At 43.8% G+C, this 55901-nt stretch carries 72 protein-coding genes and 1 other annotated feature (2 of these 73 running past the window's edge); of the genes, 68 read left to right on the top strand and 4 right to left on the bottom strand.

Features of this window, described 5'->3' with window-relative positions:
• The 61 genes from ispD to truA all read left to right on the top strand — a co-directional run.
• A protein-coding gene (gene ispD, locus MFF31_RS05835) for a 2-C-methyl-D-erythritol 4-phosphate cytidylyltransferase (RefSeq protein ID WP_238187135.1) crosses the window boundary here: on the top strand, positions 1 to 672 show its 3' portion. It extends 39 nt beyond the left edge of the window; the window shows 672 of its 711 coding nt (coding positions 40-711); the start codon falls outside the window, past its left edge; it ends in the stop codon at positions 670 to 672.
• Complete coding sequence (gene ispF, locus MFF31_RS05830) at positions 669 to 1160, top strand: 2-C-methyl-D-erythritol 2,4-cyclodiphosphate synthase (RefSeq protein ID WP_238187134.1); 492 nt, start codon at positions 669 to 671, stop codon at positions 1158 to 1160. Before ispD ends, ispF begins: the two co-directional genes overlap by 4 nt.
• Positions 1157 to 2617, top strand: a complete 1461-nt coding sequence (gene gltX, locus MFF31_RS05825; RefSeq protein WP_238187133.1) for a glutamate--tRNA ligase — start codon at positions 1157 to 1159, stop codon at positions 2615 to 2617. Before ispF ends, gltX begins: the two co-directional genes overlap by 4 nt.
• Before the next feature lie 58 nt (positions 2618 to 2675).
• Positions 2676 to 2807, top strand: coding sequence for a hypothetical protein (locus tag MFF31_RS25170; RefSeq protein WP_282570426.1), 132 nt, complete (start codon positions 2676 to 2678; stop codon positions 2805 to 2807).
• A 281-nt stretch (positions 2808 to 3088) separates the two neighbouring features.
• A complete protein-coding gene (gene cysE, locus MFF31_RS05820; protein ID WP_238187132.1) occupies positions 3089 to 3748 on the top strand; it encodes a serine O-acetyltransferase in 660 nt (219 codons plus the stop codon).
• Positions 3748 to 5151, top strand: a complete 1404-nt coding sequence (cysS, locus tag MFF31_RS05815) for a cysteine--tRNA ligase (RefSeq protein ID WP_238187131.1) — start codon at positions 3748 to 3750, stop codon at positions 5149 to 5151. Before cysE ends, cysS begins: the two co-directional genes overlap by 1 nt.
• Positions 5148 to 5603 carry a Mini-ribonuclease 3 gene (locus MFF31_RS05810; protein WP_238187130.1) on the top strand — a complete coding sequence of 152 codons (456 nt, stop codon included), beginning with the start codon at positions 5148 to 5150 and terminating at the stop codon, positions 5601 to 5603. The genes cysS and MFF31_RS05810 overlap by 4 nt, the downstream gene beginning before the upstream one ends.
• 48 nt (positions 5604 to 5651) lie before the next feature.
• A complete protein-coding gene (gene rlmB / locus MFF31_RS05805; RefSeq protein ID WP_238187129.1) occupies positions 5652 to 6407 on the top strand; it encodes a 23S rRNA (guanosine(2251)-2'-O)-methyltransferase RlmB in 756 nt (251 codons plus the stop codon).
• Positions 6408 to 6410: 3 nt separating this feature from the next.
• On the top strand, positions 6411 to 6935 hold the full coding sequence (locus tag MFF31_RS05800; RefSeq protein ID WP_238187128.1) for an NYN domain-containing protein: 525 nt from the start codon (positions 6411 to 6413) through the stop codon (positions 6933 to 6935).
• Between the two features lie 184 nt (positions 6936 to 7119).
• Positions 7120 to 7773: an RNA polymerase sporulation sigma factor SigH gene (gene sigH / locus MFF31_RS05795; protein ID WP_238187127.1), complete on the top strand. Its 654-nt coding sequence runs from the start codon at positions 7120 to 7122 to the stop codon at positions 7771 to 7773.
• 294 nt (positions 7774 to 8067) lie between these two features.
• Positions 8068 to 8217, top strand: a complete 150-nt coding sequence (gene rpmG, locus MFF31_RS05790) for a 50S ribosomal protein L33 (protein WP_082967189.1) — start codon at positions 8068 to 8070, stop codon at positions 8215 to 8217.
• Between the two features lie 18 nt (positions 8218 to 8235).
• Positions 8236 to 8445, top strand: coding sequence for a preprotein translocase subunit SecE (gene secE, locus MFF31_RS05785; RefSeq protein ID WP_238187126.1), 210 nt, complete (start codon positions 8236 to 8238; stop codon positions 8443 to 8445).
• 24 nt (positions 8446 to 8469) lie between these two features.
• Positions 8470 to 9003, top strand: a complete 534-nt coding sequence (gene nusG / locus MFF31_RS05780) for a transcription termination/antitermination protein NusG (protein WP_238187125.1) — start codon at positions 8470 to 8472, stop codon at positions 9001 to 9003.
• 64 nt (positions 9004 to 9067) lie between these two features.
• The gene (gene rplK, locus MFF31_RS05775; protein WP_238187124.1) at positions 9068 to 9493 is read left to right on the top strand and encodes a 50S ribosomal protein L11; all 426 of its coding nucleotides are present in this window, start codon (positions 9068 to 9070) and stop codon (positions 9491 to 9493) included.
• Positions 9494 to 9626: 133 nt separating this feature from the next.
• Complete coding sequence (gene rplA, locus MFF31_RS05770; protein WP_238187123.1) at positions 9627 to 10319, top strand: 50S ribosomal protein L1; 693 nt, start codon at positions 9627 to 9629, stop codon at positions 10317 to 10319.
• 20 nt (positions 10320 to 10339) lie between these two features.
• Positions 10340 to 10505, top strand: a sequence feature (ribosomal protein L10 leader region).
• A 56-nt stretch (positions 10506 to 10561) separates the two neighbouring features.
• Positions 10562 to 11065, top strand: coding sequence for a 50S ribosomal protein L10 (gene rplJ / locus MFF31_RS05765; RefSeq protein WP_238187122.1), 504 nt, complete (start codon positions 10562 to 10564; stop codon positions 11063 to 11065).
• Between the two features lie 88 nt (positions 11066 to 11153).
• A complete protein-coding gene (gene rplL / locus MFF31_RS05760) occupies positions 11154 to 11513 on the top strand; it encodes a 50S ribosomal protein L7/L12 (protein ID WP_238187121.1) in 360 nt (119 codons plus the stop codon).
• Positions 11514 to 11638: 125 nt separating this feature from the next.
• Complete coding sequence (locus MFF31_RS05755; protein WP_238187120.1) at positions 11639 to 12238, top strand: class I SAM-dependent methyltransferase; 600 nt, start codon at positions 11639 to 11641, stop codon at positions 12236 to 12238.
• 384 nt (positions 12239 to 12622) lie between these two features.
• The gene (gene rpoB / locus MFF31_RS05750) at positions 12623 to 16168 is read left to right on the top strand and encodes a DNA-directed RNA polymerase subunit beta (protein ID WP_238187119.1); all 3546 of its coding nucleotides are present in this window, start codon (positions 12623 to 12625) and stop codon (positions 16166 to 16168) included.
• Positions 16169 to 16270: 102 nt separating this feature from the next.
• Positions 16271 to 19897, top strand: coding sequence for a DNA-directed RNA polymerase subunit beta' (rpoC, locus tag MFF31_RS05745; protein WP_282570424.1), 3627 nt, complete (start codon positions 16271 to 16273; stop codon positions 19895 to 19897).
• An 818-nt stretch (positions 19898 to 20715) separates the two neighbouring features.
• A complete protein-coding gene (locus MFF31_RS05740) occupies positions 20716 to 21321 on the top strand; it encodes a hypothetical protein (protein ID WP_238187118.1) in 606 nt (201 codons plus the stop codon).
• 42 nt (positions 21322 to 21363) lie between these two features.
• Positions 21364 to 21594, top strand: a complete 231-nt coding sequence (locus MFF31_RS05735) for a hypothetical protein (protein WP_238187117.1) — start codon at positions 21364 to 21366, stop codon at positions 21592 to 21594.
• A 436-nt stretch (positions 21595 to 22030) separates the two neighbouring features.
• Positions 22031 to 22453: a 30S ribosomal protein S12 gene (gene rpsL, locus MFF31_RS05730; protein WP_238187116.1), complete on the top strand. Its 423-nt coding sequence runs from the start codon at positions 22031 to 22033 to the stop codon at positions 22451 to 22453.
• A 65-nt stretch (positions 22454 to 22518) separates the two neighbouring features.
• Entirely contained in the window at positions 22519 to 22989 is a 471-nt protein-coding gene (gene rpsG, locus MFF31_RS05725) for a 30S ribosomal protein S7 (protein ID WP_137186572.1), read from the top strand.
• 29 nt (positions 22990 to 23018) lie between these two features.
• Positions 23019 to 25094, top strand: a complete 2076-nt coding sequence (fusA, locus tag MFF31_RS05720) for an elongation factor G (protein ID WP_238187115.1) — start codon at positions 23019 to 23021, stop codon at positions 25092 to 25094.
• A 113-nt stretch (positions 25095 to 25207) separates the two neighbouring features.
• Positions 25208 to 26398 (top strand): elongation factor Tu, encoded by a 1191-nt coding sequence (tuf, locus tag MFF31_RS05715; RefSeq protein ID WP_238187114.1) that lies wholly within the window; start codon positions 25208 to 25210, stop codon positions 26396 to 26398.
• A 301-nt stretch (positions 26399 to 26699) separates the two neighbouring features.
• Positions 26700 to 27734 carry an ABC transporter substrate-binding protein gene (locus tag MFF31_RS05710; RefSeq protein ID WP_238187113.1) on the top strand — a complete coding sequence of 345 codons (1035 nt, stop codon included), beginning with the start codon at positions 26700 to 26702 and terminating at the stop codon, positions 27732 to 27734.
• Positions 27735 to 27828: 94 nt separating this feature from the next.
• Positions 27829 to 28743, top strand: a complete 915-nt coding sequence (locus tag MFF31_RS05705; protein WP_238187112.1) for an ABC transporter permease — start codon at positions 27829 to 27831, stop codon at positions 28741 to 28743.
• Complete coding sequence (locus MFF31_RS05700) at positions 28743 to 29537, top strand: ABC transporter ATP-binding protein (RefSeq protein ID WP_238187111.1); 795 nt, start codon at positions 28743 to 28745, stop codon at positions 29535 to 29537. Before MFF31_RS05705 ends, MFF31_RS05700 begins: the two co-directional genes overlap by 1 nt.
• A 794-nt stretch (positions 29538 to 30331) precedes the next feature.
• Positions 30332 to 30640, top strand: a complete 309-nt coding sequence (gene rpsJ / locus MFF31_RS05695; protein WP_197938307.1) for a 30S ribosomal protein S10 — start codon at positions 30332 to 30334, stop codon at positions 30638 to 30640.
• A 40-nt stretch (positions 30641 to 30680) separates the two neighbouring features.
• Positions 30681 to 31304, top strand: coding sequence for a 50S ribosomal protein L3 (gene rplC / locus MFF31_RS05690; protein WP_238187110.1), 624 nt, complete (start codon positions 30681 to 30683; stop codon positions 31302 to 31304).
• 29 nt (positions 31305 to 31333) lie between these two features.
• The gene (gene rplD, locus MFF31_RS05685; RefSeq protein ID WP_238187109.1) at positions 31334 to 31957 is read left to right on the top strand and encodes a 50S ribosomal protein L4; all 624 of its coding nucleotides are present in this window, start codon (positions 31334 to 31336) and stop codon (positions 31955 to 31957) included.
• On the top strand, positions 31957 to 32250 hold the full coding sequence (gene rplW / locus MFF31_RS05680; RefSeq protein ID WP_197938304.1) for a 50S ribosomal protein L23: 294 nt from the start codon (positions 31957 to 31959) through the stop codon (positions 32248 to 32250). The genes rplD and rplW overlap by 1 nt, the downstream gene beginning before the upstream one ends.
• Before the next feature lie 17 nt (positions 32251 to 32267).
• Positions 32268 to 33098, top strand: a complete 831-nt coding sequence (rplB, locus tag MFF31_RS05675) for a 50S ribosomal protein L2 (protein ID WP_238187108.1) — start codon at positions 32268 to 32270, stop codon at positions 33096 to 33098.
• A 67-nt stretch (positions 33099 to 33165) separates the two neighbouring features.
• Positions 33166 to 33447: a 30S ribosomal protein S19 gene (gene rpsS, locus MFF31_RS05670; protein WP_197938300.1), complete on the top strand. Its 282-nt coding sequence runs from the start codon at positions 33166 to 33168 to the stop codon at positions 33445 to 33447.
• A 43-nt stretch (positions 33448 to 33490) separates the two neighbouring features.
• On the top strand, positions 33491 to 33826 hold the full coding sequence (rplV, locus tag MFF31_RS05665; protein ID WP_197938298.1) for a 50S ribosomal protein L22: 336 nt from the start codon (positions 33491 to 33493) through the stop codon (positions 33824 to 33826).
• Positions 33827 to 33839: 13 nt separating this feature from the next.
• A complete protein-coding gene (gene rpsC, locus MFF31_RS05660) occupies positions 33840 to 34502 on the top strand; it encodes a 30S ribosomal protein S3 (protein WP_238187107.1) in 663 nt (220 codons plus the stop codon).
• A gap of 2 nt (positions 34503 to 34504) precedes the next feature.
• Positions 34505 to 34939 carry a 50S ribosomal protein L16 gene (gene rplP, locus MFF31_RS05655; RefSeq protein WP_238187106.1) on the top strand — a complete coding sequence of 145 codons (435 nt, stop codon included), beginning with the start codon at positions 34505 to 34507 and terminating at the stop codon, positions 34937 to 34939.
• Complete coding sequence (rpmC, locus tag MFF31_RS05650) at positions 34929 to 35129, top strand: 50S ribosomal protein L29 (RefSeq protein ID WP_238187105.1); 201 nt, start codon at positions 34929 to 34931, stop codon at positions 35127 to 35129. Before rplP ends, rpmC begins: the two co-directional genes overlap by 11 nt.
• A 53-nt stretch (positions 35130 to 35182) precedes the next feature.
• Positions 35183 to 35446, top strand: a complete 264-nt coding sequence (gene rpsQ / locus MFF31_RS05645; RefSeq protein ID WP_197938289.1) for a 30S ribosomal protein S17 — start codon at positions 35183 to 35185, stop codon at positions 35444 to 35446.
• A 45-nt stretch (positions 35447 to 35491) separates the two neighbouring features.
• Positions 35492 to 35860, top strand: coding sequence for a 50S ribosomal protein L14 (gene rplN / locus MFF31_RS05640; protein ID WP_238187104.1), 369 nt, complete (start codon positions 35492 to 35494; stop codon positions 35858 to 35860).
• Positions 35861 to 35911: 51 nt separating this feature from the next.
• On the top strand, positions 35912 to 36265 hold the full coding sequence (rplX, locus tag MFF31_RS05635; protein WP_238187103.1) for a 50S ribosomal protein L24: 354 nt from the start codon (positions 35912 to 35914) through the stop codon (positions 36263 to 36265).
• 31 nt (positions 36266 to 36296) lie between these two features.
• Entirely contained in the window at positions 36297 to 36839 is a 543-nt protein-coding gene (gene rplE, locus MFF31_RS05630) for a 50S ribosomal protein L5 (protein ID WP_238187102.1), read from the top strand.
• Between the two features lie 26 nt (positions 36840 to 36865).
• On the top strand, positions 36866 to 37051 hold the full coding sequence (locus MFF31_RS05625) for a type Z 30S ribosomal protein S14 (protein WP_197938284.1): 186 nt from the start codon (positions 36866 to 36868) through the stop codon (positions 37049 to 37051).
• A 32-nt stretch (positions 37052 to 37083) separates the two neighbouring features.
• Complete coding sequence (gene rpsH / locus MFF31_RS05620; protein ID WP_238187101.1) at positions 37084 to 37482, top strand: 30S ribosomal protein S8; 399 nt, start codon at positions 37084 to 37086, stop codon at positions 37480 to 37482.
• Between the two features lie 31 nt (positions 37483 to 37513).
• Positions 37514 to 38056 (top strand): 50S ribosomal protein L6, encoded by a 543-nt coding sequence (gene rplF / locus MFF31_RS05615; RefSeq protein ID WP_238187100.1) that lies wholly within the window; start codon positions 37514 to 37516, stop codon positions 38054 to 38056.
• A 60-nt stretch (positions 38057 to 38116) separates the two neighbouring features.
• On the top strand, positions 38117 to 38485 hold the full coding sequence (gene rplR / locus MFF31_RS05610) for a 50S ribosomal protein L18 (RefSeq protein ID WP_238187099.1): 369 nt from the start codon (positions 38117 to 38119) through the stop codon (positions 38483 to 38485).
• A gap of 24 nt (positions 38486 to 38509) precedes the next feature.
• Positions 38510 to 39007 carry a 30S ribosomal protein S5 gene (gene rpsE, locus MFF31_RS05605; protein WP_232243296.1) on the top strand — a complete coding sequence of 166 codons (498 nt, stop codon included), beginning with the start codon at positions 38510 to 38512 and terminating at the stop codon, positions 39005 to 39007.
• Positions 39008 to 39019: 12 nt separating this feature from the next.
• A complete protein-coding gene (gene rpmD, locus MFF31_RS05600) occupies positions 39020 to 39199 on the top strand; it encodes a 50S ribosomal protein L30 (protein WP_116050228.1) in 180 nt (59 codons plus the stop codon).
• 46 nt (positions 39200 to 39245) lie between these two features.
• Positions 39246 to 39686, top strand: coding sequence for a 50S ribosomal protein L15 (gene rplO, locus MFF31_RS05595; RefSeq protein ID WP_238187098.1), 441 nt, complete (start codon positions 39246 to 39248; stop codon positions 39684 to 39686).
• Positions 39687 to 40988, top strand: a complete 1302-nt coding sequence (gene secY, locus MFF31_RS05590; RefSeq protein ID WP_238187097.1) for a preprotein translocase subunit SecY — start codon at positions 39687 to 39689, stop codon at positions 40986 to 40988. It abuts the gene before it with no gap.
• Between the two features lie 93 nt (positions 40989 to 41081).
• Positions 41082 to 41732 (top strand): adenylate kinase, encoded by a 651-nt coding sequence (locus tag MFF31_RS05585; protein ID WP_238187096.1) that lies wholly within the window; start codon positions 41082 to 41084, stop codon positions 41730 to 41732.
• Positions 41732 to 42496: a type I methionyl aminopeptidase gene (map, locus tag MFF31_RS05580; protein ID WP_238187095.1), complete on the top strand. Its 765-nt coding sequence runs from the start codon at positions 41732 to 41734 to the stop codon at positions 42494 to 42496. The genes MFF31_RS05585 and map overlap by 1 nt, the downstream gene beginning before the upstream one ends.
• A 2-nt stretch (positions 42497 to 42498) precedes the next feature.
• Positions 42499 to 42780, top strand: coding sequence for a KOW domain-containing RNA-binding protein (locus tag MFF31_RS05575; RefSeq protein ID WP_238188498.1), 282 nt, complete (start codon positions 42499 to 42501; stop codon positions 42778 to 42780).
• A gap of 3 nt (positions 42781 to 42783) precedes the next feature.
• Positions 42784 to 42999: a translation initiation factor IF-1 gene (infA, locus tag MFF31_RS05570; protein WP_006037922.1), complete on the top strand. Its 216-nt coding sequence runs from the start codon at positions 42784 to 42786 to the stop codon at positions 42997 to 42999.
• Between the two features lie 42 nt (positions 43000 to 43041).
• Positions 43042 to 43155 (top strand): 50S ribosomal protein L36, encoded by a 114-nt coding sequence (rpmJ, locus tag MFF31_RS05565; protein ID WP_003333770.1) that lies wholly within the window; start codon positions 43042 to 43044, stop codon positions 43153 to 43155.
• 19 nt (positions 43156 to 43174) lie between these two features.
• Entirely contained in the window at positions 43175 to 43543 is a 369-nt protein-coding gene (gene rpsM / locus MFF31_RS05560) for a 30S ribosomal protein S13 (protein WP_238187094.1), read from the top strand.
• A 19-nt stretch (positions 43544 to 43562) separates the two neighbouring features.
• A complete protein-coding gene (gene rpsK / locus MFF31_RS05555) occupies positions 43563 to 43958 on the top strand; it encodes a 30S ribosomal protein S11 (RefSeq protein ID WP_197938267.1) in 396 nt (131 codons plus the stop codon).
• A 126-nt stretch (positions 43959 to 44084) separates the two neighbouring features.
• On the top strand, positions 44085 to 45029 hold the full coding sequence (locus MFF31_RS05550) for a DNA-directed RNA polymerase subunit alpha (protein ID WP_197938265.1): 945 nt from the start codon (positions 44085 to 44087) through the stop codon (positions 45027 to 45029).
• 45 nt (positions 45030 to 45074) lie between these two features.
• Positions 45075 to 45440: a 50S ribosomal protein L17 gene (gene rplQ / locus MFF31_RS05545; RefSeq protein ID WP_238187093.1), complete on the top strand. Its 366-nt coding sequence runs from the start codon at positions 45075 to 45077 to the stop codon at positions 45438 to 45440.
• Between the two features lie 174 nt (positions 45441 to 45614).
• Positions 45615 to 46361 carry a tRNA pseudouridine(38-40) synthase TruA gene (truA, locus tag MFF31_RS05540; RefSeq protein ID WP_238188497.1) on the top strand — a complete coding sequence of 249 codons (747 nt, stop codon included), beginning with the start codon at positions 45615 to 45617 and terminating at the stop codon, positions 46359 to 46361.
• Positions 46362 to 46418: 57 nt separating this feature from the next.
• Here the strand turns inward: truA and MFF31_RS05535 are convergent, their stop codons facing one another.
• On the bottom strand, positions 46419 to 47384 hold the full coding sequence (locus MFF31_RS05535; protein ID WP_238187092.1) for a DUF4097 family beta strand repeat-containing protein: 966 nt from the start codon (positions 47382 to 47384) through the stop codon (positions 46419 to 46421).
• A 169-nt stretch (positions 47385 to 47553) separates the two neighbouring features.
• The gene (locus tag MFF31_RS05530) at positions 47554 to 48468 is read right to left on the bottom strand and encodes a DUF4097 family beta strand repeat-containing protein (protein WP_238187091.1); all 915 of its coding nucleotides are present in this window, start codon (positions 48466 to 48468) and stop codon (positions 47554 to 47556) included.
• Positions 48469 to 48905: 437 nt separating this feature from the next.
• Here MFF31_RS05530 and rplM point away from each other — a divergent pair, with 437 nt between their 5' ends.
• From rplM to MFF31_RS05500, 6 genes are all read left to right on the top strand, one after another.
• Positions 48906 to 49343: a 50S ribosomal protein L13 gene (gene rplM / locus MFF31_RS05525; RefSeq protein WP_238187090.1), complete on the top strand. Its 438-nt coding sequence runs from the start codon at positions 48906 to 48908 to the stop codon at positions 49341 to 49343.
• A gap of 20 nt (positions 49344 to 49363) precedes the next feature.
• Positions 49364 to 49756 (top strand): 30S ribosomal protein S9, encoded by a 393-nt coding sequence (rpsI, locus tag MFF31_RS05520; RefSeq protein WP_238187089.1) that lies wholly within the window; start codon positions 49364 to 49366, stop codon positions 49754 to 49756.
• A gap of 194 nt (positions 49757 to 49950) precedes the next feature.
• The gene (locus MFF31_RS05515; protein ID WP_238187088.1) at positions 49951 to 50646 is read left to right on the top strand and encodes a phosphoadenylyl-sulfate reductase; all 696 of its coding nucleotides are present in this window, start codon (positions 49951 to 49953) and stop codon (positions 50644 to 50646) included.
• Between the two features lie 112 nt (positions 50647 to 50758).
• Entirely contained in the window at positions 50759 to 51925 is a 1167-nt protein-coding gene (gene sat, locus MFF31_RS05510) for a sulfate adenylyltransferase (RefSeq protein ID WP_238187087.1), read from the top strand.
• 128 nt (positions 51926 to 52053) lie between these two features.
• Entirely contained in the window at positions 52054 to 52848 is a 795-nt protein-coding gene (cwlD, locus tag MFF31_RS05505; RefSeq protein ID WP_238187086.1) for an N-acetylmuramoyl-L-alanine amidase CwlD, read from the top strand.
• Between the two features lie 104 nt (positions 52849 to 52952).
• Entirely contained in the window at positions 52953 to 54059 is a 1107-nt protein-coding gene (locus MFF31_RS05500) for an Mrp/NBP35 family ATP-binding protein (protein ID WP_238187085.1), read from the top strand.
• A gap of 262 nt (positions 54060 to 54321) precedes the next feature.
• Here the strand turns inward: MFF31_RS05500 and gerD are convergent, their stop codons facing one another.
• On the bottom strand, positions 54322 to 54993 hold the full coding sequence (gene gerD, locus MFF31_RS05495; protein WP_238187084.1) for a spore germination lipoprotein GerD: 672 nt from the start codon (positions 54991 to 54993) through the stop codon (positions 54322 to 54324).
• A 219-nt stretch (positions 54994 to 55212) separates the two neighbouring features.
• Between gerD and MFF31_RS05490 the strand changes: the two genes are divergently transcribed.
• Positions 55213 to 55836, top strand: coding sequence for a KinB-signaling pathway activation protein (locus MFF31_RS05490; protein WP_238187083.1), 624 nt, complete (start codon positions 55213 to 55215; stop codon positions 55834 to 55836).
• Positions 55837 to 55838: 2 nt separating this feature from the next.
• Here MFF31_RS05490 and pdaB read toward each other — a convergent pair whose 3' ends face one another.
• Positions 55839 to 55901, bottom strand: the end of a protein-coding gene (pdaB, locus tag MFF31_RS05485; protein WP_238187082.1) for a polysaccharide deacetylase family sporulation protein PdaB. The gene runs 738 nt beyond the window's last position; only the last 63 of its 801 coding nucleotides appear in the window; its start codon lies beyond the right edge, outside the window; the stop codon is at positions 55839 to 55841.

Genomic DNA, 55901 nt, shown 5'->3' with positions numbered 1-55901 from the left:
CGCGGCTCACGCATGGGGACAAAAGAGAGTAAGCAATATTTGCGGCTTGGGGACAAGCCTATTCTAGTCCATACTCTGGAGCTATTCCAGCGTATGGACTTTGTTGAGGAAATCGCACTTGTTGTAGGTGATCAAGATATCGAGCGCTGCCAGCAATGGGCGAAGGAATATAGTTTGTTAAAGGTAACCTCGATAATAAGCGGTGGAACAGAACGTCAGTACTCTGTATTCCGTGGTCTTCAGTCATTAAAGTCAGAATGGGTTATGGTTCATGATGGTGTTCGACCACTAGTATCTGAGAAGGCAGTTCGGGGCTGCTGTGCCAGAGCTCTACAGGATGGAGCAGCTGTACTTGCCGTTCCAGTTAAGGATACGATCAAGCAAGTTGATGAGACGGGAGTCATTGTCGCTACACCAGATCGCAAAAGCTTGTGGGCGATACAAACACCACAAGCTTTTCGTCGTGATCTACTAATGGAAGCCCACGAGAGTGCAATTGCAAATGGTTTCTTAGGCACAGACGATGCTATGGTCGTTGAGCGAATGGGTACTTCAGTTGTAGTAGCTGAAGGGGAGTATACCAATATAAAGATAACGACACCTGAAGATTTGCCGTGGGCTGAATACCTTATGGCGGAGCGCAGGGTGATGAGGGGAGAAGAGAAAATATGATTCGTGTAGGACAAGGATTTGATGTACATCAGTTGGTAGAAGGACGCCCGTGTATTATTGGAGGTGTCACTATTCCGTATGAAAAGGGTCTGCTAGGTCACTCTGATGCAGATGTTCTCTTGCATGCGATATCCGATGCTATCTTAGGTGCACTTGGACTTGGTGATATTGGCAAGCACTTCCCAGACACAGATGAAGCCTATAAAGATGCAGACAGCTTGAAGCTCTTGGAGCGGGTATGGGCACTTGTAGATGAACGCGGATATAAGCTAGGAAATATAGACTCCACTATTATTGCACAGAAGCCAAAGATGCTTCCGTATATTCCTCAAATGGCGGAAATTATCGCTAAAGCGCTTGATGCGGATATTGCGCAAGTTAACGTAAAGGCGACAACGACAGAACAGCTTGGGTTTGCCGGCCGAGGTGAAGGGATTGCTGCACAATCAGTCGTTTGCTTGATTAAAAAAGGAGGAGTTTTGTCATGACAACAGAAGTTCGCGTACGCTACGCACCGTCACCGACGGGACATTTGCATATCGGTAATGCAAGAACGGCCTTATTCAATTATTTATTCGCGAGAAGACATGGCGGTAAATTTATTATCCGTATAGAAGATACAGATGTAAAACGTAACATTGCTGGAGGAGAAGAAAGCCAGCTTACGTACTTGAAATGGTTAGGTATTGATTGGGATGAAAGTATCGATATTGGCGGCGGATATGGTCCATATCGTCAAACAGAACGTCTCGACATCTATCGTGAACACTGGCAAGGGCTGCTTGATCGTAATCTAGCATACCGTTGTTACTGTACAGAGGAAGAGCTTGAGAAGGAGCGCGAGGAGCAGACTGAACGCGGCGAGACACCACGTTATTCTGGAAAGCATAGAAACTTGACGCAAGAACAGCAGCAAGCATTCGAAGCAGAAGGACGAGTTGCAAGTATTCGTTTCCGTGTACCGGAAGATCGCACATATTCATTTGACGACCTGGTAAAAGGTACGATCACTTTTGATACTGCAGAGATGGGTGACTTTGTCATCGTGAAAAAAGATGGCATACCTACTTATAACTTTGCGGTTGTATTGGATGATTATCTAATGCGTATTAGCCATGTACTTCGTGGTGAAGATCATGTGTCAAACACACCTAGACAATTGATGATCTATGAAGCATTCGGCTGGGAGCCTCCGATATTTGGTCATATGACTCTTATCGTTAATGAACAGAAGAAGAAACTTAGCAAACGTGATGAATCTATTATCCAATTCATTGAGCAATACGATAATCTTGGTTACTTGCCTGAGGCGATGTTCAATTTTATATCGCTGCTTGGATGGTCGCCAGAAGGTGAACAAGAGATGTTCACGCGTGAGCAACTGGTAGATGTATTTAATTCGGATCGTCTTAGCAAGAGCCCTGCTGTGTTTGACACACAGAAGCTTAGCTGGATGAATAATGAATATATTAAGGGAGCAGATTTGGCACGCATTGTAGATCTCTGTCTTCCTCATTTGCAAAAGGCTGGCTGTATTCCAGATACGCTTGATAGTGACGGCAGAGAATGGGTGACGGGACTTGTTGGACTTCATCAAGATAAACTCCGTTGTGCTGCTGATATCGTTCCTGTGACGGAGTTGTTCTTCCGTGAGACAGTTGCTGAAGACGAAGAAGCTGCTGCTGTATTAGCGGAGGAACAAGTTCCTACCGTGCTGGGAGCTTTCCATCAATTATTGGAGTCGGACGCAGCTCCTTTCACTGTTGAAGGAATTAAAGAGATGATCAAAACTGTACAGAAGGATACTGGCTTTAAAGGGAAAGCACTCTTTATGCCAATCCGTGCAGCGTTGACGGGCCAGACTCATGGACCAGATCTTAATCAATCGATCGTTTTGCTAGGTAAGGCTAAGGTGCTCGCTAGACTCCAAGGGCGATTGGCGTAAGGTATGTTCCCTGAGAAACCGAATCTATGCTTGCACTTTTTCTATGATTCGGTATACTATGACTATTAATAATATTGAAACGGCCATGAACAGGAGAAGTACGTTAAACTGTGGATTCGCAGAGAGGACAACCGTCATTCGAATCGTATTTGTTATGCAAGCGATAAAAGTGAGGCTGAAAGTTGTCTAGTTCACGTAAACGGAAATTGCACCTGGGAGCTTTGTTCCGAGCTGCTGTTACAAACGATTGCAAGGCGATATGCCATAATCGTGATAATAGCGGGGTAGGCAGCAACGGATTGTCCTCGTTACGGACTATGAGATGAGCACGCTACGAGATTTCTCGGATGCGATGTTCAAGCAGAGTGGAACCGCGAGATTACACGCCTCTGCAGCATTTGATGCTGCAGAGGCTTTTTTATTTTCATAAGACCTTAATCATCGCTTGGCAGCTTGAAGGGGGATTTCATTATGCTTCGCCATTTTCGCTCAGACGTACAAACGGTATTCGAAAACGATCCCGCGGCTCGTAGTCGATTCGAGGTTATATTTACGTATTCCGGTGTCCACGCTATTTGGGGACATCGTCTGGCACATTCGTTTTATCGCAAGGGATGGTTTACGGTAGCACGAGTTATTTCACAGGTCAGCCGCTTTATGACAGGTATTGAAATTCACCCTGGTGCAAAAATTGGTGAACGACTTTTTATCGACCATGGGATGGGTGTAGTAATAGGCGAGACTTGTGAAATAGGTGATAATGTCGTCATTTATCAAGGGGTCACTCTTGGCGGTACGGGTAAGGAAAAGGGGAAGCGTCATCCTACAATCGGCAACAATGTCGTAATTGGTTCGGGTGCTAAAGTACTAGGTTCGTTCGCAGTCGGGGACAATTCTAATATTGGTTCTAATGCAGTAGTACTGCGTGAGGTGCCGGATAATTGTACGGTTGTAGGAAATCCGGGCCGAGTAGTAAGACGTAATGGGGAGCGAGTAGGAGATAGGCTCGATCATACGCAATTACCTGACCCTGTCATTGAGATGTTTCGCATGATGCAAAAAGAAATTGACGAGTTGAAGTACAAGGTGAATGGTGAACGGTACTTAGAAAATGAAGGGAGTAAATCATAGTGACAATAGCTATCTATAATTCATTAACGCGGACGAAGGAAAGCTTTCAGCCGCAAGAGCAAGGTAAAGTAAAGATGTATGTATGCGGACCTACGGTCTATGACTATATTCATATCGGAAATGCACGTCCAGTCGTATTCTTTGATGTCGTTCGTCGATATTTGGAGGATGCGGGCAATGAAGTGAACTATGTGGTGAACTTCACTGATGTGGATGATAGACTGATTCGCAAGGCGGAGGAGCTAGGTACTACTGTTCCTGAAGTTGCGAAACGTTTTATCGAAGCATTTTATAATGACATTGAATCATTAGGTGTAAGGAAGGCGACACTTAATCCACGAGTAACGGACCATATCGCGGAGATTATTACGTTTATAGAAGGGCTTGTCGACAAAGGCTATGCCTATGAAAGTGAAGGAGATGTATATTTCCGTACCTCATCCTTCGAGGAATATGGTAAGCTATCGCATCAGAATATCGAAGAACTGCAATTCGGTATCCGGGTTGAAGTTGGTGAGCGCAAGGAAAACCAAGGTGATTTCGTATTGTGGAAGGGTGCTAAGCCAGGCGAAATTAATTGGGATAGCCCATGGGGAGCGGGAAGACCGGGCTGGCATATTGAATGCTCTGCAATGGCTCGCAAATATTTGGGTGATACACTCGACATCCATGGTGGCGGACATGACTTGCAGTTCCCGCATCATGAGTGTGAGGTTGCTCAATCGGAGTCACTAACAGGCAAGCCGCTAGCGAATTATTGGATGCATAACGGATATCTTCATATTGATAATGTGAAAATGTCTAAGTCACTGGGCAACGGCATATCCGTGCACGAAATTGTGAAGCGTGTGAAACCGCAGGCCATTCGTTATTTCATTCTTGCAACTCATTATCGCAGTCCGCTTAACTTTAGTGATGATGCAATATCGCAAGCGGAAAATAGTGTGGAGCGCATTACAAATAGCTATGCGAATCTGAAGCATAGACTTCAAGCTTCTGATGGTACTGCTGGAAATGTTGAAGAATTGCGGAAGCGGGTTACAGACATTGTGGAGCAGTTCAAGGCTAAGATGGATGATGACTTCAGCACACCAGATGCAATAACAACATTGTTCGATCTCGTATCAGAAGCGAATGTATATTTGAATAAACAGGACGCTTCGAAAGAAGGTCTTGAGTTGTTAGTAGCAGCTATTGACCGGATAGATAATGTATTAGGCCTATTGCCGCAAGATGACGCAAACGATTTGTTGGATGAAGAAATTGAAGGTCTGATTATTGAGCGGACAGAAGCTCGTAAGTCGAAAAACTGGGCACGTGCAGACGAGATTCGTGATCTATTAATCGAAAAAAACATTGTGCTTGAGGATACTCCATTAGGCATCCGTTGGCGGCGTAAATGACAGGGCCAATGAATAGTGGGGACGTTGTTGAGGTTGTAGCTAGTGGTGTTAATCCGTTGGCACTGCATCAACCGCCTAAGAAAGCCGGCCTAATTAATCCGGTCGTACTGGCTTATATGGGGGATGCGGTGTTCGAGATGTTGGTGCGACAATACCTAATTTCTTTGCCAAATAACAAGTCGCATCATCTTCATAAAGAAGCAACAAAAATGGTTTCTGCTAAAGCGCAGCGCGAGTTGCTGGAGCGTTGGCTGCCTCATTTGACGGAAGAAGAAACAGATATCGTCAAGCGAGGGCGCAATACGAAGTCAGGTGCTCCACCGAAAAATGCAGACCCTGCTGATTATCGCAAAGCGACGGCGCTTGAATGTTTAGTCGGTTACTTGTATTTTGAAGGACGACTGGATCGTTTGGGCGAACTGTTCCACATTGCTTTAGCAGATAGAGAGTAAGGAAATAATTACAAACTAATAATCCACATAGAAGACAGGAGGAGCATAATGAACGAGGAATTAAATCAAGAGGAACTTATAGCCGGCAAACATCCTGTGCTTGAGGCACTACGCTCCGGAAGAGAAATTAATAAAATATGGATAGCAGATGGCGCACAAAAAAGTTTGACGTTGCCGATTACAGCCGAAGCAAAGAAGCTTGGTATTATCGTTCAGTTCGTTGACAAGCGCAAGCTAGATAGTATGGTGACTGGAGTAGCTCATCAAGGAGTAATTGCACAAGCTGCTGCATTTGAATATGTTGAAGTAGAAGAAATTCTCGAAATCGCAAAGAAAAAAGGTGAGATGCCTTTTATTTTGTTGTTAGACGAGATTGAAGATCCGCATAACTTGGGATCTATTCTTCGTACAGCGGAATGTACAGGTGTACACGGTGTTATTATTCCAAAGCGTCGTGCAGCGGGACTTACCGCTACTGTACTGAAAATTTCGGCAGGCGCTGCTGAGCATGTCCCTGTTGCGAGGGTAACGAATCTTGCGCAAACGATCGAAAAGCTTAAAGAAGCAGGGGTTTGGATTGCTGGTACTGATGTTAGTGCATCTCAGGATGTGTATAAGATGAAGTTTGACATGCCTCTTGCAGTCGTTATTGGTAACGAAAGTAAGGGAATGGGGAGACTTATTGGGGAAAAATGCGATTTCCTTGTTAAGCTTCCTATGCTAGGTCAACTTAACTCCTTGAACGCTTCTGTAGCTGCGGGTGTGCTTATGTATGAGGTCGTTAGACAGCGTCGGAGCGTCTAGCGTATGAACCGGCGTAATGATGTCCTGCTCGTTGATGGTTACAACATAATTGGGGCTTGGCCGGAACTGGCGAGGTTGAAGGAGCAGGATCTGGAGGACGCGCGGGATAGGCTTCTAGATTTATTGGCAGATTATCAAGGTTTTACTGGCATGTTGATTTATGTTATCTTCGATGCTCATCAGGTCCGAGGACTTGGCTCAACGTTCAAGCAGCATAATATATCGATTGTTTATACGAAAGAGAAAGAAACGGCAGATGAATGTATTGAGAGACTTTGCTCCGAATTAATGATCAGAAGGCGGAACATTTATGTTGCGACCTCTGATCTTGTGGAGCAGCATGTTGCATTTGGTAAGGGTGCGCTCAGACTGTCTGCACGTGAATTGCTTATTGATATCGGGCAAAATCGTAAGCAGATCGAAAGCTCCATTAATGGAGATAAACCAATAAAAAGAAATACACTCGACCAAAATGTAAGTCTTGACGTGTGGAGTAAGCTGGAACGGCTACGCAGAGGCGAAAAATAGGGAAGGTTCATTCATTGTGAAGGGTCTTCAAACAATGCCACAATGTTACATTTTTTCTATAAAAACGATACTTTGCGAGGCTGTGATTGGTTGACGGTGCAAGGTTACATAATGTATACTTGCTCTATAATTCAAGCTTATGAATCTAGCGCGGTGTACGCCTTGCAGGCCGGAGGGATAGTGTGTGAGTATCGACCTCAAAGAATGGAGTACGCTCGAGTATGAAAGCAGCACGGACGAGGAAATTGTAGAAGCAGTCCGTAATGGCGACAGTATGGCGCTTGAATATTTGATCAACAAATATAAAAACTTTGTGAGAGCCAAGGCTCGCTCTTACTTTCTAATCGGTGCCGATCGCGAAGATATTGTACAAGAAGGAATGATTGGTCTCTATAAAGCTATTCGGGATTTCAAGGGAGATAAGCTTGCTAGCTTTAAAGCCTTTGCTGAATTGTGTATAACTAGACAAATTATTACCGCAATCAAGACAGCCACCCGCCAGAAGCATATCCCTCTCAACTCTTATGTTTCGCTGGACAAGCCTATCTATGATGAAGATTCCGACCGGACATTGCTTGACGTGATTTGTGGCACACGAGTGTCAGATCCTGAAGAGTTAATTATTAACCAAGAAGAATTCTCTGGCTTAGAAGACAAAATGTCTGAGATTTTGAGTGATCTAGAACGTAAAGTTCTTATGCTCTATTTGGATGGAAGATCTTATCAAGAAATAGCAGTTGATCTCAAGAGGCATGTAAAGTCGATAGACAATGCATTGCAGCGTGTAAAGCGCAAACTTGAGAAGTATTTAGAAGTTAGAGATTTTGGCAATAAGTAGACTCATCTGACAACGGACTGTCTTTTCTGTCTGAAAGTTTCAGACAGTGAAGACAGTCCATTGGTTTTAAAAGAGGAAGATTCGACCATACTGGTAGAGTCTGAATCCAGATGAAGATGCCAATTATTCACATGCTGTGGGCAGACCTAATTCGTTGACACAAGGTATACCTTGTGATAAAGTGTTTAGGTAGGCCTGAATTCGAGGTTTTTTTTCGTATTTTCGATGGAATCAATGAACTTACTATAGAGCTTCATGATTCGTATTTTTAAGCAGTTCGGGAGGTGTAATTCAATGCGGGTTATTATCACGTTGGCATGCACAAACTGCAAACAGAGAAACTATGCGACAACCAAGAACAAACGCAATCACCCCGACCGCATCGAGTTGAAGAAGTTTTGCAAGTTCTGTAACGAGCAGACTCCTCATCGCGAGACGCGATAGTCCATTGGAGGTGTAACCGTGGGTTTTTTGGCTAAACTGAAGCAAGGCTTTGGTACGACGACTAGTTTTTTTGCCGACAGCTGGGCGGAACTGAAGAAGGTTCGCTGGCCAAGTCGTAAAGAGTTGACAAGCTATTCAATTATCGTTTTCGCAACGGTAGTGGCTGTAACTATTTACTTCTGGCTTCTTGACATCGGAATCTCGGAATTGGTTCAGCTCATTGTCTAGGAAGGGACCAAAGGTGGATTTGTGATGGAAAAAAGATGGTACGTCGTGCACACTTACTCTGGCTATGAGAACAAGGTGAAAGCCAATTTGGAGCGCCGTGTTGAATCTATGGGCATGGAAGATAAAATCTTCCGCGTTCTAGTTCCAATGGAAGAAGAAGTGGTAGAGAAGGACGGTAAGAAAAAGACCGTTCAACGTAAGGTCTACCCCGGATATGTTCTTGTGGAAATGGTTCAAACCGACGATTCTTGGTACGTTGTTCGTAATACGCCTGGTGTAACTGGGTTTGTTGGATCGACTGGCTCCGGTTCAAAACCGACTCCTCTATTACCTGATGAAGTGGATCAAATTTTGAAACACATGGGTATGGAAGAGCCGAAACCGAAGATCGAGTTCGAGCTGAAAGAAATGGTACGCGTGAAAGTTGGTCCTTTTGCGGACTTTGTCGGATCAGTGGAAGAAATTTTGCTGGACAAGGCGAAGCTTAAGGTTCATGTCAACATGTTTGGCAGGGAAACTCCTCTTGAGTTAGATTATACTCAAGTTGAGAAGATATAATATCTAGTTTCCGAAAGCAGGCGCTCACTTAGCGCTTGTATATCAGGGCAAGGAGGTGTGAGTCATGGCAAAAAAGGTCATCAAGATGGTCAAACTGCAAGTTCCTGCAGGTAAAGCTAACCCAGCGCCACCAATCGGTCCAGCACTAGGTCAAGCAGGCGTTAACATTATGGCATTCTGTAAAGAATTTAACGCTCGTACAGCAGATCAAGCAGGTTTGATTATTCCAGTCGTGATCACTGTATTCGAGGACAGATCCTTCACGTTCGAAACTAAGACGCCACCGGCAGCAGTATTGCTTCGTGTAGCAGCAGGTATCGAGAAGGGTTCTGGCGAACCGAATAAGAAAAAGGTCGCAACAGTTAACCGTGCGAAAGTGCGTGAAATTGCTGAGTCCAAAATGCAAGATCTAAACGCTGCTTCAGTTGAAGGAGCAATGCGTATGGTCGAAGGTACTGCTCGCAGCATGGGCGTTACAATCGTAGACTAATACGACTTCGTCCAACAGGGCGAGGTACAAGGATGTCTTATGACATCTCGCTTTGCGAAGTCTTTGACTTCGCAGGTGGGAGGATCATCCCTAGGAGGATGTTCCGCTATAACCACATAAGGAGGATATTACAATGGCTAAACACGGCAAGAAATATGTAGAAGCAGCTAAGCTAATTGATAGCGAAGCAACTTATGAGCCTTCAGAAGCAATTGATCTTGTGAAAAAGGCTGCAACAGCTAAATTCGACGAGTCCGTTGAAGTAGCAGTACGTTTGGGTGTAGACCCGCGTAAACAAGACCAAGCTGTACGTGGAGTAGTAGTACTTCCACACGGTACTGGTAAAACAAAACGCGTTCTCGTTTTCGCAAAAGGCGAAAAAGTGAAAGAAGCGGAAGCTGCAGGCGCTGACTTCGTTGGCGACGCAGACATGATCAACAAAATCCAACAAGGCTGGTTCGATTTCGACGTTTGCGTAGCAACGCCGGATATGATGGCTGAAGTTGGTAAACTCGGCCGTATCCTTGGTGGTAAAGGTCTAATGCCTAACCCTAAAGCTGGTACAGTAACGTTTGACGTTGCTAAAGCCGTTTCAGAAATCAAAGCAGGTAAAATCGAGTACCGTCTGGACAAAGCTGGTCAAATCCATGCTCCAATCGGTAAAGTATCGTTCGATGCTGAAAAGCTGAACGAAAACTTGAAAGCTCTGATTGATGCTCTATTGCGCGCTAAACCAGCTGCTGCAAAAGGTGTCTACCTTAAAAACATTGCTGTTTCTTCCACAATGGGCCCTGGCGCTCGTGTATCGACTGCGCAATTCCGTTAAGTCGAGAAGAGACAACTACTCAAATTCGAACACGCATACCGTAGACAGTAGGTGCTCCAAGAGAGCTTAATTTCCTACCGAGGTGTTATGATAAAACGTTTATGAATGTAGCTTGGTGACTTGCTGCAGTTTGATAACGACATCATGGCCTTCGCAGTCTCTGCGGAGGCCTTTCTCATGCATCGAGGAGAGGACTATCCGTCGTATTCACGGGATGTATACTATTACGGGAGGTGTACACTTTGGCTAACGCAAAAATCATCCAAGAGAAACAAGAGGCAGTATCAGTAATCGCTGCTAAACTTACTTCAAGCTCCAGTACAGTTGTTGCTGACTATCGCGGATTGAACGTTGCGCAAGTAACTGAACTACGTAAACAGCTCCGCGAAGCGGGTGTTGATTTCCAAGTTTTGAAAAACTCGCTCGTTCGTCGTGCTACTGAAGGAACAGAATTGACTGAGCTAAAAGATATTCTGACAGGACCTACTGCTATTGCATTCAGCGGCGATGACGCTGTTGCTCCAGCTAAGATTCTGAACGATTTTGCTAAAAAGAATGACGCTCTTAAACTTAAGGGCGGCGTTGTAGAAGGTAAAGTCGTTAGTATGGAACAGATTAAAGAACTTGCGGAACTTCCGTCCCGCGATGGCTTGCTTTCCATGCTACTCAGCGTGCTTCAAGCTCCAGTTCGCAACTTCGCCCTTGCGGTTAAAGCAGTTGGAGAAAAGCAAGAAGCTGGCGCATAAGTCAATCAGCTATGTAAGTAAGGTCGATCTTAGATCGGCATCATAATCAGTATTACAAAAAAACTAAACCACTTTCGGAGGTATAATCATGTCTAAAGAGCAAATCTTAGAAGCGATTAAAGTTATGACCGTTCTTGAATTGAACGATCTTGTTAAAGCAATTGAAGAAGAATTCGGCGTTACTGCTGCAGCTCCAGTTGCAGTTGTTGCTGGTGGCGCTGCTGAAGCAGCTGCTCAAACTGAATTCGACGTAATTTTGAACAGCGCTGGCGCTTCCAAAATCAACGTAATCAAAGTAGTTCGTGAAATCACTGGTCTTGGCTTGAAAGAAGCTAAAGATCTTGTTGATAGCGCTCCTAAAGCAATCAAAGAAAAAGTTAGCGAAGAAGAAGCTAACGGCGTTAAAGCTAAGCTTGAAGAAGCTGGCGCTTCCGTTGAAGTTAAGTAATTTTTCTTCATCATACGGCAGTCATGCCTGCTAGCTAGTAGGTAAGGCTGATGAACCCCTTGAAACGTTATGTTTCAAGGGGTTCATTGTATGTTATCGGACAAAAAGTTAAGGAGGCGGTAACAATGTCTAATCATTATTACTCCAAAACGCCAGAAGTTAAAAATAATCGACAAGTTCATCCTGTGTCGCTTCGTGGTTATAATATGAAGTTTGTCACAGATGCGGGTGTTTTCTCGAAAACCGGTGTCGATTACGGAAGCCGCGTTCTTATTGACGCAATGGAGCTAAAGGAAGACGACCGCATCCTTGATGTTGGCTGTGGTTATGGGCCGATCGGCTTAACGGCTGCTCTGATAGCGAAGTGCGGACATGTGACAATGATCGATATTAATGAACGAGCAGTAGAGCTTTCGATGGAAAATGCGAAGCAGAACGGTATTACTAATGTCACTGTTTTGCAAAGTGATCTCTATGAGTCAGTAAAAGAGCAGTCGTTTACTGTCGTTTTGACGAATCCGCCTATCCGGGCAGGTAAAGCAACTGTACATCGTGTTTTTGAAGAAGGACATGCATTATTAGAAGCTGGTGGAACCATGTGGGTTGTCATCCAGAAGAAACAAGGCGCACCATCTGCAATGGAAAAGTTAGAACAATTGTTTGATGAAGTAGAGGAAGTTACGAAGGATAAAGGTTATAGAATTCTAAAAGCCATCAAATTTTAAAGGTAGCCAATAAAAAAGTCAATATTTTTATGCAAAAATCAATAAAATGATTTGACTTGACTTTTTTGATATGGTAATATTATAAAATGTCAGCATAAAATTGCTCGAATTCTCTTTAGTCAACTAAAATGTCAAGTGCAAATTTCGAGCGCGGTATGCATATAATTGAAGCATTTGACGTATAATGGTTACATTTTGGGCAAAATTACATGATATGAGACCATCGCACCCGCGCTGCGAGTGGTAAGCTGCCGGAAACATGCTCTTTTTTCGAACTATTCGATAAGGGCTTTTCTTTATTTATCTATACAGGCGGCTGGTGCCGCCCAAAGGTAACGCAGTGAGTATCGATGCTGTGAGACAGACACGAGGGGTGAGGTTAAGTTGGCAGGACAACTTGTTCAGTATGGTCGGCGGACGCGCAGAAGCTACGCTCGGATCAACGAGGTGCTGGAAGTCCCGAACCTGATTGAAATCCAACAAAAATCGTATGAAAAGTTTTTGGACAATGACTTGATTGAGTTATTCCAGGACATTTCTCCGATTTCGGACTTTACGGGCAATCTATCGCTGGAGTTTATTGATTATAACTTGGGCGAACCGAAATATTCGGTGGATGAATCAAAAGAACGCGACGTGACGTATGCAGCTCCACTACGCGTCAAAGTACGACTGTTCAATAAGGAAACGGGCGAGGTTAAGGAACAAGAAGTGTTCATGGGTGATTTCCCGCTTATGACGGAAACGGGCACGTTTATTATAAACGGAGCTGAACGCGTTATCGTCAGCCAATTGGTTCGCTCCCCAAGTGTGTACTTCAGCACGAAGGTTGATAAGAACGGGAAGAAAAATTACACCGCGACAGTTATTCCTAACCGCGGAGCTTGGCTAGAGCTTGAGACTGACGCCAAGGATATTGTCTACGTTCGTATTGACCGGACCCGGAAAATACCGGTAACGGTGCTTTTGCGTGCGCTTGGATTCGGCACTGACGCTGAAATATTGGATTTGCTCGGCCATGACGAGTATATTCGCAATACGCTGGACAAGGATAGCACGGATTCTACGGAGAAAGCGCTGATTGAAATTTATGAGCGTCTTCGTCCGGGTGAGCCGCCTACTTTGGACAACGCGAAGAGCTTGCTAGTTGCACGTTTCTTCGATCCAAAACGATATGACCTGGCCAATGTCGGCCGTTACAAAATAAACAAGAAGTTGCACATCAAGAACCGTCTGTTTAATCAACGTCTTGCTGAGAACTTGGTAGATCCGTCAACTGGCGAGATTATTGCTGAGTCAGGTCAGATGATTGATCGTCGCCTTCTTGATGAAATTCTCGATAACCTCGAGAAAGATGTAGGTTTCAAAACATATCATGTTGCTAATGGTGTACTTGATGCAGATAGTATTCCACTACAAACAATCAGTGTATTCTCACCACATGACGATAGCAAAGTAATTAAAGTTATTGCTAATGGTATTATTGATAAATCCGTTAAGCATGTTACGCCTGCGGATATCATTTCTTCCATTAACTACTTCATTAACTTGCTGCATGGCGTTGGAAGCACAGATGATATTGATCACCTTGGTAACCGTCGTTTGCGTTCGGTTGGCGAGTTGCTTCAAAACCAATTCCGTATCGGTCTTTCCCGTATGGAACGTGTCGTTCGTGAGAGAATGTCCATTCAGGATGCGAATGCGATTACGCCTCAGGCGCTTATCAACATTCGACCTGTTATTGCATCGATCAAAGAGTTCTTTGGTTCCTCTCAATTGTCCCAGTTCATGGATCAGACGAATCCGCTAGCGGAACTTACGCATAAGCGTCGTCTATCAGCACTAGGACCGGGCGGTTTGACGCGTGAGCGCGCGGGCTTTGAAGTGCGTGACGTCCATCACTCTCACTATGGTCGTATGTGTCCGATTGAAACACCAGAGGGTCCGAACATCGGTTTGATCAACTCCTTGTCCACGTTTGCCCGCATTAACGAATATGGCTTCATTGAGGCTCCATATCGTTGGGTAGATCCAAAGACAGGAATTGTTACTGATCAAATCGCTTATTTGACTGCTGATGAAGAAGACAATTACGTAATCGCGCAAGCGAATGCGGTATTGACCGAAGAAAGCAAGTTTAAAGAAACGAGCACAATTGTTCGTTACAATAAACAAGCAGACAACATCCTGACAATGCCGAGCGATCGCGTTGACTATATGGACGTTTCCCCTAAACAAGTAGTATCGGTTGCAACGGCGCTCATTCCGTTCCTAGAGAACGATGACTCCAACCGTGCACTAATGGGATCAAACATGCAACGTCAAGCAGTACCTCTTCTAATTCCTAGATCACCTCTTGTAGGTACGGGTATGGAGCATAAGGCTGCGAAAGATTCCGGTGTTTGTATCGTTTCTAAATATGACGGCGTCGTTGAACGCGCATCAGCTAATGAAATTTGGCTTCGTCGTATGGAGACAATCGATGGCAAACAAGTAAGCGGAGACTTGGTTAAACATAAGTTGCATAAGTTTATGCGTTCTAACCAAGGTACATGTATTAACCAGCGTCCACTAGTACGCAAGGGTGATGTTATCAAAAAAGGTGACATCATGGCTGATGGTCCGTCCACTGAGAAGGGCGAATTAGCACTAGGCCGTAACGTAGTCGTTGCCTTCATGACTTGGGAAGGTTACAACTATGAGGATGCTATCTTGCTAAGTGAGAAGCTAGTGAAAGAGGATGTTTATACATCCATTCACATCGAGGAATATGAATCAGAGGCCCGTGATACAAAACTCGGCCCTGAAGAAATTACTCGCGATATCCCGAACGTAGGCGAAGAAGCACTTCGTAATCTCGACGAGCGAGGCATTATCCGCGTCGGTGCTGAAATTAGCGCGGGCGACATTCTAGTCGGTAAAGTAACACCAAAAGGTGTAACTGAACTTACAGCAGAAGAAAGATTGCTTCATGCAATCTTCGGAGAAAAAGCGCGTGAAGTTCGTGATACATCGCTTCGCGTACCGCATGGTACAGACGGAATCGTTGTTGACGTTAAAGTATTTACTCGCGAAAACGGCGATGAATTGCCACCAGGCGTTAATCAGCTAGTTCGTGCTTATATTGCTCAAAAACGTAAAATTTCTGAAGGTGACAAGATGGCCGGACGACATGGTAACAAGGGTGTTATCGCCCGTATCATGCCGGAAGAAGATATGCCATTCCTACCGGACGGAACACCTGTAGAGGTTGTTCTTAACCCGCTGGGCGTACCATCCCGTATGAACATCGGTCAAGCACTTGAAGTTCATCTTGGTATGGCTTGTAAACATCTTGGATTGCATGCAGCTACTCCAGTATTCGACGGCGCTCGTGAGAACGACGTATTCGATACGATGGAAGAAGCAGGTATGCAACGTAACGGTAAAACGGTTCTATATGATGGACGTACTGGCGAGAACTTCGAGCGTGAAGTTACTGTCGGCGTCATGTATATGATCAAACTTGCCCACATGGTTGATGATAAGATCCATGCTCGTTCCACTGGTCCTTACTCACTCGTTACGCAACAGCCACTGGGCGGTAAAGCACAGTTCGGCGGACAACGTTTCGGTGAGATGGAGGTTTGGGCACTTGAGGCTTACGGCGCAGCCTACACGCTTCAAGAAATTCTTACAGTCAAGTCCGATGATGTTGTCGGTCGTGTGAAAACGTACGAATCGATCGTCAAAGGCGAGAATGTTCCGGAACCAGGTGTTCCTGAATCGTTTAAAGTTTTGATCAAAGAGCTTCAGAGCTTGGGTATGGATGTAAAAATTCTAGCCGAGGATGAGCAAGAGATCGAAATGAAGGAAATGGACGATGACGATGAGGCTACAGGCGATAAGCTTAACCTCAACTTAGAAGGCGCTGAAGTAAGCGCTGAATAAAAAGGGAAACTGAGCTTCAATCCGGTTCGAACAATATGGACCAGCGGTTGAAGTTCAGCTTCTGAAAAGACACAGTCATACATGACGAAGGAGGGTTGCTCCTTGTTGGACGTGAACAACTTCGAGTATATGAAAATTGGTCTGGCTTCGCCGGATAAAATTCGCTCGTGGTCCCGCGGAGAAGTCAAGAAGCCGGAAACCATTAACTACAGAACGCTTAAGCCCGAGAAGGAAGGTCTCTTCTGCGAGAAGATTTTTGGACCTACTAAAGATTGGGAATGTCATTGCGGTAAATATAAGCGTGTACGTTATAAAGGCGTAGTCTGTGATCGTTGCGGCGTGGAAGTTACTCGCGCTAAAGTTCGTCGTGAACGTATGGGTCATATTGAACTTGCAGCACCAGTATCACACATTTGGTATTTCAAAGGTATTCCGAGCCGTATGGGTCTTGCACTTGATATGTCCCCTCGTTCACTTGAGGAGATCATTTATTTTGCATCCTATGTTGTAACGGATCCAGGTGAAACTCCACTTGAGAAAAAACAGCTTCTGTCCGAAAAAGAATACCGCAGCTACCGTGAAAAATATGGCTACGGATTCCATGCTGGCATGGGTGCAGAGGCAGTTAAGAAATTACTTCAGGACATTGACGTAGAGAAAGAGCTTGTGCAGCTTAAGGAAGAATTGCGTACAGCGCAAGGACAACGCCGTAACCGTGCAATCAAGCGTCTTGAAGTCATTGAAGCATTCCGTAATTCCGGTAATGCGCCTGAGTGGATGATTCTTGATGTGCTTCCTGTAATTCCACCAGAGCTTCGTCCGATGGTACAGCTTGATGGCGGACGTTTTGCAACGTCTGACCTTAATGACTTGTATCGCCGTGTAATTAACCGTAACAACCGTCTGAAGCGTCTTCTTGATCTTGGCGCTCCTGACATTATCGTACAAAATGAGAAACGTATGCTTCAAGAAGCAGTCGATGCTCTAATCGATAATGGTCGTCGTGGCCGTCCTGTTACTGGTCCTGGTAACCGTCCGCTTAAATCTCTCAGCCATATGCTGAAAGGTAAGCAAGGACGTTTCCGTCAGAACTTACTAGGTAAACGGGTTGACTATTCTGGTCGTTCCGTTATCGTCGTAGGTCCTAACCTGAAGATGTTCCAATGTGGACTTCCGAAGGAAATGGCTCTTGAACTATTCAAGCCTTTCGTTATGAAAGAGCTTGTTAATAAAGGTCTAGCTCATAATATTAAGAGTGCGAAGCGCAAAGTTGAACGCGTTAGTCCTGAAGTATGGGACGTACTAGAGGAAGTTATTAAAGAACATCCAGTTCTGCTTAACCGTGCCCCTACTCTTCATAGACTCGGTATTCAAGCTTTTGAACCGATTCTAGTAGAAGGACGCGCGATCAAGTTGCATCCACTCGTTTGTACGGCTTACAACGCTGACTTTGACGGTGACCAAATGGCTGTTCACGTTCCGTTGTCTGCTGAAGCGCAAGCGGAAGCTAGATTGTTGATGCTTGCATCAGGAAATATCCTGAATCCGAAGGACGGTAAGCCAGTTGTTACTCCTTCACAGGATATGGTACTAGGAAGCTTCTACTTAACAATGGATAACACAGATGCAAAAGGAACAGGTTCCGTATTCGCATCGATCAATGAAGCGATCTCTGCGTACCAACGTGGTATTGTTTCGTTACATGCTCGGATCTTTATCCCTGTACGTGTGCTTAAAAAGGTTAACTTTACAGCTCAGCAACAAGCTTCGATGCTCGTTACTACAGTTGGTAAAGTAATCTTCAACGAAATCTTCCCTGAAGATTTCCCATATGTGAATGAAGCGACAAAAACTAACTTATTGCACGGTACACCAGATAAATATTTTGTGTATGAGAAGGGCGCGGATCTTAGAAAGTTCATTGAAGATCCAGCAATTCCAGGCGCAGTAGGTAAGGATTATCTTGCTTTGATTATTGCGGAATGTTTCCGTCAATATCACACAACGCTAACTGCGGTTATTCTTGACCGTATTAAGCAGCTTGGCTTCACGTATTCCACAAAAGCTGGTATTACGATCGGTGTATCCGACGTAATTATCCCTCCAGAAAAAGTGGAAATTATGAAAGCTTCAGACGAGAAGGTTGCTACCGTTATGAATCAATACCGTCGTGGTTTGATTACAAACGAAGAGCGTTATGACCGTATCATCAGCATCTGGAGCAAATGTAAAGACGAGATTACAGAAATCCTCATGAAGTCGATGGATCGTTACAACAACATCATGCTTATGGTAGATTCCAAAGCACGGGGTAACAAATCTCAAATTACGCAGCTCGGCGGTATGCGTGGTCTAATGGCCAATCCATCCGGACGTATTATCGAGTTGCCAATTAAATCGAACTTCCGTGAAGGACTAACGGTTCTCGAGTACTTTATCTCGACGCATGGAGCGCGTAAAGGTCTTGCCGATACAGCACTTCGTACAGCTGACTCCGGTTACTTGACTCGTCGTCTAGTAGACGTAGCACAAGATGTTATCGTTCGTGAGGACGATTGTGGTACAGATAAAGGCTTCTCCGTAAGCAAGATCCAAGACGGTAAAGAAGTAATCGAAGATCTTTATGATCGTATCGAAGGACGTTATGCGTTCGAAACGATTCGTCATCCGAAAACGGGTGAAGTTATCGTTAACCGTAGCGAACTAATCGATTCGAACAGAGCAGATGCGATTATCGATGCTGGTGTAGAACGTCTGCAAATTCGTTCTGTACTAAGTTGTCGTGCTCGTCATGGCGTATGTAAGATCTGTTACGGACGTAACTTGGCTACTGGTAAACATGTTGAGATTGGTGAAGCGGTTGGTATTATCGCAGCACAATCCATCGGTGAGCCAGGAACACAGTTGACAATGCGTACATTCCATACCGGCGGTGTTGCCGGAGACGATATTACACAAGGTCTTCCGCGTATCCAAGAGCTATTTGAAGCACGTAATCCGAAAGGCCAAGCGATCATCTCCGAGCTTGACGGCGTTATTAAAGAGATTCGTGAAGCTAAAGATCGTCGCGAAATTGAAGTTCAAGGCGAAGCTGAGTCCAAAGTGTATGCTGTTACCTATGGTTCGCGTATCCGCGTAGCATTAGGCCAACATATTGAGGCAGGCGACGAGTTGACGGACGGTTCGATCGATCCGAAGGATATGTTGCGTATCAAAGGTATCCGCGGCGTACAGAACTACATCTTGCAAGAAGTACAGCGCGTATACCGTAACCAAGGCGTTGAGATCAATGACAAGCACGTTGAGGTCATGATCAAACAAATGCTACGGAAAATCCGTATCGTAGACGCTGGCGGCACTACTTTGTTGCCAGGTGCTTTCGTAGACATTCATGAATACGAAGCAGCTAACCGCGAAGCTATCTTCGCTGACAAAGAGCCTGCAGTTGCCAAACCGGTATTGCTCGGTATTACAAAAGCGTCTCTTGAAACTGACTCCTTCTTGTCTGCAGCATCCTTCCAGGAGACAACTCGTGTCCTAACTGATGCAGCAATCAAAGGTAAAGTCGATCAGCTTCTAGGTCTTAAAGAGAATGTTATCATCGGTAAGTTGATCCCGGCTGGTACGGGAATGCAGCGTTACCGTAACATTCGCTTGAGAGGCTTGGATGATGAAATTCTTGAAGGCGAAGTTGCTGAACAAGCAACGGAAGCTGTAGTAGTTGAATAAATAACGGCCGTTTATAGCGGTTAAATATAAAAGCGATACATGCTCTTGCACAGTTTGTGCAATGGAGCGTGTATCGCTTTTTTTAGTAAGTAAACAACATGAATAGTTAAGCGTATAAATCATTCGAGTAGCATTGTTGAAAAATGGTCAAGGGTGGTGTGTAAGTGAGAACAAAAAGCATCTATAAGGAATCGCAATAGTCTCACTACTCCATAAATTAGCCTCATTACTCGACAAACCAATGCCACTCGCTCTAACGAATCGTAACAACCTTACTATGTAGAAAAGGAACATTAATTTGCTCTAACGAATCTCAAAGGACTTATTGCGCAATAAGTAAACAAAGAGAGGTGCTTTTTCCGAAATAACGATTGTGCAGTCCGTTAAGATAAAAATTTGCTTCTCTTTGAGCAAATATGAGTTACTGAGTTCGTTAGATATTTAATGACACACAAAATCGTGTGTATGAAGTCAACTTCGAATGAGGATCAAGCGAAAGATCAAAGGTATGATTAAAAGTACCACTTAAAAATAGCTTTTTAATTACCAAATTAGAGATATAATAGAAGTACTCCTGCATATTTTACTCCTTTTGATCTTATAGCCCTCTAAAAACCGTTTATAATCAATTCAGTTAAGAAGTTAAATTACATTAAATTAAAAAATGATATGGATACGTTTGATCACACTTGACAGAGCACATTGAATTTTTAAATTTCTGGGGTTCAATTTAAAGCATACCCGTATTTGGTTTCTTGCATTAATCAAGAACCAACACTTCGTAATTGGCATCAACATTCGAAGGAGGATCTCTCATTATGCATATAAAGCAGAAAGTGCTTATTTTGATACCAGTAATATTTTTGATTATGCTTATTCTATGGCAAACAGGACTGATTAACTTAAATATGTATGGTATATCTCACATAGCTCAGGACAGTAAAAAATTCACAGATACATTAGGACATAAAATAGACGGAAATTATTCAGTTCTAATTGATTTGTCCGATTTGAAAAGCAATGTTGGTAAAGAGATATATAATGATGGCTCCCATAAAATAGTCGTAGCTTGGATTGATAATACAGGTAATGTGCGAAGTGGCGGTTATCGAATTGGTTTCAGATCGATTGGTCGCTATTCATCAAATGAAGCTTCGTTAGTTTCAGGAGCTCGGCATGAGTCGTTGGGAGATCAATCTTTTACAACGTATATGTCAGCCAAAATGACAGCAGAGTATGAAAATAGGGAATATATCAGTTCAATCTTCAGCTCAGGTGCATTGACCTATAAAGATGGTGATGAGTTTGGCTTTTATATATTCCCTACAGAATTTTATGAGGGTGAAGGCAACACGTTAGACGAGAAAGGTATCGTAAAACTGATGTTAAAAGGGCTTTATAAAAATATATGGAGCAGAAGTTAACGGAAATGAGTTATTGCGTATGAATCATTTGGAGGTGTTCAAATGTCCAACAATAAAATAAATGAAACCACTGACATAAAAACTAACTACGAAAGTGAGAAGGAATACAAAGATGTTCATATGGAAGCCTTTCAGAATGCAGAAGGAGGCGGACCACTTAAGAGGATTAACCTGAATGACATGCCTATCGCTTTGCGTATTTTTCAATACTTTATTAGGACTGTAGTGATCATTTTTGTAATTGCTGCAATAGTAGTTAGTGTGATGAAATAATAAAAATTGAAATCTAAACACGCGTACAATAGGGACAGATTATGAAATACAAACACGTGGTAGATGAAACATCAGCTATTATCCTGTAATTAAATTTTATAATGATTTTAGTAACGAAATATCACGTTTAGTAGTGCATGTTGTTTTGTTGCAAAGCGAAGTAGAAGTAGATGGGTGCAAAAGCAATGTGTACGATGATCCGCAATGGGTTACGGAAAATAAACAATAATTTTATAAATTTGCTCATTCGATAATTAAAGAGATCTTACATACTTGACATGCATGGGCGATGAATGATAATATATCGAAGTGTGCCTGATGACTAGGTTTAAGAATTCTTATTGTTCATTTATGAACCGCCTGGATCTGTGGGCTTAAATTAGGGGTAAAATGTCTACCAACATAAAGGCATGAAATAAGGGAAGGGGGTGGCAACATGCCAACAATTAACCAGCTAGTTCGTAAAGGTCGTACAGCGAAAGTAGTTAAATCGAAATCGCCAGCCTTGCAAAAAGGTTTTAACGCATTGAAACGTGAATCAACAAACATCAGCGCTCCTCAAAAGCGTGGTGTGTGCACTCGTGTAGGAACTATGACTCCAAGGAAACCGAACTCCGCACTTCGTAAATATGCTCGTGTTCGTTTAACGAACCGCTTAGAAGTTACGGCTTACATTCCAGGTATCGGACATAACTTGCAAGAGCATAGCGTTGTTTTGATCCGTGGTGGTAAAGTAAAAGACTTAGCAGGAGTACGTTACCATATCGTTCGCGGTGCGCTTGATACTGCGGGTGTTAACAACCGTATGCAAGCTCGTTCAAAATACGGTACAAAGCGTCCTAAAGCTAAAAAATCATAATATGACCCCATATGGGTTACAACATGCTAGACTAATTGACTATTAGAAGAAAGGGGGACTTTCTCATGCCACGCAAAGGTCCTGTAACGAAACGTGATGTGCTTCCAGATCCGGTTTACAATAGTAAATTGGTTACTCGTCTAATCAACCGTATTATGATTGACGGTAAAAGAGGAGTTGCACAAACACTACTATATGATGCTTTCAAACTTATTCAAGAACGCTCGGGAAAAGATCCAATGGAAGTTTTTGAAGCAGCTTTGAAAAATATCATGCCTGTTCTTGAGGTTAAAGCACGCCGTGTAGGTGGAGCTAACTATCAAGTGCCTATCGAAGTTAAACCTGAGCGCCGTACTGCTCTTGGTCTTCGTTGGTTGGTAAACTACTCGCGTAACCGCGGCGAAAAGACAATGGAAGAGCGTCTAGCTGCTGAAATTCTTGATGCTTCCAATAACACTGGTGCATCTGTTAAAAAGCGTGAAGACACGCACAAAATGGCTGAAGCAAACAAAGCGTTTGCTCACTACCGCTGGTAGAATAACCATAAACGAGAGGAGACAATTTTATGTCAAGAGAGTTCTCCTTGAACAATACGCGTAACATCGGGATTATGGCTCATATTGATGCTGGTAAAACCACTACTACTGAGCGTATTTTGTTCTTCACGGGCCGTACTCACAAAATCGGAGAGGTGCACGAAGGTGCAGCTACGATGGACTGGATGGAACAAGAACAAGAGCGCGGTATTACGATTACATCCGCTGCGACAACTGCGCAGTGGAATGGACATCGCATCAATATTATCGATACCCCAGGACACGTTGACTTCACAGTAGAAGTTGAGCGTTCCCTACGCGTATTGGACGGGGCCGTTGGGGTTTTCAGTGCTAAAGAAGGCGTTGAACCACAGTCTGAAACTGTATGGCGTCAAGCAGATCGTTATAACGTTCCGCGGATCGCTTACATTAATAAGATGGACATCATCGGTGCTGATTTCCTAAATGTTATCAAAGACATGCGCGAGCGTCTTCAAGCAAATGCTGTTGCGATTCAAATTCCTATCGGTGCAGAGTCCGACTTTGTCGGCGTTATCGATATCGTTGAACGTAAAGCATACAAGTATAAAGACGATACAGGCAAAGACCCAATCGAAGTTGATATTCCTGCTGAGTACGCTGACCAATTGGAAGAGCTACGCACAGAATTGATCGAGAAGGTTGCCGAGCTGGACGAAGAATTGACGATGAAATATTTGGAAGGTGAAGAAATCACTATTCCAGAAATTAAAGCAGCACTACGTAAAGGTGTTTGCGAAGTTAAAATCTTCCCAGTTATCGTTGGTTCATCCTACCGTAACAAAGGTGTTCAATTGATGTTGGATGCTGTTGTTGACTATCTTCCATCGCCACTTGATGTACCTTCTATTAAAGGTACTCTTGAAGACGGTGAAGAGGGCGCAAGACCATCATCTGATACAGAGCCTTTCGCAGCATTGGCTTTCAAAATCATGACGGATCCTTACGTTGGTAGATTGACGTTCTTCCGTGTATACTCAGGTATCCTAAAATCCGGTTCGTATGTTCTTAACTCAACTAAGGGCAAACGTGAGCGTATTGGACGTATCTTGCAGATGCATGCGAACTCTCGTCAAGAGATTTCAGAAGTTTATGCTGGTGATATCGCTGCAGCAGTTGGTCTTAAAGATACAACTACAGGCGACACACTTTGTGATGAAAAGAACGTTATCGTTCTTGAGTCCATGAACTTCCCTGAGCCAGTTATCTCGGTTGCTATCGAACCAAAAACGAAAGCAGACCAAGACAAACTAGGTATCGCAATTTCCAAGCTTGCTGAAGAAGATCCTACTTTCCGTGCACGTACAGACGAAGAAACTAACCAGACGATCATTTCTGGTATGGGTGAGCTTCACCTTGAGATTCTAGTTGACCGTATGTTCCGCGAATTCAAAGTTGAAACAAACGTTGGTGCACCTCAGGTTGCTTACCGTGAGACGTTCCGTGAAGCTGCGAAGGTTGAAGGTAAGTTCGTTCGTCAGTCCGGTGGTAAAGGTCAATTCGGACATTGTTGGGTTGAATTCTCACCACTTGAGCCAGGTTCAGGCTTCGTATTCGAAAACAAAACGGTTGGTGGATCGATTCCTCGTGAATATATCGCTCCAATTCAAGCTGGTATCGAAGAGTCAATGAAAAACGGCGTTGTCGCTGGCTTCCCGCTAGTTGATGTTAAAGCTGTTGTTGTTGACGGATCTTACCATGATGTTGACTCCTCGGAGATGGCGTTTAAAATTGCAGGTTCGATGGCGCTTAAAGCTGCTAAAGATAAATGTAAGCCAGTTCTTCTTGAGCCAATCATGAAAGTTGAAGTTACTGTTCCTGAAGAGTACATGGGCGATGTTATGGGTATGCTTAACTCCCGTCGTGGTCGTATCGAAGGTATGGATTCCCGTGCAGGTGCACAAATTATCCGTTCCAAGGTACCTCTCTCCGAGATGTTTGGTTACTCCACAACTCTACGTTCCGGTACTCAAGGACGCGGTGTATTCTCCATGGAGCTTTCGCACTATGAAGAAGTACCAAAATCGATTGCTGAAGCAATCGTTGCTAAAAACAAAGGTGAGTAATTCAATACTCTCCGCATAAATAAAGTTTGTTTTTGGCCGTCATCAGGTATGCTTGCACTCTCGGTGATGGCCCCCACATAAAATTTAAGTTAAATTGAGGAGGCATCTGTTCAATGGCTAAGGCAAAATTTGAACGTAATAAACCGCATGTTAACATCGGTACAATTGGTCACGTCGATCACGGTAAAACAACTTTGACTGCTGCAATCACAACTGTACTTTCCAAAAAATACGGCGGTGTAGCAACTGCATTCGACCAAATCGATAAAGCTCCAGAAGAGCGCGAGCGTGGTATCACGATCTCGACAGCTCACGTTGAGTATGAGACGCCTAACCGTCACTACGCACACGTTGACTGCCCAGGTCACGCCGACTACGTTAAGAACATGATCACTGGTGCTGCACAAATGGACGGAGCAATTCTTGTTGTTTCCGCTACTGACGGCCCAATGCCACAAACTCGTGAGCACATCTTGCTTTCTAAGCAAGTTGGCGTACCTCACATCGTAGTATTCTTGAACAAATGTGATATGGTTGAAGACGAAGAGCTTCTTGAGCTAGTTGAGATGGAAGTTCGCGACCTTCTTTCCGAGTACGATTTCCCAGGCGATGATACTCCAATCATCCGTGGTTCTGCTCGTGAAGCATTGCAAAACCCAGATGGCGATTGGGCAGAAAAAATTATCGACTTGTTCAACCAAATCGATAATTTCATCCCAACTCCAGAACGCGACACGGCTAAGCCTTTCCTTATGCCAGTCGAGGATGTATTCACAATCACAGGCCGTGGTACAGTTGCTACTGGTCGCGTAGAGCGTGGTATTATCAAAGTGGGCGACGAGATCGAAATCGTTGGTCTTCAAGAAGAAACTCGCAAATCCGTTGTTACGGGTGTTGAGATGTTCCGTAAATTGCTTGATTCCGCTCAAGCAGGCGACAACGTAGGCGCATTGCTTCGTGGTGTAGACCGCAGCAACATCGAGCGTGGCCAAGTTTTGGCTAAACCAGGTTCAGTAAAGCAACATACTGACTTCACAGCTCAAATCTACGTTCTAACTAAAGAAGAGGGTGGCCGTCACAAGCCTTTCTTCACTGGTTACCGTCCACAATTCTATTTCCGTACAACTGACGTAACAGGTATCATCAACCTGCCTGAAGGTACTGAAATGGTTATGCCTGGCGATAACATCACAGTTACAGTTGAACTAATTGCTCCAATCGCAGTTGAAGAAGGAACTCGCTTCTCCATCCGTGAAGGCGGCCGTACTGTAGGCGCTGGCGCAGTAGCAACTATCCAAAAATAATATGATGCGGCTTAGCCGCATTGTGTATAAAAACCCTCACTTCGGTGAGGGTTTTTTGTGTATTTTGCTAAAATTAGCGAAAATGCATGAGTTACTGTCAACTTTGGATTGACTGAATACCTTATCTGGAATTAAGATAGCTAGTATAGTTAATAGAATGAATTCGCTTACTTTCGAACTATTTTTGCCGTAGCTAGGTGCGCTTGTTAACTTTATCAACAAAAAGCAATAAAGCATTACTGCGAAGTAGTTGTACAGCGACAAATTTATTTAACCATATATAATTGAGAGGGGTACTCAAATGAAAAAGAGATTTTGGCTTGGCTTAGCTTTAGCTTCCCTTATGGTTATAACAACAGCTTGTGGCGGAAATGGTGGAAAGACAGCATCCGGTAATAAAGAAGAAACTGGCAGCAGCGGTGCTGAAACCAAAAAGTATAAGGTAGCGATATCACAGGTAGTAGAGCATCCATCACTCGATGCAACAAGACAAGGTTTTCTAGCAGCGTTAAAAGATGCGGGATTAGAGATTGAGCTTGATTACAATAATGCGCAAGGTGACGCCAATAACTTCAAAACGATCGCAGATAAAATCGCATCAAGTGATGCGGATTTGGCACTAGGTATCGCAACGCCGAACACACAGGTTCTTGTTGAATCAGTAAAGGACATACCAGTTGTATTCGCTGCAATAACTGATCCAGTTAAAGCAGGAATTGTTCCAACGCTTAAAGCACCGGGCGGTAATGTTACAGGTGCTGCAGACACTAACCCAGCATCCGTTATTCAAACAATGGACTTTATTGCTAAGGAACTTCCTAACGTAAAAAAAATTGGACTTGTTATTGATGAGTCAGAGGACAATGCAGTTGTTATGAGTGAAATTGCGTTAGAAGCGCTCAAGCCACATGGTATTGAATTGATTAAAGCACCTATTGCGAATGTTTCAGACATCCAACAGGCAGCCCAGTCCCTTGTTGGTCGTGTAGATGCGATTTACATTACATTAGATAACAATGTGGTTTCTGGTGTGGAAGCTATTATTGATGTGGCAAATGAAAATGACATTCCATTTTTCTCTGCTGATCGTGATACAGTTGAGAAAGGGGCATTTGCAACTGTTGGATTTAAATATTATGACCATGGCTATGAAGCAGGACAAATGGCTGTTGAAATTTTGAAAAATGGTAAGAAGCCAGGCGAAATGGATGTAACAGTACCACAAAAACTTGATTACATTTTAAACTTGAAGGCTGCCGATGAACAAGGCATTACAGTAACTGAGGCTATGAAAGCTTATGTTAAAGATGCTGCGAACAATATTATTATTGATTAAGCAATAATCAAGTTAATAACTTTCATTATAAATAGGCGTTGGGTGATCGAGCTGTTGGTTCACCCTTTTGTAATTAAACAAGGAGGCGCACATCATGATGACATCTATGATAGGAGCTGTTGAAAGCGGCCTGTTGTATGCACTTATGGCTCTAGGCGTATATATAACTTTTAGAATTTTAGATTTTCCAGATTTGACGGTAGACGGGAGCTTTACAACAGGTGCTGCAATTGGGACCGTTATGACCATTAATGGAAGCCCTCCTTGGCTTGCAATTATTTATGCTTTTATTGGTGGAGCACTTGCTGGTATGTGTACAGGATTACTTCATACTAAAGGTAAAATTAACGGACTGCTATCGGGTATTATTATGATGATTGCTCTATACTCCATTAATTTAAGAATTCTCGGTAAACCAGTTTTATCACTTCGTGGTTCGGAAAATGCATTTGATGATGCTGATGTTTGGTTGGTAGGAGCTATTCTGGTTATTGTTGTTTTGGTACTTCTAGTACTTTTCCTTAACACTAACTTAGGGTTGAGTCTACGAGCAACAGGTGACAATAGTCGTATGATTCGCAGTTTTGGAGCTAATACCGATAACACAATTATAATGGGAGTCGCATTATCGAATGCTTTAGTAGCATGTTCGGGTGCACTAGTAGCACATTCTTTAAACGCTGCTAATAATGCAATGGGAATTGGAATGATTGTAATTGGATTAGCTTCGGTTATTATAGGCGAAGCTGTCATAGGTTCCAAATCGATACTAAGAGCATTGATTGCTGTTGTAATAGGAGCAATTATTTATAGAATGATTTATGCTCTTGCACTTCGAGTGCCATGGCTTGATTCGCAAGATATGAAGCTGATTAGTGCAGTAATTATTATCAGTGCACTTGTTATACCGAGTGTCCGAAGAGCACTCAAACAGAAGTCGATTGCTAAAAAACGTACAGCTGAAGTATTGTCCTCATTGGGCAAATCAAATACTGGAGGTGTACGGTAATGTTAAGAATTGAAGCCGTATCAAAACTTTTTAATCCAGGTACAGTTGATGAAAAAATTGCGTTAATGAACGCTAAGCTTCACTTGAAACAAGGTGACTTTGTAACTGTTATCGGCAGCAATGGCGCAGGCAAGTCAACGCTTATGAATATTATCTCAGGAGTAATGGCTCCTGATGCAGGGGAAGTATATATTGATAATAAGGATGTAAGCCAAATATCCGAGTATAAAAGAAGTCAATGGATTGGACGAGTGTTCCAAGACCCTATGGCAGGAACTGCTCCGAGAATGACAATCGAAGAAAATCTTGCGATTGCTTATAAACGTGGTAAGACCAGAGGGTTTTCACTTGGAGTAACGAGTCGTACTCGCAAAATATTCCGCGATGAACTTAGTCGACTTGGTATTGGTCTTGAAAATCGCATGGGAGCCAAAGTTGGTATGTTGTCCGGGGGTGAGCGCCAAGCGCTAAGCTTGCTTATGGCAACCTTCACCCGCCCGCAAATTCTTTTGCTCGACGAACATACTGCAGCGCTTGATCCAGCACGTGCGGAGCTAGTAACTTCACTTACGGATAACATCGTTAAAGAACTTAAGTTAACAACATTAATGGTAACGCACAATATGGAGCAAGCTATTCGTTTAGGAAATCGTCTCATTATGATGGATAAGGGTCAAATAATTCTACAAGTTAATGAGGATCGCAAGAAGTATCTAACGGTAGAACGATTACTTGGCGAATTCGAGCAAATCAGCGGCAAAAAGATGGCAGACGATCGTGTTGTATTGGGATAATCAGATCAATGACATTAATCAAATATACAATGACTGAAACAGCGACTTTGTCGCTGTTTCTATTTATATAGAAGAAACACGTAAATATCTGTGAAATATGTGATCAAAGAGGGCAAAGGAATTTGTGAAAAAGCGTATATGCGTATATGTATATTAGCGGGTCATAACAATGCATTAGCTTGTATATGTCCATGTATTAAGTGCAGTAACAAACGGGTTTATAACATAACTAGCTTAGCTAGAACATTCTGGTCTTTGACCTACTTAAGCTAGAAGTTGTATCATATCAAGATGACCAATGTAGTTATAGTGACTCTTAAGCGCATAAATGGAACTAACCATGGGAGTTATTTTAAAATAGGTGACTTTCAGTGTATAGGCGCAGCTAATTTAGAGATTTATCCGAAAATGTTCTGAATTAAGAGCATTACTTTACTTACCTATAATCCTAACTCGATAATATCGAGATTTAAGTTCAATTGTTCGTTTATTGGATTTAACGACCTCGTAAACAACATCCAACATGAAAACTTATCGCAGAAGAAGCATTGGATTGTTAAACATTATGCGGCTAAACTGCAAGTGATTTTTACCAATAGAAAAATTATGAATAGAACTTAAAATTATAGTTGCATTCGCCCGCCTAATTCGTTATAATATTGAATGTTGGTCTGACGTTGCGTTGATGTGAGAGGTTGCCGACACACCCGGCCCCTTTGCCATGGGGCTCGTGAAGGGTTATTCTCACGGAGTATGTCCGATTAAAAAATTGGGCGATAGAAGGAGGGACTTATATGGCAAAGCAAAAGATTCGTATCCGCTTGAAAGCATACGATCACAGAATTCTTGATCAATCCGCAGAGAAAATCGTGGAAACTGCAAAACGTTCCGGTGCAAGTGTATCCGGACCAATTCCGTTGCCAACGGAAAAGCAAATTATCACTGTTCTTCGTGCGGTACACAAGTACAAGGATTCCAGGGAACAATTCGAAATGCGCACTCATAAGCGTTTGATCGATATTGTAAACCCGACGCCACAAACGGTTGATGCGCTTATGCGTCTTGATCTGCCGTCTGGTGTAGATATCGAAATCAAACTGTAATATCGTATATACGATCATAAAGAGGGAATGAGGTGTCAACATGAAAGGTATCTTAGGGAAAAAACTTGGTATGACTCAAGTGTTTACTCCTGAAGGAAACGTAGTTCCAGTAACGGTAATCGAAGCTGGCCCTTGCGTAGTACTACAGAAGAAAGATGTAGAAACTGACGGCTACGAAGCTGTGCAATTCGGTTTCGCTGAGAAGAAAGAAAAGAGATCGAACAAGCCTGAGATCGGCCACGCTAAAAAAGCTGGATCGACTCCTAAGCGCTACGTTCGTGAAATTCGCGGGATTAACCTTAGTGATTATGAAGTTGGCCAGCAAGTTAAAGCTGATTTGTTCACAGAGGGCGAATTCGTTGACGTAACAGGTATTTCCAAAGGTAAAGGCTTTGCCGGCGTTATCAAACGTTGGGGACAAAGCACTGGACCAATGTCTCACGGTTCCCGTTACCACCGTGGACCAGGTTCCATGGGTTCCATTCAAGCTAACCGTGTTCCGAAGGGCAAACGCCTACCAGGACATATGGGTCATGAAACAATCACGATCCAAAGACTTGAAGTTATCCGTGTAGATGCAGAACGTAACGTACTTCTTGTTAAAGGATCCATTCCAGGTCCTAAAAACGGATTCGTTAAAGTAAAACAAACAGTTAAGAACTAATTGCTCTTACAGGAAAGGAGGAACACGAAATGCCTAAAGTAACAGTATTCAACGTGAGCGGTTCGCAAGTTGGCGAACTTGAGCTAGCTGAAAACATATTCGGCATTGAGCCTAACACTCATGTTATGCACAGCATGGTAGTTTTGCAGCAAGCTGCAGAACGCCAAGGAACGCACAAGACAAAAGGTCGCTCCGAAGTACGTGGCGGTGGTCGTAAACCTTGGAAACAAAAAGGTACTGGACGCGCTCGTCAAGGTAGCATTCGCTCCCCGCAATGGGTAGGTGGCGGAACTGTATTTGGTCCAACACCACGCGGATACGGCTTCAAATTGCCTAAGAAAGTTCGTCGTCTTGCAATCAAATCTGCATTGTCTTCAAAAGTTATCGCTAACGAAATCATCGTTCTTGATCAACTGACATTCGCGGCTCCTAAGACGAAAGAATTCGCAAGCATTTTGAACAACCTGAAAGCTGATCGTAAAGCACTAGTAGTTACAGCAAACTATGAGGATAACGTTGCATTGTCTGCACGTAACATTCCTGGTGTGAAATTCGTTGCAGCTGATGGCATCAATGTTCGTGATGTACTTGTCTATGACAAGCTAATCATTACTAAAGAAGCAGTAGAGAAAGTACAGGAGGTGCTTGCGTAATGAAAAATCCACGCGATATTATCAAGCGCCCGGTTATTACGGAACGTACGAGCGATTACATGGCTGTCAAACGTTATGTGTTTGAAGTAGATCTTCGCGCGAACAAAACCGAAATAAAACAAGCTATCGAAGCAATCTTTAACGTTAAAGTAACCGGCGTTAACACAATGCGTGTAGCGGGTAAACCAAAGCGTTATGGTAAACATAGCGGCTACAGACCTGACTGGAAAAAAGCGATCGTTCAATTGAGCGGTGACAGCAAAGAACTTGAGTTCTTTGAAACGTCTGTTTAGAAAAGGAGGGAATACAAGTGCCAATCAAAAAGTACAAACCGACATCTCCTGCACGTCGTAACATGTCCGTATCTACTTTCGAGGAGATTACGACAAGTACACCGGAGAAATCGTTGCTAGCACCTCTTTTCAAAAGAGCAGGCCGCAACAACCAAGGTAAAATTACAGTTCGTCACCACGGTGGTGGACATAAACGTAAATATCGTATTATTGACTTCAAACGTAATAAAGACGGCATTGTGGGTAACGTTGCGACGATCGAATACGATCCGAACCGTACATCCAACATCGCTTTGATCCATTACGTTGATGGTGCGAAAGCTTACATTATCGCTCCTAAAGGCCTTAAAGTAGGCGATAAAATCACTTCAGGTATTGGCTCAGATATCAAAATCGGTAATGCGTTGCCGCTTGCGAATATTCCTGTCGGTACAATTATCCACAACATCGAGTTGAAACCAGGTAAAGGCGGCCAATTGGTTCGCGCAGCTGGTACAGAAGCTCAATTGTTGGGTAAAGAAGCAGATTATGTATCGGTTCGCTTGAATTCTGGTGAAGTTCGCCGCATTCTAAGCACTTGCCGCGCAACTATCGGTTCTGTTGGTAACGAAGATCACGAACTAGTGAAAATCGGTAAAGCCGGCCGTAACCGTTGGCTTGGTAAGCGTCCAACTGTTCGTGGTGTAGTAATGAACCCTAACGATCACCCACACGGTGGTGGTGAAGGTCGTGCTCCAATCGGACGTAAGTCGCCATTGTCTCCTTGGGGCAAACCGACTCTCGGCTACAAAACACGCAAGAAAAAGAAAGCATCAAGCCAATACATTATTCGTCGTCGCACGAAGTAATAGTTGCTTGATACAATCCGCGTGATGAATGCATCGCGCCAGCGCTTACGTGAAGGGAGGAACACACATGGGTCGCAGTTTGAAGAAAGGTCCGTTTATTGACGGATACTTGCTTAAAAAAGTCGAGGTTCTTAACGAATCCGAGAAAAAAGTAGTAATTAAGACTTGGTCCCGTCGCTCGACCATTTTCCCACAATTCATTGGTCACACGTTTGCTGTCTATGATGGACGTAAACACGTGCCTGTATATGTGACTGAGGATATGGTTGGACACAAGCTCGGCGAGTTTGCGCCGACACGTACGTACAAAGGCCATGCTAACGATGACAAAAAAACGGGCAGACGTTAATTTGCCCTTTATCATTTCTTAAAGAACGAGAGGAGGTTCCCACATGTCAGAAGCTAAAGCGCACGTAAGATTTGTACGTATCGCTCCTCGTAAAGCTCAGCTAGTTGCGGATTTGATTCGCGGCAAGAAAGTTGGCGAAGCGATTGCAATTTTGCGTCATACGCCTAAGTCTGCTTCCCCAATCTTGGAGAAGCTGCTCAACTCTGCAATTGCAAATGCTGAGCATAACTACCAGCTTGACGTAACTAAATTGGTTGTTTCGCAAGTATTTGCGAACCAAGGACCAACAATGAAACGTTTCCGTCCACGTGCAATGGGACGTGCAAGCCGGATCAATAAAAGAACCAGCCACATCACCTTGGTGGTATCTGAGAAATAAGGAGGGATAACGTGTGGGTCAAAAGGTAAATCCAGTCGGTCTTCGTGTCGGGATCATCCGTGATTGGGAATCCAAATGGTACGCTGGCAAAGACTTTGGTGATCTTCTAATCGAAGACGTTAAAATACGTGAGTACTTGAAGACAAAGCTGAAAGATGCAGCAGTTTCCCATATCGAAATCGAACGCGCAGCTAACCGCGTGAACGTAACGATTCAAACCGCTAAACCAGGTATGGTAATTGGTAAAGGCGGATCTGAAGTGGAAAACTTGCGTACAGCAATCGGCAAAATTTCCAAAGGCAAAAAAGTTCACATCAACATCTCTGAAATTAAACAAGCCGATCTAGACGCTATCTTGGTAGCTGAAAGCATCGCACAACAATTAGAGCGTCGTGTATCTTTCCGCCGTGCATTGAAACAAGCGATTCAACGCTCGATGCGCGCTGGTGCTAAAGGGATCAAAACCGCTGTTAGCGGTCGTCTCGGTGGCGCGGAAATCGCACGTTCGGAAGGCTACAGCGAGGGAACAGTACCTCTTCATACACTGCGCGCTGATATTGACTACGGCACAGCTGAGGCACATACAACTTACGGCCGCATTGGCGTAAAAGTATGGATCTATCGTGGCGAAGTCCTTCCGACGAAGAAGAAAGCTCCCCAGGAAGGAGGCAACTAATCATGTTGGTACCTAAACGTGTTAAACACCGTAAGCAAATGCGGGGTAATATGAAAGGTCGCGCTAAAGGCGGCACTGAAGTAGTTTTCGGCGAATATGGCCTACAAGCACTTGAGCCTTCATGGATTACGAACCGTCAAATCGAAGCGGCTCGTATTGCAATGACTCGTTACATTAAACGTGGTGGTAAAGTCTGGATCAAGATCTTCCCAGATAAGCCGATAACTCAAAAGCCTCTAGAGGTTCGTATGGGTAGCGGTAAAGGTAACGTTGAGAAATGGGTAGCTGTAGTTAAACCAGGTAAGATCATGTTTGAACTTGCTGGTGTACCTGAAGATGTGGCTCGCGAAGCAATGCGCCTTGCAGCACACAAACTGCCTATTAAAACGAAGTTCGTGAAACGCGAAGAAGTGGGTGGTGAAGCAAATGAAGGCTAGTGAATTTCGTAACCAAACCTCTGCTGAGTTAGAACAACAGATCGCTGGTTTCAAAGAAGAGCTGTTCAACCTTCGTTTCCAATTGGCTACTGGTCAATTAGACAACCCGACTCGGATTCGTGACGTACGTAAGGAAATAGCTCGCGCTAAAACCGTTTTGCGTGAAAGAGAACTCGGTATCAGCAGCTAATTAATTCCCTTACTGAAAAAGTATGATCACGGATGAAGGAGAGGAGGAAGAACATGAGCGAACGCAATGCCCGCAAAGTTCAAATCGGCAAAGTCGTAAGCGACAAAATGGACAAAACAATCGTGGTGGCTGTAGAAACCTACAAAAAACATGATTTGTACCATAAACGCATTAAATATACGAAGAAATATAAAGCGCACGATGAAAACAACGAAGCGAAAATTGGCGACATCGTGAAAGTTATGGAAACTCGTCCATTGTCCAAAGACAAACGTTTCAGACTGATCGAGATTGTTGAAGTTGCTGTTGTTCTTTAAAGAGCGTTATTGATACCCTAGTTTTTCCGAAAGGAGGACGTTGAAATGATTCAACCATTTTCGCGATTGAAAACTGCTGATAACTCTGGTGCTAAGGAACTAATGTGTATCCGTGTACTAGGTGGCACAGGACGCCGCGTAGGTCATATCGGCGATCTAATCGTTTGTTCAGTCAAACAAGCAACACCAGGCGGCGTTGTCAAAAAGGGTGACGTTGTTAAAGCGGTTATCGTTCGTACTAAACGTTCGGTTCGTCGTAAAGACGGTTCTTACATCGCATTTGATGAAAATGCAGCTGTAATTGTTAAAGAAGATAAGAGCCCGCGCGGCACACGTATCTTTGGACCAGTTGCTCGTGAGCTTCGTGATAAAGATTTCATGAAAATCGTATCCCTAGCACCAGAAGTAATCTAATTAACTAACAAGATAAAGCCTGAAAGCTTAAGCGAGCAGGAGGTGTAACAAATGCCAAGGCTTAAAAAAGTATTGGAATCCCATAACAACAAGCTACATGTTAAAAAAGACGATACGGTTATCGTAATTACCGGTAAAGACAAAGGTAAGAAGGGCCGCATCATCACTGCATTCCCGCGTGAGAATCGCGTTCTTGTAGAAGGTGTAAACATGGTGAAGAAGCATACGCGTCCTTCCCAAGCTAACCCACAAGGCGGAATCATCGAGCAGGAAGCTCCAATTCATGTATCAAATGTAATGCATGCTGATCCGAAGAGCGGAAAAGTAACTCGCATTGGGTACAAAACGTTGGAAAACGGCAAAAAAGTTCGGATCGCAAAACGTTCCGGAGAAGTGATTGACTAATCGTTATGGTAGGAAAGGAGGTCCATGATCAATGACAGCAAGATTGAAAGGTAGATTTCTTAACGAAATCACTCCTGCTCTCATGCAGAAGTTTAACTATACTTCAGTAATGCAAGTGCCGAAAATTGAGAAGGTTGTTATCAACATGGGTGTTGGCGAAGCAGTTTCCAACTCCAAAATTCTTGATGTAGCGGTTGAAGAACTTCGCATTATTTCTGGTCAAAAGCCAGTTGTTACTCGTGCTAAGAAGTCCATCGCTGGATTTAAGCTTCGTGAGGACATGCCGATCGGGGTTAAGGTTACACTACGCGGTGAGCGTATGTATCACTTCCTTGACAAATTGTTCAACATCTCGCTTCCACGTGTACGTGACTTCCGCGGTGTATCGACAAAAGCATTCGACGGTCGCGGAAACTATACGCTCGGACTGAAAGAGCAATTGATCTTCCCAGAGATCGAGTACGATAAAGTTGATAAAGTTCGCGGTATGGACATCGTCATCGTCACGACGGCAAAAACGGACGAAGAATCTCGTGAACTGCTTACCCAAATGGGCATGCCGTTTGCGAAGTAATCCACTTGTAGGAGGTGTAATACCCAGTGGCAAAAACTTCGATGATAGTGAAGCAACAACGCACACCGAAATTCAAAGTGCGCGCTTATACGCGCTGTGAGCGTTGCGGCCGTCCGCACTCTGTTTTGCAAAAGTTTAAAGTTTGTCGGATTTGTTTCCGCGAGTTAGCACACGCAGGCCAGATTCCTGGCGTTAAAAAAGCAAGCTGGTAATCAAGCCTAGTTCGGGAAGGAGGTTCACATAAATGGTTATGTCTGATCCGATTGCAGATATGCTGACACGTATTCGTAATGCGAATGTCGTTCGTCACGAGACCGTGGAAATGCCCGCTTCGAAAGTGAAGAAGCAAATTGCTGAAATTTTGAAGCGCGAGGGATTCATCCGCGACGCTGAATATATCGAAGATAACAAACAAGGGATCATCCGTATTTTCTTGAAATACGGCCCTAGCCAAGAGCGCGTTATCACTGGTTTGAAGCGTATCTCCAAACCAGGCCTGCGCGTTTACACGCAATCAACTGAAATTCCGCGTGTACTTGGTGGACTAGGAATAGCGATTATTTCCACGTCCAAAGGCATTATGACAGACAAAGAAGCGCGTCAGGTTAAATCCGGCGGCGAAGTTGTCTGCTACGTATGGTAAGAAATAAGTCACAAAGACAGGAGGTGTAACAATGTCCCGTATTGGTCGTAAACCAATCCAAGTGCCTAACGGCGTTTCCATCAACTTGGAAAACACAATCATTACAGTAAAAGGACCTAAAGGCACGCTTTCCCGTGAAATTCACAAAGAAATGCTAGTGAAAGTAGCGGAAACAGAAATCGTTGTTGAACGTCCTTCCGATAATAAATTGCATCGTTCCTTGCACGGAACAACTCGCAGTATCATTGCAAACATGGTTACTGGCGTTACTGATGGCTTCACAAGAAATTTGGAGCTAGTAGGCGTAGGTTACCGTGCAAGCAAATCCGGCGACAAAATCGTTCTAAACGTTGGTTACTCTCATCCGGTTGAAATTGCTCCTGAGAGCAATATCGAGTTTGAAGTTCCAGCTAACACGAAGATTACTGTTCGCGGTATTGATAAAGAGCGTGTAGGCGCAGTTGCTGCTCAAATCCGTTCTGTACGTGAGCCTGAGCCGTATAAAGGTAAAGGTATTAAGTACGAAGGCGAGCGCATCATTCGCAAAGAAGGTAAAGCTGGTAAGAAAAAATAAGCAGCCAGACGGCTCGCTTAAGATAGCGTCTTAAGGCATACGGAAAGGAGTGAACCTTGCATGATTACGAAAGGCGACAAAAACAAGGCTCGTCTGAAAAGACACCTTCGTGTTCGTAAAAAAATTAACGGCACAGCAGCACGTCCGCGTCTGTCTGTATTCCGTTCCTCCAAGCATATGTACGCACAATTGATCGACGATGTAGCAGGAGTGACAATAGTATCAGCATCCACACAGGATAAAGAACTAGTTGAAGCAATCGGCAACGGCGGTAACGTTGAAGCTGCTGCGAAAGTCGGCGAATTGATCGCGAAACGCGCTCAAGCACATGGCGTAACTGAGGTCGTATTCGACCGTGGCGGTTACTTGTATCACGGCAGAATTCAAGCGCTGGCAACAGCAGCTCGCGAAGCAGGCTTGAATTTCTAATAATCAATAAGGAGGTTAATCGACTTGCGTGTAGATCCTAATACGTTAGATCTGACTGAAAAAGTTGTTCATATCAATCGCGTAGCAAAAGTTGTTAAAGGCGGACGCCGTTTCAGCTTTAGTGCGCTTGTAGTTGTCGGAGACGGCAAAGGCTACGTAGGCGCAGGGATTGGTAAAGCAGGCGAAGTACCTGATGCGATTCGCAAAGGTATTGAAGATGCTAAGAAAAACCTAATCCTTGTTCCTCTTGTAGGAACTACAATTCCACATCTTGTGCTTGGACATTTTGGCGCAGGAGAAGTTCTTCTGAAGCCAGCTTCCGAAGGTACTGGTGTTATCGCAGGCGGTCCAGTTCGTGCAGTTCTTGAACTGGCTGGCGTAGGCGACATTTTAACGAAATCTCTTGGATCTTCGAATTCCTTGAACATGGTAAACGCAACGCTTGAAGGTCTTTCCCGTCTTAAGCGTGCTGAAGATGTTGCCAAGCTTCGTGGAAAAACTGTCGAAGAGCTGTTGGGTTAAGGAGGCACTACGATGGCAAAATTGCAAATCACCCTCGTTCGCAGTTTGATTGGCCGCAACGAGAAACAACGTGCAACGGTTGAATCGCTCGGCCTTCGCAAAATTCGTCAATCGGTTGTTCTTAACGACAATCCGGCTATTCGCGGCATGGTTAACCATGTCAGCCACTTGGTCAAAGTTGAAGAAGTGTAATAAATAGCGTGATTTTTTACGAAATCTATAAGGAGGTGCACGAACGATGAAATTGCATGAGTTAGCACCAGCACCAGGGTCCTCTAGCGCTCCTAAGCGTAAAGGCCGCGGTATCGGCTCCGGCAACGGTAAAACTGCCGGCAGAGGTCATAAAGGTCAAAACGCTCGTTCCGGTGGCGGCGTTCGTCCTGGCTTCGAGGGTGGACAAAATCCCCTTTATCGTCGAGTTCCAAAACGTGGTTTTAACAACCGTTTCCGTACCGAATATGCGATTGTAAACATTGAAGAACTTAACAGCTTTGCAGCAGGTACAGAAGTTACACCAGCGGTTCTTCTTGAACAAGGAATTGTAAAAAATCCTTTGGCAGGAATCAAGATCTTGGGTAATGGTGAATTGAATGTAGGAATCACTGTAAAAGCTACTAAGTTCTCTCAATCTGCGGTAGAGAAAATCCAGGCTGCCGGCGGTAAAACCGAGGTGATCTAATTGTTCGCAACCGTGTCCAACATATGGAAAGTGGCGGATCTGCGTTCAAGGATCCTGTTCACACTTTTCATTCTATTAATTTATCGTATCGGATCTTTTATTCCGGTACCAGGTGTTAACAAAGAAGTGTTCAAGAATACAGATGCGGCCGGAGCTGATTTGTTCGGTCTGCTTAACACGTTTTCTGGCGGAGCGCTCTTCCAATTTTCCATTTTAGCTATCGGAATTACGCCTTACATTACAGCTTCCATTATTGTGCAGTTGTTGTCTATGGACGTTATTCCGAAGTTTGCTGAGTGGGCTAAGGAAGGCGAAAACGGTAAGAAAAAGTTAGCGCAGATTACACGTTACGGTACTGTTATTCTTGGTCTGGTACAAGGTTTCGCTACAGCGATTGGGTTTAACCGCTCATTCGGTCTTGAAATGATTCCTGGTGCTACCTTCGTAGATTACTTGGTAATAGCTATTATCTTGACTGCAGGTACTGCGTTCTTGATGTGGCTCGGTGAACAAATTACTGAAAGAGGTATCGGTAACGGTATTTCTATCTTGATCTTTGCTGCGATTGTTGCTGGTATTCCTGGTCACATTCGTACAATTTACCAACACCTATTCGTAGATGCTGGAGATCAATTGTTCTTGAACATTGCCAAATTTGCTCTAATCGTAATTGCGATTATCGCAATTATCGTTGGTGTTATCTTTATTCAGCAAGGTATTCGTAAAATTCCAGTACAATACGCTAAGCGTGTTGTAGGACGCAAAATGTATGGCGGTCAATCAACTCACATTCCGATGAAGGTTAATGGCGCAGGGGTAATCCCGGTCATCTTCGCGGTTTCCCTGATTTTGTTCCCAATTACGATTGCGAACTTCTGGTCTACAAAGCCTTGGGCAATCTGGATTGCTGACAATATGAACTATGACAAACCACTCGGTATGGTATTGTACGTATTGTTAATTATCGGATTTACTTTCTTCTACACATTCGTGCAAATTAATCCTGTTCAAATGGCAGATCAGATGAAGAAAAATGGCGGGTACATTCCTGGCATTCGTCCTGGTAAACCGACATCATCTTACCTAACTCGCGTTTTGTCGCGGATTACGTTGACTGGTGCGATTTTCTTGGCGGCAATCTCTGTTCTTCCAGTAGCTTTCGGAGCATTGGCTGGATTACCGCGCTCAGTACAGCTTGGTGGAACTTCGCTTCTCATCGTTATCGGTGTTGCGCTTGATACGATGAAACAGATCGAGAGCCAGTTGATCAAACGCCATTACAAAGGGTTTATCAATAAATAACTTTAGGTTCGAATGCGGGCTGCCGCGCCTAGCGCAATTCGAGAGGTGCGGAGCCCGAACGGGCCTATTGTGTTTAAAGTGAGGAACGCGGTAATGAACATTTTATTCATGGGCCCTCCGGGAGCCGGCAAAGGTACACAAGCTGAGCGGATCGTAGATGAATTCGACATTCCGCATATTTCGACAGGCGATGCATTCCGTCTTGCTAGTAAGCAAGGAACGGCGCTTGGTTTGAAAGCTAAGGAATATGTAGATCAAGGTCTACTTGTTCCGGATGAAATTACAAATGGAATCGTTAAAGCGCGTCTTGCACTTGACGATTGCAAAAAAGGTTTTTTGCTTGATGGTTTCCCCCGCACATTGCAACAAGCTGAAGCGCTTGATGTGATGTTGACGGAACTGGGCCACAGCATTGACCACGTTGTAGATTTGAAGATTGACCGTGGATTGTTGCTTGCCCGTTTAACTGGCAGACGCATCTGCAAAACTTGCGGTTCATCTTACCATGTAATATTCAACCCATCTAAAGTCGAAGGAATCTGCGACAAAGATGGTGGAGAATTGTATCAACGTCCAGATGATACAGCTGAGAAGGTTGGTACACGTTTGGATGAGTATTCATCCAAAACTGCGCCGCTTCTTGATTATTACAGCAGTAAGGGTCTCCTGCGCGAAGTCGATGGCGAGAAGGATATCGATGTCGTTACATCCGATATTGTTTCCTGCTTGAAAGGTACATTGTAATGATTATATGCAAATCCGAAATGGAACTGCGATATATGAGGGAAGCCGGACGCATCGTTGCGGAAACGCATCGTTTAATGGCTGCTGCGGTTAAACCAGGCATCACTACTGGTGAGCTTGATGCAATTGCAGAAAAGTACATTAGAAGCCAAGGCGCTACACCATCCTTTAAAGGTTACAATGGATTTCCTTCCAGCATATGCGCTTCTGTAAATGACGAGCTGGTACACGGCTTCCCTGGATCTCGCAAGTTGAACGAAGGCGATATTATTAGTATTGATATCGGTGCGCAGTACGAAGGCTATCACGGTGATTCTGCTTGGACCTACGGGGTTGGAACAGTTACACCTGAAGTTCAAAGACTGCTTAATGTGACGGAAGAATCGCTTTATGCGGGACTTGCGCTCATTAAACCAGATGTTAGACTCTATACGATATCGCACGCCATACAGAAGGTAATTGAAGCAGCAGGCTTCTCAGTTGTTCGGGAATACGTAGGGCACGGAATCGGCGCGGAGCTTCATGAAGAGCCGCAAATACCGAACTATGGCATCCCGGATCGAGGACCGCGGCTAAAGCCGGGTATGGTGCTTGCAATCGAGCCAATGGTCAATATCGGTGAACGATATGTTCGCACGCTCGAAGACAATTGGACAGTCGTAACGCAAGACAGCACATGGTGCGCTCACTTTGAGCACACAGTAGCTGTAACGGAGGACGGCTTTGAAATATTGACCATTTTGCCGCAGCAGACTGAAGCTTGATGATGGATGCGCGTCCCCAGATTGGTCAGTTCGTCAAAGAGCTTCGAGGTAGAAATGAAGATAGCTTGGCAGTCGTTATTGCCATCATCGACGACAGATTCGTTATGATAGCAGACGGTAATAAGCGTAAATTCGATTCGCCGAAGAAAAAGAACGTTCTGCACCTTAAGTTACAACCTGCCATTAGTCAAGAGGTAAGAAACAGCTTGCTAGAAACAGGCAGGGTGACCAATACCAAGTTACGTTATGTGATTCAGAAGTTTGCGCATGCGAAAGGAGAATGACGGTTGGCTAAGGAAGACGTCATTGAGGTCGAAGGTACGGTCGTAGAACCGTTGCCAAATGCCATGTTCAAGGTGGAGCTGGAGAACGGTCATCAGATTCTCGCACACGTTTCCGGTAAACTCAGAATGCATTTTATTCGCATTTTGACAGGAGACAAAGTGGTAATACAGTTATCGCCTTACGATTTATCAAGAGGGCGCATCACCTATCGTAAGTAGGCCGCTTTAGGCTTACTACGAAAGATTCGGGAGGTAATCACAATGAAGGTAAGACCTTCGGTTAAGCCGATCTGCGAGAAATGCAAAGTCATTCGTCGCAAAGGCAACGTTATGGTGATTTGTGAAAATCCGAAACACAAACAAAAACAAGGATAGAAGGAGGAGAATATAGCCCATGGCACGTATAGCTGGTGTAGATATTCCGCGCGACAAGCGCGTTGAAATCGCCCTGACGTATATTTTCGGTATCGGTAAAGTTACATCACAGAAAATAATTGCTACTTCTGAAGTTAATCCGGACACTCGTGTTCGCGATCTTACTGAAGATGAGCTGGCTCGTTTGCGCGAAGCCATCGACAAAAGCGTTAAAGTGGAAGGCGACCTACGTCGTGAAATTTCACTTAACATTAAACGTCTAACTGAGATCGGCTGCTACCGTGGTCTTCGTCACCGTCGCGGTCTTCCTGTTCGCGGTCAACGTACGAAAACAAATGCGCGTACACGCAAAGGTCCTCGTCGGACTGTAGCTAACAAGAAGAAATAAGAAGGGAGGATAATGGACAATGGCTAAACCAAAAAAAGTCGTTCGCACGAAACGTCGCGATCGGAAAAATATTGACACTGGCGTTGCACACATTCGTTCAACGTTCAACAATACGATCGTTACTATTACAGATCCACACGGTAATGCAATCTCTTGGGCAAGCTCAGGTAACCTTGGATTTAAAGGTTCCCGTAAAAGCACGCCGTTCGCAGCTCAAATGGCTGCTGAATCCGCAGCAAAAGCTGCAATGGAGCATGGTATGAGAGTGGTTGAAGTAATGGTTAAAGGACCAGGCGCTGGCCGTGAAGCTGCGATTCGTTCGCTTCAAGCTGCTGGATTGGAAGTTAACCTCATTAAGGATGTAACCCCAGTTCCGCATAACGGATGCCGTCCGCCGAAACGTCGTCGCGTATAGTTGATTCCACGGTGGTATCAAATGACAACAACTTGTGAATAATGGTTGTGAAGGTTTGGCATACTACGAGGTTTGACATAATAAACGACTAGGTAACGGAGCGACGTTTGAAGGAGGGTACTATTAGTGATTGAGATCGAAAAGCCGAAAATCGAAACCGTAGAACTGAATAATGAGGGAACCTACGGACGTTTCGTGGTCGAACCGCTGGAACGCGGATACGGCACGACGCTTGGAAATTCGCTTCGCCGAATTCTGTTGTCGTCTTTGCCTGGTGCAGCTGTAACGTCGGTGCAAATCGACGGAGTACTGCACGAATTTTCAACGGTTCCAGGAGTGATTGAAGATGTAACGGAAATCATCCTGAACCTGAAAGGCCTCTCGTTAAAGATCCACTCCGACGAAGAGAAGGTGCTGGAGATCGACGCGGACGGCGAAGGCAACGTAACAGCTGGCGATATTCGAGCTGATAGCGATGTTGAGATTTTAAGCCCTGATCTTCACATTGCGACCTTGGCCTCCGGAGCGCGACTCCATATGCGGATTTTTGCTAATCGGGGACGCGGTTACGTGCAAGCGGACCGGAACAAGAGCGACGATCAACCGATTGGTGTTATTCCTGTCGATTCGATCTACACGCCGATTACTCGCGTTAACTATAGCGTAGAAAACACTCGCGTCGGTCAAGTAACTAACTACGATAAGCTGACGCTTGAAGTTTGGACGGATGGCAGCATCCGCCCTGAAGAGGCTGTAAGCCTTGGCGCTAAAATTTTAACCGAGCACTTGGACTTGTTCGTTGGATTAACGGATGAAGCCAAAGACGCGGAGATCATGGTTGAGAAGGAAGAGGACAAAAAAGAGAAAGTTCTAGAGATGACGATCGAGGAACTTGATCTTTCCGTACGTTCATATAACTGCTTGAAACGCGCTGGTATTAACACCGTTCAAGAGCTAATTACGAAATCCGAAGAGGATATGATGAAGGTCCGTAACTTGGGTCGTAAATCCCTCGAGGAAGTTCAAGAGAAGCTTGAAGAACTTGGTCTTGGGCTACGCATGGAAGAGTAGTAAAACAGCAAGTATAGACAAACGAGCAAGGGAGGGGAAAACAAAATGGCATATCAAAAATTGGGACGTGACGCTAGTGCGCGGAAAGCATTGTTCCGTGACCTCGTTACTGATCTATTCCTGTATGAGCGTATCCAAACGACTGAAGCTAAAGCGAAAGAAGTTCGTTCAATCGCTGAAAAGCTGATCACTAAAGCTAAAAAAGGTGATCTTCATGCTCGTCGTCAAGTAGCAGCTTTTGTACGTCGTGAAACCGTTGACGGTGAAAAAGACGCAATCCAAAAGCTGTTCTCCGAGCTAGCTCCTCGTTATGCGGAGCGTGCTGGTGGCTACACGCGTATTCTTAAGCTAGGACCTCGTCGCGGCGATGCTGCGCCTATGGTTTACCTAGAACTAGTTGACCGCGGTTAGTACAAAAGGTAAACGGCTGTCGCCGTTTTATAACGGCACAAGCTCGTTTCACGCTGAAATATAAGATAAAGATAAGGTGCACCTTATCTTTTCTTGTGTTTTGAGGAAGGGTGACCCTTGTGGCCACCTTTTTTTATTTGGATAGCGCTTAAAGGAAAGATAAAGGGTGATGAGATGCGTAACATCTGTGTGAAAGTAAGCTATGATGGTTCTGAATTTAATGGCTTTCAATCACAGCCGTTTGGGAGAACCGTTCAGGATGAGCTTGAGAAAGCAATCCATCGTTTGAGCGGTGAGACGATAACAATTATCGGATCGGGGCGGACGGATGCCGGCGTGCATGCGTTAGGACAGGTGTTCAATTTTCATACAAATTCGTCGATTCCTACAGAACGATGGGCCATTGCACTTAATACGAGGCTTCCAAAAGACATTGTTATTTTAGAAGCTTGGGATGTGTCTTTGGATTTTCATTCTAGACGCTCTGCAAAACGTAAAACCTATCGCTATACAATCGATACGGGGAAATTTCCGAATGTATTCGGTCGATCGTATCGATTACATCATCCTATGAAGTTAGACCTAGATGCGATGGATGAAGGGCTTTCTTATTTGGTAGGTACTCATGATTTTACTTCCTATACGTCCATACATTCGACGAAGCCGCATCATATCCGGACGATCTACGAGGCTTACTTCATACGGGAGGACCAAACGATCCATATGGTCGTGACGGGGAACGGATTTCTGTATAACATGGTACGCGTCATTATGGGGACATTGCTATGGGTAGGTCAAGGCAAGCTGAAGCCGGAAGACATGAAGCGTATATTGGAAGGTAAAACACGATCACTTGCTGGTCCTACAGCTTTGGCGCACGGGCTCATGCTCATGGATGTTGAGTACGGTGATGAGCAATAAAGAAAATAGGCTATCCACTAGTCATGAAAATGACCAATGGATAGCTTATTTTTACTTTTACTTTAAAGTGAAATTTCCTGATGAAGTACGTACGATAAGTTCTGTCTCTCCCGTTCCAAAAGCCCCTTTTATTACATCACGGTCATTGCTTTTAGTTTCATATGAGAAATTGCTTATTTTGATATTTCCTTGACCAGATCCACCGCTATAGTCGACTGCTAATGATGTCGGCTCGTTATAAACATCTATTGTTACATTTCCACTAGTCGATTTGAGATCCGTATCATGAAGCAGGTCTTCGCCTTTAATTGTAATGTTGCCGGAGCTTGATTTCGCCTTAATTTCGGAGAGTCCTTCAATTGCCTTAATGTTTCCGCTAACCGTATTGATATCAATTTGTTTAGCCTCGTATTCCTCAACAGTGATATTGCCGCTAGATGTTTTTAGTTCAACATCATCACTTGATGCTTCAGAAAGTTTAATATTACCGCTTGTCGATTTAAGACTTATAGCTTGCCCTTCGACTTCTTTAGCTTGGATATTGCCGGAACTTGTTTTGAGCGAAAGTTTTGTCGATAACACTTGCTGAACGGATATATTGCCACTGTTCGTGTACACAGTAAACTCTTCCCATTGCTTTTCTGGAAGTTCAATTGTTAATTTCACTGTTGACCAAGTGAACCAATTCCAACCATCACCTGATTTTGTTTTAATACGTAAAGTGTCACCATCTTTACGACCCTCTAGCTTATATTCGTTAAACACATTTTTACTGACTGATCCTGTCATGCGTACAATAGCTTGAGAGGAGCTGCCTGGTATGATATCTATATTCATACTGCTGTCATCAATCGATAGATGTTTTAAGTCGTTAATATCATATTTTTCTTCCACTGATATTTCTTTAGTAACCATCTTAAATAGCTTTTTGAATGGGGAACCCTCCCCAGGACTCAAAACATAAAACAAAGCAACTACTCCAATGACAACTAATAATAAACCGAAAAATCGTGATAATTTCACGTAGCCCATCTCCTACTCCCTTATGTTGGTCTTTATTTATGCTAAAGACATCTTATCGAATCGTTACACGGACATCCTTACTATATTTATATTGTACGAATTAATTTCAGTTGATAAAACGTTCTAGTGATGGAGATTTAACTAAGCCTTTAGGTGGATATTAAAGAGGTTATTTCATAAATATATCTCCTGAACCTGAGTATACATTAAGTTTAATCTCTCCTGTACCAAAAGTGCCTCTCAAATCTTCATCACGAGATGAGCTGTTCTTGTAAGTAAATCCATCTTTATGCATAGTAGTATCGCCAGACGCTGTATTAAAATCGACTGCAAGCGAAGTTGGTGTATTGTCTAATTGTATGAATATATCGCCGCTTCCAGTTTCAAGCGTTGTATCATTTAACAAATCCTTTGCGTGAACGAAAATGTCACCAGAGCCCGTAGAACCAATTAGTTCACCGACGCCGTTGAAAAATGATGCATCGCCGCTGTCGACTTTGAAGTCTATTTTTTCTGCTTCGTATTCTTTAACATGAATATCACCGCTATGGACATTAACTGTTAACGCTGTTAACACTGAGAAATTATCCGTCATAATATCGCCGGAGTTGGCTTGAAGATCTGCATGATCGAATGAAAGCTTATCAACTTTAATGTCTCCGCTATTAACCTCTACAGCAAGTTCATTCCATTGCTTTTCAGGAAGTTCTACCGTGAGCGTAACATTTGACCAGCCCCATCCCAAAGAGTTTTTGCGTTCACCATCAAGTGAAATTTCCAACGTGTCGCCTTTCGACATTGCGTTTAACTGCAAGCTTTCAATGAACGTTTTAGTTGCGCGGCCTTGCACAGTAATAACAGCTTCTTCACTGTTTCCCTTGATGACATGTACATCAATGCTTCCAGTATTAATATCAACATTTTTGATCTCACTGACATCAACGGTTTGCCCATCATTGATTTCTTTGGACAAGAACGAAGTAATACCAATTAGCGGTGACTTGTCGTTATTAAAGAAAACAGCTAGCAATCCGACTATCCCAAATATGACGAGAAATGTTCCTAGGGCGGATCTTTTTTTCATATGATCTTTTTCTCCTATTCTAGTATTCGCATAGACACCAGAGAATGCTCAATGCGCTTAATGTATAGATTGATATTACCAGTTGTTAGGATATGTAGGAACAGACTAATGATGTACAGCATCCCACGACTTAAGTCTAGGATACGATTTGAGCTGGTATTTGCTGATAAGGCTATGAAAAAGTTCCTTTTTATGAGGATGCGATTAACTTCATTGTAGAAGTGGGAAAAAGTACTGCTTCAAAGTAAATAAGAAATAGAAATATGACTTGCATATGGGCACTAAATATAGTAGTATATAACTTGTGCTTTCTTAGTGGCTCTCCCACAGCCCCGACTAAGAATGGCCGCCAAAAAGTAAAGTACTATAATGAATAACAAACCAACGTTTACGTTGTTATAAAAACGATTAATGTAAGAAATTAAGGAGGATCATCCATGCGTACCACCTATATGGCTAAGCCAAATGAAGTTGAGCGTAAATGGTTCGTCATTGATGCGGAAGGCAAAACGCTCGGTCGTCTGGCTAGCGAAGCTGCAAGCCTGATCCGTGGCAAACACAAACCGCAATTTACGCCTCACGTTGATACTGGCGATTTCGTTGTCGTAATCAACGCTGAAAAAATTGTTTTGACAGGCAAAAAGATGTCAGACAAAATGTACTACCGTCACTCAATGTACACTGGTGGCTTGAAAGTCACTCCAGCACAAGAGATGATCAAAAACAAACCAGAGCGCGTAATCGAACTGGCTGTTCACGGCATGTTGCCGAAAAATCGTCTTGGTAACAAGATGAAGCTTAAACTTAAAGTATACGCAGGTGCGGAACATCCACATCAAGCACAAAACCCTGAAGTCTACGAGCTTCGCGGGTAATAAAGAGGAGGACACGTTTCATGGCTCAAGTGCAATACTATGGAACCGGTCGTCGTAAACACTCTGTTGCACGTGTACGTCTTGTGCCGGGTGAAGGACGAATCATTGTTAATAAACGCGATCTGAATGAATATTTCGGCTTGGAAACTCTAAAGCTGATTGTAAAACAACCGCTTGTGTTGACTGACACATTGTCGAAATACGATGTGCTAGTTATTGCTAATGGCGGCGGAATGTCCGGCCAAGCTGGCGCAATCCGTCACGGTATCTCCCGTGCGCTGCTTAAAGCAGACCCTGAGTTCCGTCCAGCATTGAAGCGCGCAGGTTTCCTAACTCGTGATCCGCGTATGAAAGAGCGTAAAAAATACGGTCTTAAAGCAGCACGTCGCGCTCCACAGTTCTCAAAACGTTAATATTCTTTTACGAAAGAGTCTTTGGCCTTTATTGGTCAAGGGCTCTTTTTTTTGTTTTTGACCGGGTAATCTTTATTTTTTTTTGGAATAAAGTGCTACAAAATGTAAACTAATTATTGAACTTAACGATTGGAAGGCGTATAATCGATTATACATACTACTTTACTTGGAATTAAAAACGGAGGTCGTGTCTCATGAATTTATTTGAAAAAGAAGCGCTTATTGCGCAGAAGGCTGTTGAGCTCGAGCATGCAACGCCAGAGGAAATCATTCGTTTCGCTGCAGAGACATTCCCTAATATCACCTTTGCATGCAGCTTCGGGGCAGAAGACGTTGTGTTGGTTGATATGCTGCAAAAAGTCAGCCCAACATCTGATATTTTTTACCTCGACACTGATTTTCATTTTAAAGAGACTTACGAAACTCGTGATCGAATGATTGAACGTTATCCAGGTATTCCATTCGTAGAAGTAAAACCAGAAATTACGCCTGAGGATCAAGCAGCGCAGTTTGGTGATCAACTATGGTTGACAGATGCGAATAAGTGCTGCGATATTCGGAAGGTAAAACCTTTAACTCATATATTAACGAAATATGAGGCGTGGATTACCGGTATTCGTCGTGACCAAGCTCCTACCCGTGCAAATGCAAAAAAAATTGAATACGATTTAAAGTTTGGACTAGTAAAGTTTAATCCAATTGCAAACTGGACAACAGAAGATGTTTGGAACTACATTCGCGAGAATGATGTTATATATAATCCGTTGCATGACCAACATTACCCAAGTATCGGCTGTGAGTACTGCACACGAAAAGTAATGCCCGGAGAAGACCCACGCGCAGGTCGTTGGTCAGGTCAAGAGAAAACAGAATGTGGACTTCATAAATAACAATCGTAAAACTAAGTCGTTGATTAGGAGTTCAGTTTTACTGACGTAAAACAGGGTTATGCTTACGAAGTAAATTTTACTACCGTAAACTTTGAGGAGGCTTTCTAAGATAATGAGTCAAATTTCACCACATGGCGGAGTACTGGTTAACCAGATCGCTGAAGGCGCAGAACGTAAATCGCTTCTTAATGAAGCAAAGGGACTATCTTCGATTACGATCAATACGTGGACTATATCTGATTTAGATCTAATTGGAGTAGGTGCATTTTCTCCACTTACAGGGTTTTTGAATGAAGAAGATTATAAATCAGTTATTGAGAAGACTAGACTTGCTAACGGACTTGTATGGAGCATTCCAATTACTCTTGCTGTTAGTGAAGAGAAGGCGGCCCAGCTTCAGGTTGGAGAACGTGCGGCAATCGTCGGTGAAGATGGTATAACGTACGGTATTATTGCAATAGAGAGTATTTATAACGTAGATCAAAAGATTGAAGCAATAAATGTTTTCAAAACAGATGATCCTGAGCATCCAGGTGTGCAAAAGTTGCTTGAGCGTTCATCTATATATGTTGGTGGAACAATAATTGTATTAAACCGTCCACAACCTGAGAAGTTCCAAGAGTTTTACTTCGATCCTACGGAAACTCGTCGATTGTTTGCCGAGAAGGGCTGGAAGACGATCGTTGGTTTCCAAACACGCAATCCCGTTCATCGTGCTCATGAATACATTCAGAAAACAGCAATGGAAATTGTTGATGCGTTATTTTTGAATCCACTTGTTGGTGAGACGAAGTCTGATGATGTTCCTGCTAACGTTCGTATGAAAAGTTATCTCGCACTTCTTGAAAATTATTATCCGGCGGATCGTGTGTTTCTTGGAGTATTTCCAGCAGCGATGCGTTACGCAGGACCTCGTGAGGCAATTTTCCATGCTATCGTTCGCAAAAACTATGGCTGTACTCACTTTATAGTGGGTCGTGATCATGCTGGAGTAGGCGACTACTACGGAACATATGAGGCGCAAGACTTGCTCAAGTCGATACCTGCTGAAGATCTTGGTATTACGCCGCTTTACTTTGAACATAGCTTTTTCTGTACGACGTGTGGTAATATGGCGACTTCTAAAACTTGCCCACATGACAAAACAGCTCATCTAACGTTGTCAGGAACTAAAGTTCGTGCATTGCTACGTGATGGAGTTTGTCCTCCTCCAGAATTTTCACGTCCAGAAGTTGCAAAAATTTTGATCGAAGGTATGTCAGAGCAGCCGGTAGGCTAAATCGTGCCAATAGTAGGAACATAATTAACCATCTCGTCCCATATATATGAATGTGCGCATAAGGCTTATCCCTCAGGATAGTCTTTCAGGACACTTATTCATTTTATGGAGGACGAGGTGGTTTTTTAATGCGCTGGCTAAGACGGCATTTCGTAGTTTGGTTAACGTATAAGGGAGTAGTTCGTATTGGCATTGCTTTCCTTGTTATTGTGCTAACGGGGATAATGCTCAGGCAAAGTATTCCGGCTTCCAGTACATGGTCATATTGGTCATTACCTCTGTCAGGTAAGACGATAGCCATTGATGCTGGTCATGGTGGTGCGGACGGAGGAGCAATCAGCAAGGAAGGTGTTATAGAAAAGGATTTAAATTTAGCTATTGCACTATATTTACGTGATTATTTGCAACAAGCGGGAGCGGTAGTCATTATGACGCGAGAGGGAGATTATGATCTTGCTTCGGGTGATGCGCATGCTTACAGTAAGCGTAAGACGGAAGATTTGAAGCGAAGAGTGGCTCTTATTAACGAAAATAAACCGGCGACGGTCATCAGTATACATATGAACAGCATTCCACAACAGAAATGGTCGGGTGCACAAACTTTTTATCAGGCGGGGAATCATCCCGATAATCGAATGTTAGCAGCTTTTATTCAGGATGAGATTAAACGGAATTTAGAAAATACGACTAGAATTGCTGCTACCGTTAAAGGTGTTTACCTTTTAAAAGAGATTAAAGATATTCCAACTGCATTAGTTGAAGTTGGTTTTTTATCTAATCATGGAGAAGCTGAGCGCTTAGTTGATGCAGAATATCAGCGGAAAGCAGCAGCATCCATCTACCAGGGGATTCTTCGTTATCACTCAGGGGAGAAGTTAAGTGGAAATGCGAATCAGGAGCTGGAACTGCAAAACGGCAATTAGTGCAAACGATACATATTGGGATGGAAGAGGTTACAAAGTAAGCGGACATCCTGTGTTATAATGGGAACATAGTTCTCTTATTTCATAAAGGTGGGACACATAACATGTTGACACGCGAGCAAGCATTAGAAGCCATCGAAGCTCTGATGGCGAATCAATATTCCGCGGAAGGCATTAGCTTCCGCGATGTCATGGTCAGGAACCGTCAAGTTTCGCTGACGGTTCTCGGAGCGAGCGCGGCGAAGCAGCCCGCGCTCGAAGCCTCGCTTCGCGAGGCGCTGGCGCCCCTCGGCGCCGAAACCGTGCATTGCCGGTTTCGGGACGAGGGCGCGCCAGCTTCTGCGGGCGGCGCAGAGCCTGCGCCCGCAGCGAAAGCAGCGCCGGCCGCAAGCAGCGCCGGCGCCAAAAATGACAGCCCCGTACAAGGTCACGGGGCAGATCTTGCAAGTCCACTGCTGTCACCTAGCAGTGGAACAACCTTTATCGCCGTCGCCAGCGGCAAAGGCGGCGTGGGCAAATCGACGGTGACCGTTAATCTTGCGGTCGCCTTAGCCCGCAGGGGCAAACGCGTCGGCATCATTGATGCCGACATCTACGGCTTTAGCGTTCCTGATATGATGGGAATCGAGGAACGTCCAGAAGTTATCAACGATCGGGTAATCCCAATCGAGCGTTTTGGAGTTAAAGTTATTTCGATGGGCTTTTTCGTGGAAGACAATAGCCCGATCGTATGGCGTGGTCCGATGTTAGGCAAGATGCTTCGCAACTTCTTTCAAGAAATTGAATGGGGCGAGCTTGATTACATGCTGCTCGATCTGCCTCCTGGTACAGGGGATATTGCGCTTGACGTCCATCAGATCATTCCACAGAGCAAAGAAATCATTGTTACTACACCCCATGCAACGGCAGCGTTTGTTGCGGCTCGGGCAGGTGCAATGGCAATCAAAACCGAACATGAAATTATCGGTGTTGTAGAAAATATGTCCTATTACGTATCAAAGTCGACAGGCGAGAAAGAATACGTATTTGGTCGTGGCGGCGGTGCAAGATTAGCGGAGACGCTTCATAGCGAACTGCTTGCACAAATACCGCTTGGAGCTCCAGACAACCATCCATCAGAGCCGGATTTCTCTCCTTCTGTTTACAAGGCGGAGTCCGAAACAGGTCAGCTTTACTTGGAGCTGGCAGATAACATACTGAAACGCATCTAATATGTAAAACCATATAATACGCAATAGCCTATACATGGAACACCTGCTTAAAAATAATACGCCCGAACCAGATATTTACTGCGTTATATTACAGCGCAGCAATATACTGATTCGGGCGTTTACCATATCACCCAGTATTAACTGGCCCGTTACCGTACTTCATCTTAACTACATATTCACTCACCCATGATTGTACTTCATCTTGATTTCATAATCACCATGATTCACTCACCCTCATTTAATTGCGATTCATTCTAATCAATTATTCACTTTCCTGCGACTGCTCTTCTTCCTGCTCCTTTTGCTCATCTCCGCCCGAGCCTTGTCCTTCTTTTTTCTTCTCTTTATCCTCTGGCTTCGGCTGAAGCTCTTCTTGTACTGCCTTTTTCATCAAATCAAGCACTTCTAAACGGAAGAGGGGGTTTTGCATAGATTCCTGCATTAGTGTCATTACTTCTTTACGATAGGGTGCGCTCTTGAGCACATCCAAAATGACTTTTTCCATTTCTGGTGCTTTCATCGTCTTCACTAATTCTGATTGATATCCTGGGTCTTTCATCAATTCCTTGTGAATGTCTTTATTATCTTTGTTGACCGCTTTTGCAAATTCGCCTGCGAATCGTGTATCGGTCATTAATTTTTTGATTACTTTGTCGTAATCAGGGGCACTGATTACTTCCTTCACAGCCAAACGAACTTGTTCTTGGTCCTGAGCGGACAGGAGTTTGGATGACTGAGCAGAATAACCAGATAGTTTTTCTGCCGATTGTTGGAGAGCTTTTTGAGCATCCTCTGTTTTTAAAATGTCGATAACCATCGTTTTCATGTCCTTGTAGCTGATCTGTCCACTGCTGCCTGAAGATTCGCCTCCACAACTGGTTAATAATAGTGCAAAAGCGATAAGAGACGACCACAATATCCAACGAATGCGCATAAATGCTTGCTCCCTTCTATGTCAAACGCAATATGGTAATGGGATGCTTGTATTCCGGTATGCTCTTGGCTAACGTTGTGCAACGGTCCAGCACATGATCGTTTTTAATATGCGCATTGTTCACTGTTTTATCATGGACACGGATTAGCTTTTTGTTGTGATCGTGGTAAAATAAAGGGAAAACCTTTGGGAAGAAACTTTATTGGGAGGATTTATCGCGTGAATTTACGAAATTGGTTCTTTTTATTTTGGAGCACCATGGTGCTCGGGGCAGCAATTTGCATCGTAAGCGGCTCAATTATACTTTCAACAAGTGGAAATTTTAGTTTCTTTGGTTTTGAAAATACAGGAATTAATCTGATCATGATGGTTACAGCCGGATTAATGATTGGTGCTTTTAGCCAAATGGGCTTTTTTGCCTATCTGACGCTGAGTTACATTGCATTAAGCGTATTCCGCAAAAAGTATTTATGGAATGCATTGCAAGGTTACACGACAGTATTTGCTGTTTTTGGCCTTGGATACGTATTGTATGAAAATCGTACGAACAACTGGTTTTTCTGGGTTTTGCCGCTAACTTTATTAATTGCATCATTGCTTGTTGCACGTGCAAAAGTAAAGCAAACAAACGGCAGTGCTTTTGTTCCAACGATGTTCCTTCTGTTTTTTGTTACATTTATTGAAGCATGGCCAGCAATACAAGGGGAGACAGACATATCTGCAATTGCATTTATGATGATCCCATTGTTTATCTGTAATGCATACCAAAATATGATGATGCATCGTCTAGTGAAAAAAAATAAGACCGATCCAGCAAATGTATCTGCTAAATCGGCCGTTTAATATTATTGTTCGGAAGTACTAATTTGTTGTGATGAAGATACTTTATCCTGAACAGTATTGCCTTG

Source organism: Paenibacillus sp. L3-i20, from assembly GCF_022180385.2.
Lineage (GTDB): Bacteria > Bacillota > Bacilli > Paenibacillales > Paenibacillaceae > Pristimantibacillus.
The sequence above is the reverse complement of the archived record's forward strand: the minus strand, read 5'-3'. Positions and strand labels throughout refer to the sequence as shown.

Excerpts from the sequence above, each read along its gene's own strand:
- MFF31_RS05810 (WP_238187130.1), top strand. The coding sequence starts at position 5,148 with ATGACAGGGCCAATGAATAGTGGGGACGTTGTTGAGGTTGTAGCTAGT.
- rpsK (WP_197938267.1), top strand. The coding sequence starts at position 43,563 with ATGGCTAAACCAAAAAAAGTCGTTCGCACGAAACGTCGCGATCGGAAA.
- MFF31_RS05735 (WP_238187117.1), top strand. The coding sequence starts at position 21,364 with ATGTCCAACAATAAAATAAATGAAACCACTGACATAAAAACTAACTAC.
- nusG (WP_238187125.1), top strand. The coding sequence starts at position 8,470 with ATGGAAAAAAGATGGTACGTCGTGCACACTTACTCTGGCTATGAGAAC.
- rplF (WP_238187100.1), top strand. The coding sequence starts at position 37,514 with ATGTCCCGTATTGGTCGTAAACCAATCCAAGTGCCTAACGGCGTTTCC.
- rplE (WP_238187102.1), top strand. The coding sequence starts at position 36,297 with ATGACAGCAAGATTGAAAGGTAGATTTCTTAACGAAATCACTCCTGCT.
- rplN (WP_238187104.1), top strand. The coding sequence starts at position 35,492 with ATGATTCAACCATTTTCGCGATTGAAAACTGCTGATAACTCTGGTGCT.
- cwlD (WP_238187086.1), top strand. The coding sequence starts at position 52,054 with ATGCGCTGGCTAAGACGGCATTTCGTAGTTTGGTTAACGTATAAGGGA.
- rplC (WP_238187110.1), top strand. The coding sequence starts at position 30,681 with ATGAAAGGTATCTTAGGGAAAAAACTTGGTATGACTCAAGTGTTTACT.
- rpsQ (WP_197938289.1), top strand. The coding sequence starts at position 35,183 with ATGAGCGAACGCAATGCCCGCAAAGTTCAAATCGGCAAAGTCGTAAGC.
- tuf (WP_238187114.1), top strand. The coding sequence starts at position 25,208 with ATGGCTAAGGCAAAATTTGAACGTAATAAACCGCATGTTAACATCGGT.
- MFF31_RS05800 (WP_238187128.1), top strand. The coding sequence starts at position 6,411 with ATGAACCGGCGTAATGATGTCCTGCTCGTTGATGGTTACAACATAATT.
- MFF31_RS05585 (WP_238187096.1), top strand. The coding sequence starts at position 41,082 with ATGAACATTTTATTCATGGGCCCTCCGGGAGCCGGCAAAGGTACACAA.
- cysE (WP_238187132.1), top strand. The coding sequence starts at position 3,089 with ATGCTTCGCCATTTTCGCTCAGACGTACAAACGGTATTCGAAAACGAT.
- rpsG (WP_137186572.1), top strand. The coding sequence starts at position 22,519 with ATGCCACGCAAAGGTCCTGTAACGAAACGTGATGTGCTTCCAGATCCG.
- rplR (WP_238187099.1), top strand. The coding sequence starts at position 38,117 with ATGATTACGAAAGGCGACAAAAACAAGGCTCGTCTGAAAAGACACCTT.
- rpmJ (WP_003333770.1), top strand. The coding sequence starts at position 43,042 with ATGAAGGTAAGACCTTCGGTTAAGCCGATCTGCGAGAAATGCAAAGTC.
- rpmD (WP_116050228.1), top strand. The coding sequence starts at position 39,020 with ATGGCAAAATTGCAAATCACCCTCGTTCGCAGTTTGATTGGCCGCAAC.
- rplQ (WP_238187093.1), top strand. The coding sequence starts at position 45,075 with ATGGCATATCAAAAATTGGGACGTGACGCTAGTGCGCGGAAAGCATTG.
- rplX (WP_238187103.1), top strand. The coding sequence starts at position 35,912 with ATGCCAAGGCTTAAAAAAGTATTGGAATCCCATAACAACAAGCTACAT.
- rpsS (WP_197938300.1), top strand. The coding sequence starts at position 33,166 with ATGGGTCGCAGTTTGAAGAAAGGTCCGTTTATTGACGGATACTTGCTT.
- rplL (WP_238187121.1), top strand. The coding sequence starts at position 11,154 with ATGTCTAAAGAGCAAATCTTAGAAGCGATTAAAGTTATGACCGTTCTT.
- gltX (WP_238187133.1), top strand. The coding sequence starts at position 1,157 with ATGACAACAGAAGTTCGCGTACGCTACGCACCGTCACCGACGGGACAT.
- rpsM (WP_238187094.1), top strand. The coding sequence starts at position 43,175 with ATGGCACGTATAGCTGGTGTAGATATTCCGCGCGACAAGCGCGTTGAA.
- rpsL (WP_238187116.1), top strand. The coding sequence starts at position 22,031 with ATGCCAACAATTAACCAGCTAGTTCGTAAAGGTCGTACAGCGAAAGTA.
- rpsI (WP_238187089.1), top strand. The coding sequence starts at position 49,364 with ATGGCTCAAGTGCAATACTATGGAACCGGTCGTCGTAAACACTCTGTT.
- MFF31_RS25170 (WP_282570426.1), top strand. The coding sequence starts at position 2,676 with ATGACTATTAATAATATTGAAACGGCCATGAACAGGAGAAGTACGTTA.
- gerD (WP_238187084.1), bottom strand. The coding sequence starts at position 54,993 with ATGCGCATTCGTTGGATATTGTGGTCGTCTCTTATCGCTTTTGCACTA.
- MFF31_RS05700 (WP_238187111.1), top strand. The coding sequence starts at position 28,743 with ATGTTAAGAATTGAAGCCGTATCAAAACTTTTTAATCCAGGTACAGTT.
- sat (WP_238187087.1), top strand. The coding sequence starts at position 50,759 with ATGAGTCAAATTTCACCACATGGCGGAGTACTGGTTAACCAGATCGCT.
- rplD (WP_238187109.1), top strand. The coding sequence starts at position 31,334 with ATGCCTAAAGTAACAGTATTCAACGTGAGCGGTTCGCAAGTTGGCGAA.
- rpsJ (WP_197938307.1), top strand. The coding sequence starts at position 30,332 with ATGGCAAAGCAAAAGATTCGTATCCGCTTGAAAGCATACGATCACAGA.
- rplM (WP_238187090.1), top strand. The coding sequence starts at position 48,906 with ATGCGTACCACCTATATGGCTAAGCCAAATGAAGTTGAGCGTAAATGG.
- MFF31_RS05710 (WP_238187113.1), top strand. The coding sequence starts at position 26,700 with ATGAAAAAGAGATTTTGGCTTGGCTTAGCTTTAGCTTCCCTTATGGTT.
- rpsH (WP_238187101.1), top strand. The coding sequence starts at position 37,084 with ATGGTTATGTCTGATCCGATTGCAGATATGCTGACACGTATTCGTAAT.
- rplO (WP_238187098.1), top strand. The coding sequence starts at position 39,246 with ATGAAATTGCATGAGTTAGCACCAGCACCAGGGTCCTCTAGCGCTCCT.
- rplV (WP_197938298.1), top strand. The coding sequence starts at position 33,491 with ATGTCAGAAGCTAAAGCGCACGTAAGATTTGTACGTATCGCTCCTCGT.
- rpmC (WP_238187105.1), top strand. The coding sequence starts at position 34,929 with ATGAAGGCTAGTGAATTTCGTAACCAAACCTCTGCTGAGTTAGAACAA.
- MFF31_RS05515 (WP_238187088.1), top strand. The coding sequence starts at position 49,951 with ATGAATTTATTTGAAAAAGAAGCGCTTATTGCGCAGAAGGCTGTTGAG.
- MFF31_RS05755 (WP_238187120.1), top strand. The coding sequence starts at position 11,639 with ATGTCTAATCATTATTACTCCAAAACGCCAGAAGTTAAAAATAATCGA.
- rlmB (WP_238187129.1), top strand. The coding sequence starts at position 5,652 with ATGAACGAGGAATTAAATCAAGAGGAACTTATAGCCGGCAAACATCCT.
- truA (WP_238188497.1), top strand. The coding sequence starts at position 45,615 with ATGCGTAACATCTGTGTGAAAGTAAGCTATGATGGTTCTGAATTTAAT.
- MFF31_RS05740 (WP_238187118.1), top strand. The coding sequence starts at position 20,716 with ATGCATATAAAGCAGAAAGTGCTTATTTTGATACCAGTAATATTTTTG.
- rplW (WP_197938304.1), top strand. The coding sequence starts at position 31,957 with ATGAAAAATCCACGCGATATTATCAAGCGCCCGGTTATTACGGAACGT.
- rplP (WP_238187106.1), top strand. The coding sequence starts at position 34,505 with ATGTTGGTACCTAAACGTGTTAAACACCGTAAGCAAATGCGGGGTAAT.
- rplA (WP_238187123.1), top strand. The coding sequence starts at position 9,627 with ATGGCTAAACACGGCAAGAAATATGTAGAAGCAGCTAAGCTAATTGAT.
- rplK (WP_238187124.1), top strand. The coding sequence starts at position 9,068 with ATGGCAAAAAAGGTCATCAAGATGGTCAAACTGCAAGTTCCTGCAGGT.
- MFF31_RS05500 (WP_238187085.1), top strand. The coding sequence starts at position 52,953 with ATGTTGACACGCGAGCAAGCATTAGAAGCCATCGAAGCTCTGATGGCG.
- map (WP_238187095.1), top strand. The coding sequence starts at position 41,732 with ATGATTATATGCAAATCCGAAATGGAACTGCGATATATGAGGGAAGCC.
- MFF31_RS05530 (WP_238187091.1), bottom strand. The coding sequence starts at position 48,468 with ATGAAAAAAAGATCCGCCCTAGGAACATTTCTCGTCATATTTGGGATA.
- ispF (WP_238187134.1), top strand. The coding sequence starts at position 669 with ATGATTCGTGTAGGACAAGGATTTGATGTACATCAGTTGGTAGAAGGA.
- fusA (WP_238187115.1), top strand. The coding sequence starts at position 23,019 with ATGTCAAGAGAGTTCTCCTTGAACAATACGCGTAACATCGGGATTATG.
- MFF31_RS05575 (WP_238188498.1), top strand. The coding sequence starts at position 42,499 with ATGGATGCGCGTCCCCAGATTGGTCAGTTCGTCAAAGAGCTTCGAGGT.
- rpmG (WP_082967189.1), top strand. The coding sequence starts at position 8,068 with ATGCGGGTTATTATCACGTTGGCATGCACAAACTGCAAACAGAGAAAC.
- MFF31_RS05705 (WP_238187112.1), top strand. The coding sequence starts at position 27,829 with ATGATGACATCTATGATAGGAGCTGTTGAAAGCGGCCTGTTGTATGCA.